Genomic DNA, 56,930 nt, shown 5'->3' with positions numbered 1-56,930 from the left:
AGCCCCAGCGACGCCCGGACGAGATCCCGTGGGACGAGGCGATCACCTACGAACTCCCGCCGGGGGCACACCAGCGGGTCCCGGACGTCGACCGGACCGTACAGGCCGAGTCCCGCACTGTGCCGGTCCCCCAGCAGGCACCTCAGCAGCAGGTTCCGCCCCGGCCGAGCCCGCCCGTCGCGGCTCCCGTGCCCCAGCCCGCGCCAGCTTCGGCGTACCAGTACCCGGCTCCCGTGCCCGTGCCCCAGCCGGTGCCCGTGGCGCAGCCGCCGGCCCCGCCGGTGCAGCCGGACCCCCGCCCGCACATCCACGAACTGGCCGCGGCCGGGCGGTTCCACGAAGCCGCGCAGCTGGCCCAGGCGTGGGAGCAGCACACCCTGCACGCCTACGGGGTCGACTCCCCCCAGGCGACGCAATGGACAGAGATCCGCGCCGACTTGGCGAAGATGGAGGGCCGGTGGCTGCTCGCCACCCAGCTGTGGGTCGCGGCCGGCCGGACCCGCCTCGCGCACCAGGCCCCGGATGCGCCGGAGGTGATGGCCGCAGCGACGAGCGCGCACTACTGCTGGGCGATGATCCCGACCCCCAGGGATGCCATCGCGTGCGCACCGGAACTGATCAGCCTGCTGCGGGCCCTGCCCTCGCTCGACCGGCGACACGTGGCCACGGCCCAGGAGCGGCTCCAGTACCTGCACGCCGCGACCGGCGGGCGCTGAGCGGACGAGGGAGGGGACGAGGTGACCAAACTGCCGGACACCCTGCAGTTCATCTACGCCGACATGGTCATGCGCGCTGCTGGCCTCGAACCCGAGGGGCCGTACCCGGGGTACAACGTCCCCTGGCCCTGCCGCTGCACGGAGTGCGGGGCACAGGTGACCCCACGGTTCCGCCAGGTCCGCGACGGCATCGGCGCCTGCCGGTCCTGCGCGATGCGAGCCCGGCACGCCGAGCGCCGAGCCCGGAACCTCCCCAACCCCGGCGGACGATCTCCCCGGCGACGAGCCGCCTGACTCGGGTCAGAACTCCCCTGGCACCCGCAGAGTCACCCGCCAGCGACCCGGGGACGATTCGTCGGCCGCCGTTGCTGTTGCGCCCCGCAGGTCGTCCTCGTAGTCGTTGTCGATGTAGGCGAGCAGGCGCTGCTCGGCCTGTTGGGCGGAGTCGGCGTTGAGGACGAAGTCGGCGACCGCGACCGGCCGCCCCTCGTCGGGTTGCTCGATGCCCAGGTCGGCGAGCTTCTCGGCGCCCCACCGGTCTGCAGGGACGGAAGGCAAGCCGGACGGATACGTGGTGGGCACGGGTTTCTCCTTCGGTGTTGCGATGGGGCCAGGCTAGAAGGTTGTCGGCCAGCGCCATCAAGAGTTCGCCCGAAAGGGGACCCCGAGATTCTGCAAAAACGGCCGTTTTTGCATCGGATCTCGGTACCGTGGTGTCCTCGCCCGGGAGGCCGGGAGGGGTCGGCGACCAAGGAGTTGGTGACGGTGGCGGAAGCCAGCGGGGTGGACACGGCGGGTCAGCTGCGGGCGGTGACCGGGGAGCTGTCGGACCGCTTCTTCGAGCGGGACGACGTCGTCCGGGCGCTGGTCGTGGCGATGCTGGCGGGGCAGCACTCCCTCGTGCTGGGCCCTCCGGGAACGGCGAAGTCCGAGCTGGCGCGGGAGCTGACAGGCCGGATCGAGGGCGCGGAACTCTGGGAGATCCTGCTGTCGAAATTCACGGCGCCCACCCGGATGTTCGGCCCCATCGACGTCGGCGCACTGAGCCAGGGCGAGTACCGGCAGGTGTACGAGGGCCGTGCGACCACCGCGCACATCGCGTTCATGGACGAGATCTTCAAGTGCTCGACGGCCGCACTCAACGAGACGTTGGCCTTCCTCAACGAGCGGCTCTACCACCCGGAGAACGGCGGCGCCCCGATCCGGTGCCCGCTGATCAGCGCGATCACGGCCTCGAACGAACTGCCCGTCGGCGAGGAGTCCGCCGCCATCTACGACCGGCTGCTCGTACGGATCGAGGTCGGCTACCTCGCCGACCCGAGCAACTTCGCGGCACTGATCCGGGGCGCCGTCACCGAACCGGCGATCCCAGTCCGGACCACGGTGTCGCTGGAGCAGCTGCAGAGCGCGGTGACCAAGGAGGTCCCCACCGTCGTCGTGCCCGACCTGGTCGTGGACGGGATCTGCACGCTGCGGGCCGCGCTGCGCCGGCAGGAGCTGGTCTCGTCGGACCGCCGTTGGCGCCAGGCTGTGCGGCTGCTGCAGGCGTCCGCGTACCTCGACGGGCGGGAGTCGGTGGGTGAGACCGACCTGACCGTGCTGACCCACGTGCTGTGGGACTCCCCCGCGCAGCGCCCGGTCGTCGAGCGCGAGGTCCTGCAGATGGTCAACCCGGACGCGCGCGAGGCCCTCGACCTCGCCGACGCCATCGAGGAGTTGGAGGCGCAACTGGACGCCAAGGCCGGACAGTCCCGCGAGGCCCTGAGCGACTGGGCGATCAAAGAGGCCAACACCAAGCTCGCACGCGCGGGCAAGAAGCTGGTGAAGCTCCGCAAGGAGGCCGAGGGCAGCGGGCGGTCGACCACCGCGATCGACCGGGTCATCGGGCGGCAGCGCGCGGTGCACGCCCGGGTGCTGACCGAGGCCCTCGGGGTCGACGCCTCGATGGTCCAGAGCCAGCTCTGAGCCGGGACCGCGAGGAGGAGAGGGGACGGGGATGAAGAAGAAGCTGACCACCAAGTTGAAGGACCTGGTCGGGCGTGCGGGGAAGTGGCTGGGGCTGGCCCAGTCCCCTCCCCCGCCCGGCGCCACCGGCGCGGTCGTCGCGGACCGCTTCGACGCGATGTCCTGGCAGGAGGTGTACGAGCAGGCGGACGCCCTGCGCGACCTCGAAGACGAGCTGACCGAGCGCTACGACTACACCGCCGACCTGCTCCGTGACCTCTACCTCGCCGCCTACAAGGTGACCCCCCAGCTGCGCGGGCGCGAGGAGATGGACGCCTCCCGGGTGCCCAACCACCAGATCGTCGCGGCGATGATGAACGCCCCCGAGTTCGAGGACCTGCACCGCGAGACCTCCGGCGACCCCTACGCCGCGGCGATGGCCGTGCTGTCCCAGGCCGATGCCCTGCGCCGGATGTTGGAGGACAGCCGGACCGCCCGCGAGCAGGCCGAAGAGTCCAAGGAGGCGCAGGAAGCGGAGCAGGAAGCGGCCGAGGCCCTCGCCGAGGCACTGGCCCAGGCGACCGGGGCCGCCGACGAGGACGGCAACGTGCCCGACGACGAGGCCGACGCCGTACGGCAGGCCGCCGACCGGGCCGACGCCGCCGGCCAGGAGGCCGAGGACGCAGCCCAGCGCGCGGCGCAGTCCCTCGCCCAGGCCGCCCCCGGCATCCGTACGGCCGTCCGCCGCGCCCTGGACGAGGCGGTCGAGGAGGCCCAGGAGGAGGCCGCCCTGATGAGGGCGTGGGGCGTGGGCCCCGGGCAGCTGGAGCGGATGCCGTACGCCGAGCGCGCCCAGCTCGCCGAGCGGCTGCGCTCCGGCCGGATCGGCCAGTTCGCCGAACTCATCGGCCGCTTCCGGCAGATGGCCGTGGGCGAGCGCGACCGCCGCGTGGAGAACGCCCCGGGCGAACTGGTCGGGATCACCCTCGGAGACGACCTCACCCGAGTCGTGCCCTCCGAGCTGGCCCATCTCGGCATCCCTGCCCTGCGCGCGGTGTTCGCCGCCCGCTACGCCGAGGCCCAGCTCATGCAGTACGACAGCCGCGGCGAGCAGTACACCGGGCAGGGCGCGATCATCGCCTGTATCGACACCTCCTTCTCCATGAGCCTCCCGGTCGGCAGCGGGGTCACCGGCGAGGCATGGGCCAAGGCGTGCGCGCTCGCCCTGCTCGACCAGGCCCGCGCCGCCCGCCGCGACTTCGTCGGCATCCTCTTCTCTTCCGAGAACGAGGTCAGCGTGCACCCGTTCCCCGCCTCCCAGCCCGTCGACATCGCCGACGTCATCGCCTTCGCCGAGACGTACTACGGGGGCGGCACCGACTTCGAGGCCCCGCTCACCGTCGCGGTCGACCAACTCGACGCGGAGTTCAACGACGACGGCCGGCCGCGCGGCGACATCGTCCTCATCACCGACGGCGAGTGCGACGTCACCGAGGACTGGATGCGCGGCTGGAACGACGCCCGGCACCAACTCGGCTTCCGCTGCTTCGGCATCGCCATCGGCGCCCGTGCCCCGGCCGAGCCCGGCTCCGTCCTCGACGCCCTGTGCGACAACCTCCGCACCCTCGACGACCTCACCGACACCCGCCAGGCCGCCGACCTCTTCCGCCTGATCTGAGGGCCGCCTTCCCCCGGCCGGGGGAAGGACCCCCTAAACCTAAAACGTCCGTTTTTGCTAAGGAGTCCCGTTCATGTCCACGCCCTCCGCGCCTGTGCCGCAGCCCACCGCTGGTGAGTCCGCCGGGACCGGCGACGTCGTGTTCGACGCCTACACGGCGACGATGGATACGAACGACGCCCCGCTGCTCGGCCACATGGTCCTCTACAGCGTCTTCGAGGGGCACGTCACCCGGGACGACCTAGTAGCGGCGTTCCGCGAGCTGGGCCTGGACGAGGACCTGCTGCCCCCGCCGGTGCGCGAGGTCGACGCGTTCGAGCGGGTCACCGGACCGAACGGGGTCCGGGTCACCTACCCCCTGGACGATCCCCGCGCCACCGGTCCCGCCAGCCGCCACGGCCGCCGCCGAGGCCGTCAGCCGGTCGACGCCGCCACCCTGATGGTCCGGCCCGTTCGCCGCGACGGTGAGCAGATCGTCCGGCACGTGGTGCGGGAGATCCGTGACGAGAAGGCCAGCAGCCTGAAGTACGACACCCAGCTGGCCACCTGCACCTTCCACCGGGCCAGCAGCGAGGGCAGTCCCGAAGGCGCCGGCACCCTGGACATCCGCCCGAACAACACGGCCATCGCCCGTCTCCCGGAGGCCGAGCAGGAGACCGTACGGGAGATGCTCGACGCCGTCGGCGCCGCGTTCCGCCGCCGCTGCACCTACCTCACCAGCGACAAGCTCCGTGGTGTCCTGCGCCGGTACGTCGAGTCCCTCGACGGGACCAAGATCAGGCCGACCGGTGGGGTCTACTTCGTCAACCGCCGTCACTCCGAGACTCTCGGAAAGCTGAGGGACCTGGTCAAGCGGTTCGGCCAGGGCAGCAACTTCGTCCGCGTCCCTCTCCCCGACCAGGACGAGATGCGCGAGATGATCGTCGCCGCCTTCACCACTCGGGCAAAGGAGGACCTCGACCAGTTGGCCCAGGACATCGTCGCCGCCCAGCGCAGCGGCAAGACCGAGGAAGCCATCGCGCTCCACCAGCGGTTCCGCGCCCTGGAAGAGACGACCGAGGAGCACTCCGAACTCCTCTCCTCCTCCCTGGACGACACCCGCGCCGCCCTCAACCTCGTCAAGCTGCAGCTCGGTGGCCTGCTCGCCACGGCCGCCGACGACGACGAGTAGGTCCCCAGGGCGGGCACCCAACCCCCGGTGGACCGGGGGCGCCGTCCCCTGGTACAAAAACGTCCGTTTTTACGCTCGGTAATAACAGGCCCTGTGGGGCGCCCGCGCCCTTCGGGAAGACGGACCAGGTCGGGCAGCGAGAAGGAAGAGGGAACTACGCGGCGGGGGCCGGCAGGTCGAGGGCGACCGGTGGGGTCTGTTCGAGGACCGCGCGCCGCAGCTGCTCCAGCTTGGGCGGGAGCTTGTCCAGGCCGTACCGCGCGCGCCCGGCCGCGTAGCTGTCCGTCATGCCCTTGTCCTCCAGGGGCACGCCGGCGGGCCGCAGGGTGGCCTGCCCGTCCGCGTCCAGGACGCCGTCGTGGTTGGGGTGCAGGCTGACCCACAGCTTGCTGGTCCCGTGGGTGCGGTCGACGTAGTCCTTGCGCAGCGGCAGCCACCGGCCGAGCGCCGCGGCGCCGATCGGCGACAGCTCGAACCAGTCGCCGTCCGGCTCGCCGCCGCGCTGCGGACGCCGGTCGACGTACACCGCCCCGGGCTGCAGGTGGGACAGGCGCATGGCGACCAGCTCCCCCGACCGGGGCGCCGCGTCCAGGACGAGGGCGACCACCGCGGTGAGCCGGGTGTGGCCCGGTGACATGTAGCCGCCGAGGTCCTGGTCGAGTTGGCGGCGCAGGGCCGCGAGGTCCCCGAAGTCCGGGGTGGGCCGGGGCGGTACCCGGCCGCCGGCACCGAACCGGGGCGCGGGCAGGCCGTACGCCTTACACAGCAGGTCGAGGCACTGGGCACGAGCTTCGTTGGTCGCCTCCGAGGTGGGCGGGAAGCCGCCCTTCACCCGGCGGGCACGCAGCTGACCGGAGCGGGCGAGCCGGACGTACGGCGTCAGCGCCTCCCGTTCGAGGAGCCGCCGCAGACTGCGCCGGGCGCCGACCGGCAGCGCGCCCCGGGCCAGGGCCTGCTCCAGCTCCCTGCGGACCATGCCGAGCTGGCGGCGCCGCGCCTCACCGACCCGCAGGTCGGCGAGGAGGACGTCGAGAGCGTCGATCGAGGGAAACGTCTCCGGCACGCGCCCGATTGTGGCGCACCGTCGCAGGCCCCGCCCGCAGATGGGCGGGGTTTCTGGACTTTCTGGACCCCCCTACGCGCGGGCGCGCGTATGACGAGGCGATCCGGGTTTTGGGACTTTTGAGACCGCCCTACGCACGGGCGCGCGCGAGGGCCGCGAGGCCGGGCTCATAACAGGGAGCTGATCCGGTCGATAGCGACCGTGACGAGCCCCGCTCCGGCAGCGGACGCCGCGCCGAGCGCCGCGCGCCAGAGCAGCACCTTGGTCCGGCGTCGGCGCCGGCCGGAAGCCCCGGCGGGCTGGGGCTTGGTCATCGGCGGGGTCTGGGGTGCAGGCATGGGCGATCTCCTTCGTATGGCGGGGGTGAAGAGAGGGAAGGGCAAGGAAGCGGGCAGCAAGACGGCCCCGGTCGCCGGGTGTGGCGAACGGGGCCGTACAGGTCCTGGAGGAGTTCGGTGGTGCTCTCAGACTCCAGGTGATGCCGTTGGTGCTGGTTGTGCTGCGCCCCGGGGACATCGTGTGGACCGTGGTCCGTCAACCCGCGGGCGGTTGTGTCATTCGGTTGTGGGCATTGAGAGTGCCGGTCGGCCGCTTCTGTGTCAAATCGGCTACAGGGCGGTTGAGTTGGGCATTACGCCGGGCCTTCGGCGAGGGCGCCGGCGACGTCCGCGCCGACGCTGTAGCCGGGGCTGTCGTCGAGCAGTTCCTTGCGCCGGTTGTACCGCTGGGTGGTGCGGGAGTCCTTGTGGTCGGCCCAGCGCTGGATCTTGTCGGGGCGCGCGTCCGGCTTCGCCAGGGCGTGGGTGATGGCGTCGCCCTTGGTGCCGTGCGGACCGCGCGCGGGCAGCCCGGCCCGCTTGGCCAGGGCCTGCAGCAGCCGCCACACCGCCGGTTCGTCGAGCTGGCCGCCGGTCGCCGTCTCGAACAACCACCCCTCCGTACGGCCGCCGAGGTAGTCCTGCAGCGCGTCCCAGGCCACCGGCGGGATCGGCTTCTTCTTCCGCCCGCCACCCTTCATCTTCTCCAGCAGCAGCACACGGTGCCCCTTGTCATACCCGAGGTCCTCGACCCGGGCGTTGAGCAGCGAGTCGATGCGCAGGCAGCAGGTGTACAGGAGCAGCAGCAGCGCATACGCGCGCTTGCGGTACGCAGCCACCCGGTGGTGGTCGCGCGCGGTGACCACGAGGGTCACCCACTCTTCCTCGGTGTAGCCCACGGTCGGCGAGTAGTCCGGATCGAGGTACGGCCGCGCGACCGCGTCGAACGGGTTCTTCAGCGGGTCGTCGCTGACCACGTCCAGGTAGCTGAAGAACGAGCTGGCCGCCGACAGCGCGTTCGCGCGCGACGCGTCGCTGTACGGCTTCCCGGCCCGCACCATCTCGCCGCGCCGGCCGCCCTTGACCCGTACCCACGTGGGGGTCGTCTCCAGGTACAGCCGGAAGGTGTCGGCGAGCGGGAACTTCACCGTCATCGGGTGCGTGCCGTACTCCCGGGCAAACTCCTCGAAGATGCGGAAGCCCCGGGCGTACGACTTCTGTGTGTTCACCGACCGCTGGTGTGCGATCCAGGAGGCCGCGAGGGTCGGCAGCACGTCATCCTCGCCGTACAGCCCGACGAGGAAGTCGTACAGCTTGCGTGCATGCTCCGGCCACAGGTCACGCGGGTCACGGCGCAGCGTGGCGAGCGTCGTCCGGGGCGAACGCTCAACGGCCCCCGCCGTCACGGCTGGACAGGAGTGGGCACGCCGCCCAGCTCGTGGATGTTCAGCTCGAACTCGTCCAGGTAGTCGGGGTGGTCCCGCCACTCGTACGCCATGGTGCTCAGGCTGTCCCAGCGCGCGTCCGCTGTGGCCTCCCGGTGCTCGGCGTCGAGTTCCACGGTGAGCAGGTCGCGGCCGATGACGTAGTTCGACTCGACGGCCCTCGACAGTGCGGTCAGCGCCGTGACGAGGTCGCTGTTGCCCTGCTCCCGCGCGTGGGCAAGCAGCGGGTCGATGCGGTTGCGCAGGAACGCGTTGACGCGGTCGAAGTGATCGGCTGTCAGCGGCACGGTGTCTCCCCGGAATTCGAACCCCCGAGCGGGATTCAGTGAGCGACAGGATAACTGTAATTATCCTGTGCCTTCATTCCGGCCACCCGGACGGGTGAATCTGGGCTATCTGTCAGGTTGGGGCTGACGTTCCTATCTGTCAGGTCTAACCTGACTGCATGGATGAAGCAAACGAACCGACCGAACGCGAGCGGCCCCCGGCCCTCGCCCCCGCCGACGAAGCGATGCTCGCCCGCGCGCAGACCCTGCGTGAGATCACCGACGCGGCCCTGCTCGCCGTCGGCCAGCCCTACCCGGGCGACGACCACGGCAGCTTGCTCCGCGACGCCCTGTTCGTGCAGGGCCTCGCCGAGCGGCTGATCGACCAGGCCGTCGTTGCCGAACGCGAGCGCGGGGCCAGCTGGACCGACATCGGCTCCGCCGTCGGCAGCTCCCGCCAGTCCGCCCACGAGCGGTGGAACACCAGGGTCGGCGCGTGGGTCCTGCTGGGCCGCCAGCGCAACGGCATCGGCCACGGCCCGGCCGACCCTGCGGACCACGTCCGCAACCTGGACGAGTGGTACGCCGAACTGACACCCGACGAACCGCACGCGATCAGCACACAACTGTCCTCCCTGCACGACGAGGCCGCCCGCACCGAGGCCAACTCCCGCCGCGCCGAGGCCAAGCAGCTGCACGCTCGGGCCGAGGAGCTGCGGAAGGAGATCGACGCCGCCTCCAACGACGCAATGGGGGCCACCGGCACCGCCCGCGAGGAGAAGCGCGCCGTGTGGGCCGCCAAGCACTTCGCCCGCGCCGAGGTCTACGACCGGCTCGCCGACCTCGAAGAGCCCCTCGCCGCCGAGCACCGACGCCGCGCCGCCACCCAGCGCGGCATCGCCCAGGACATCCTCCGGGGCCGCTCCGCGGAAAGCCTCCCGGCCGAGGGCGGAACCCGCGAGCGGGTGTACGCCGCGTACCTCGATCTCACCGACCAGGAACGCAGCGGCTCCAAGCGCGCTGTGGCCGCCCTGCTCGCCGAGCGCCTCGACAGCCCTGGCGCCGACAGCATCCGCAAGCACCTCGACCACGCCATCGAGGCGTACCGCGCGAAGCAGCGGGCGGCATTCGTCCTCGACATCGCCGCCTGCTCGGATCCGGACATCGCCCTGTCGACCGCGACCTCCCTGCTTCAGGACTACGCGCCGAACACCGAGTTCTGGCAGAGCCTGAGCCACAGGCTCCTGTCCCGCTACCTGATGGCCGCCGCCCTGGACGGCGCCGACGTAGGCACGCTCTACACCTGGGTCTGTCGTCCCGACGAGCGCCGCCCGGTGGAGTTGCTGCGTTCCGGTCCTGTGCCGGAGTGGGCCGACGAGTGCGAGGAGATCCTGTCGTCCCACCGCAAGACCAGCAGCAACGTGCTGCTCGTGCTGCAGGCCGTTCTGCGGACGCGCGTCCCCGACGTTCAGGAGGGCGGCGAGCAGTGACAACGGACCTCGACGCGATACACAGGTACGACCAGCTCACGGCACGGGTGTACGGCGAGCGCCGTCTTCCCACCTGCACCCGGGACCTGATCCTCGCGCTGGGGTGGGTGACCCTGCGGGACCCGAAGCGCCACCACCCCGACGTGCCGGTCTGGGACCGGACCCGTGAGGTCCTCAACCTCGACAACCGGCAGATGTGGGAGACGATCGCCGAGGACGTCCCCCGCTACGAGCACGACTGGCACGCTGGCCCGTCCGGCTGCCAGGCCCCGATGGTCCGGGTGGACCGGCTGTGCGGCAGGAGCACGACCATCGGCTTCGCCGAGTTCGACCCGGCAACCGGCTGGATGCGCGACTGGGGGTTCTGTTCCCGGCCGCGCTGCCGCGAGTACGCGCGTCCCATCCTCGAACGCGCCGAGCACAGCAAGGACCGCGCTCCGGAACCGATCCCCAACGCCGGCGGGCGACTGCCCCTGTTCTTCGCCTGGAACTGGGAATCGCGCTACCGCAAGGCGATGCGGGTCATCCGGCACCGCACGGAATGGGAGCCCCCGTCGTACGGCCTGTCCGCCGACGAATGGCCGGCCGTCCCCGGCCAGGACAAGCCCCAGGCGTTCCCGAAGCTGCGCCTGGTCGCGGTCAGCGGCGAGTTCGTCGGCCGCGACGCCCCGGTACTGGCAGGCAGCCGCCACACCTGAACCCTCCCCCGGAAGCGATACAGCAGGGCCCCAGGCAGCCAGTCCGCCCGGGGCCCTGCCGCTTGCCCGGAGGGCCGAGCACGAGCAAAAACGTCCGTTCTTGCTCACACGATCCGGACATTCAGGGGCGCGTTCCAGCCGGGCACTGTAAAGCGGCTTGCCATGTAAAACCGTTTTACAGGACCGTAGTTGGGTGAGAACGACACGAGACGAAGCGATGGCCGCACTGCGGGACTGGTCGAGGCCCGGCCGCCGGGGCGACCTGGTCGCCGCCGCGTGGCAGGCGGGCGAGACGAACGTCTCCGCGCTCGCCGAGGCAGGGCGCATAACCCGGCCGACCGTCTACGCCGATCTGCGATCCCGGGGCATCGACCCCGACCACCGACCGAAGGGCACAAGCGTGATCACGAACCTCTCCCCGCTCGACATCGAAGGCTTCACCGGCGTCGGCGAACTGCTCGACGCCCAGTTCGACGCCGCACTGCGACGCTGGGCGGCCGAACACCCCACCGCCACCCAGGAGCAGGGCAAGGCCGAGGGCATGCGCCTGGTGGGCGTGATGGACATGACCTACCGCTACGCCGACGTCCGCGACCTGCTGGCCCACGAGCAGGTCGCCCGCGCCGAACGCGACCGCCTGCTGCACCAGGTCGAGCTGCGCTGGGAGGCGCTGAGCACCGCCGCCGCGTGGCTGGCCGCCCACCACGCCTACACGGTCGCGGTCGACGAGGCGCGCATCGCCATCGACATGTGGCGCGAGCGGGCCGAGGCCGCCCTGAAGCGTCCGTTCTTCTGCTCCTCGCCGAGGGACGAAGCCGCCTACCGGCAGATCCAGGAGGCCGGTCACCCCGCTCTGGAACAGGCGTTGGCCGACCTCGACCGGACGCCGGCACAGACCGCCGAGCAACTGCTCGCCAACCTCGACCAGGCCCACGAGCGCCGCCAGAAGGTGGCCGCCGCGACCCTGCGCCACGCCCAGCCCACCCAGTGACCACCCCCGCCGACCCGAAGAAGGAGAACGCCTTGTCACCCACCCTCCAGACCCAGCAGACCGCCCGCGCCCGCCTGCTCGCCGAGATGGAGCGCCTGTTCGCCGACGACGCCGGTCTGGGGGTCCTGGTGCCGTACAACGGCCGCCCGGACCTCAGCGAGGAGGCCAAGCAGGTACAGATGGCTTGGGTACAGGCGCTGATCGCCGCGCACGGCCCCGACCGGGCCGCCTCCGTGTACACCACGTACGCCGACCGCCGCCAGAGCACCGTCACCGCGACCGTCGGATCGTGGGACAACCTGGTGCTCACCGGCAGGCCCATCCCCGAGTGGGACCGGGACATCCACGGCTTCCTGTGCTTCTGCTGCGCCGACAAGCTCGCCACCGTCATCGCGGACGACGACTCGCATCTGTGCAACCGCTGCGCCCGCGAGCACACCGTCGTGGAGACCACCCGGCCCCTGTGGCGCGCGTACGGGCACAGCCAGTTCGTGTTCCCCGGCCTGATGGGCGAGGAGCGGACGAAGAGCGAGACCGTGCTGCTCGTGCAGTACCAGGACGACGGGGAGACCCGCCGGTACGTCACCGGGGAGGCGGGTCTGCTCACCCAGGAGACCGGCACCCTGCCCGGCTTCAGCGTGATCTCCACCCGGACCCACGGCGACAGCCGCGACACGATCAGCCTCACGATCGAGGCCCGCGCCGAGCGCCGGCGCCGCAGCACCGAGATCCTCGCCACCTTCACCTACGACCCGGAGGCCGAGCGCTTCGACGGCCACCCCTACGGCTTCCGCTTCGTGGCCGCCCGGGTCACCGCCCGGTCCCGGAAGCTGGGGCAGCTGGAGCTGGCCGACCCGACCGTCACCGAGCACACCGACCTCTACCGGCTGCTCGACACCCTGATCACCCACCTGTACGGGGGCCAGCAGTGACGACGGCGACCCGGCTGACGTCCGCCCTCACCCCGGAGGCGGTGCGCACCTACCCGCGCATCGACCAGGCCGGAGCCGAGCGGCTGGTCGAGCACTGGCACACGGCGTACCCGGCCATGCGCACGATCCTGGACACCGTGATCACGGCGCAGCGCCGGGCGGAGCGCCCGACCGTCGACATCCCCCGACTGGAGCGCGTACGGCGCGAGCTGGGCCAGGTCGACCGCGGCACCCACCGCGTGTGCACCCGCAGCGAGCCGTTCTTCTCCCCGACGACCGCCGGGTGGCTGGTGCGCGACGTCATCGACATCACGCACGTCGGACACCCGCAGGCCGCCGCCATCTACCGACTCGCCGCCGAGCTGGCCGACCTCTCTGTCGAGGACCAGCCGCCCGGCGCCGAGCGCACCGACGAGGAGGGACTGTGAACACCGAACCCGAGAACGCCATGGCGTACGACGCCGGACCCCGCGATGCCGAGGGCTGGAAGCTCCACGCCGACGGCACCCGCGTACACCGCTACACCTGCACGATCCACGACGGCGAAGGCTGTGACGGGCACTGTGGCCCCACCCCGGCCGACCCGGTCGAGGAGACGGTGGACGGGGACGAGGACGCCGACTGGATCGTTAACCAGGTCGGGCCGCGGAAGGTAGGGGGCCGCTACTACAACGGGTACTGGGGCCAGGAGTACGAGGTCCTCAAGATCGACGACAACCCCGACAGCTGGGGACCGTGGGAGATCACCGTGCGCTGGGACGACGGCCGCGAGACCACGCACTGCACCGGGTGGGACCCGAAGCGGGACCGTGTCATCGCTCAGCCACCGCAGCCGGACGTCACGATCGTGTCCATCGGCCGCCTGCACAACGGTGTGGAGGGCGAGTACGCCGACGTCCTGCAGCGCGCCACCATCGCGCTCGACCTGAGCCGGAACTTCCGCGACCCGCACGTGCGTGCTGACCTGCGCCAGCTCACCGCCCACGACCAGGTCGTCCGCGACACGGTCATGGACACCCCGGGCGTGCGCGAGGTCCTCGCAGCGACCGCCCTGCAGGTGCTGGGCTACCTCGCCGGGCCGACGGCCGCGCCGCTCACCGTGGTGACGCAGTGCGCCGGCGGACGCCACCGCGCAGCTACAACGGCCATGGCCCTGCGCGCCGTGGTCGCCGGGGACGTCGAGCAGGCCGCCGCGTACGGACTGGCCGACGCCGCCGCGCAGTTCGCCGGCCGCGACCTGGTCGTCGAGCTGGTCCACCGCGACCTGGACAAGGACGTCGTCGCCCGCTGACCAGCACGCGCGCAAGAGGGCGCCCGCAGCCATAGCAGCTGGCTGCGGGCGCCCTTTGCTGACTCTAGCCCGGCCGCTCGACAGCGTGGAGATGCCGGGGCACAGGTTCATCGGCGTCGAGGTCTGCGAGCGGCCCCGCTCTACTGTCCGCGATCCCAGGGGATCGGGTACGACACCGTCGAGCTGGGGCGCGGCGCTGGTTTCGCGTCCTGCCCGGGGAAGGTAATCGGGTAGACGGCCGTCGACTTCGGCTTCGGTAACTCTCCCGAGCCGCTCCCGCTGCTCGTGGCCGCCGTCCCGCCGCCGAACCCGAGGACCAGCAGGCCGAACAGCGCGAACTTCGCCATCTCGCTCCGGGCGCCCGGAGCCCACCGCGAGTACCCCCGCACCTTCGTTCCGTCGGCCCGAACGTAGTCGTTTACCCAGGGCATGCCCGCTGCTCCCCTCAGCCAGCGCGCCGGGTCCGGCGCAGCTGACCATGAAAGCAGCGGGCACTGACACTAGGTCAGGGCGTGATCACCAATGGTGACTTGAAGTGGACTGGTCAGCCCTTCACCCAGCCCCAGATCATCACGCCGCCGACGAACAGAGCCGCGATCTTCAGCGTGCGCCGGAGGCCGAACAGCCTGATCAGCACGGGATCCCCCACAGTGTCGATGATGATGAAGCGCTCATTCTCCCGGCCCCCGCCGTACGTCGGACAGGAATGGCCGGATCTTTCACCGATTCCGTCCGGCGACCGCCCGGCGTCAGTGGTGACGCGCACCCGCACCTCGACGAACGCGTGAGCGGATACCGCCTCCAGGCCGAGCCCGGCCGCGCATCCGCCAGGAGCCTGCTGCGGGACCGGAAGCCAGCGGAACGGCCGCCCGTACGATGATCGCCATGACCGCCCGCCGCACTCTGGGCAGTGGCCCCCAGGCACCCGCGCTGAACATCCGCGCCGCCGAGGCCGACCTGCTCGCCTCCCTGCCCGCCGTGCAGCTCCCCGACCTCGACGAGATGCGGGCCCGCGGAGCCCTGGGAGCCCGCCCCGCGCCGCTTCCAGGCCAGCGCCGCACCCTGGGCACCGGCGCCCGTCCTTGACCCGGATTCCGGGCGGGCCGCGCCGCCGGCGCTGCCACCATGGGGGTATGAGCACCGTGTCCGGACGTACCTACCGCAGGACCAGGCCGAGGGGCTTCGCCGACTGGTCACCGAAGCCGGACACCCTGCTGCTGGTCGACCAGGTCCGCGCCGTCCTCGACGAGTACCGCGAGCACCTGCCGATGACCGCCCGCCAGGTCTTCTACCGGCTGGTCGGCGCCTTCCAGTACCCCAAGGAGGAGAACGCGTACGACCGGCTGCAGGAGACCCTGAACCGGGCCCGGCGCGCGCGGATGATCCCGATGGGCTCGATCCGCGACGACCGCGCCGCGTCGGCCGGCTACACCGGCGGCTACGACAGTCCGGCGGATTTCTGGGAGTCCGTCCGCGCGTCCGCGCAGTACTACGCCCGGCCGCTGGCCGAGGGGCAGACACGCGCGGTCGAGGTATGGATCGAGGCCCAGGGCATGCTGCCAATGGTCTCCGAGGTCACCCAGCAGTACGGCGTGATCGTCTACTGCAGCGGAGGCTTCGAGTCGGTGGCCGCCAAACACGACGCCGCCGCCCGCATCGCCTACCGCGAGGTGCCCAGCACCGTACTCAGTGTCGGCGACTACGACCCCAGTGGCCTCAGCATCCTCGACGCCGCCGCCGAGGACGTCGCCGCGTTCGTCGCGGCGATGGGCGGCAGCCCGCCGACCGTGAAGCGGCTCGCCGTCACCCAGGAGCAGATCACCGAGTACGGGCTGGAGACCGTGCCGCAGAAGAGGACCGACCGCCGCGGCGAACACATGCACGACACCGTCCAGGCCGAGGCGCTCAGCCCCACCCAGCTGACCGATCTGGTCCGGGCCGGGGTCGAGGCAGCTGTCGACCTGCGGGCGCTGGCCCGGGTGCGAGAGCGCTCCGAGCGCGAACGGCAGCAGTTGGTGCGGAAGGCCGAGCGGCTGCGCTGACCGTACGGGCTGGCGTACAGACCCGTGGCCGGGGCGCGTGGGTGCTGGGGGCCTTCGCCGGCCCCCAGACCCCCGCTGCCCCGGCACTCGCCGACGCGGGACGCATCGTCGTGGTGCGGACCGTGCGCGTCGTCGAGCACCGGGGTTGTGGTCAAGGTGTCCGCCCGGTGGGGGGTCCGGAAGTCCGGTGCGTCCCCGGTGCCTGACAGCGCGCCGAGCCGACCGCTACCGTGGACCCAGGCGAGAGGAGACCAAAGTGAGCGGCAGCGACTGGAGCATCGACACCATCGTGCATGCCCTGCCCGTGCCGGAGATGCGCCAGCAGGCCCTCCGGGACATACACCTCGCCCCCGTGGCCGAGCTGCAGGCCGTGGTCGACCGGTGGCGTGCCGTCGCTGCGGAATGGACCCTGACCACCGCTCCGCGCATCGAGGAGGCCCGCGCCCACGTCGAGGCCACCGGGGAGCTGCCCGCGCAGTACGAGGAGACCCCGGCGTCCGTGGCCGGGTTCGACGACTGGCGCCAGCAGATGGAATCTCTCCGACAGGGGCGCGGCGCCGCGTGAACTGGCAGCTCATCCGTTCTCAGCACACCCTCGACATGATCCTGGCCCTGCCCATTGAGGGGCAGCTGGCCCTGCTCGACCTGATCGAGGCGCTGGAGAGTGACCCGTACGCGGTGACCGAGCCGTATGGCGTTGACGACAAGATCACCAGGCAGGCGCTGTTCGGTAGAGGTGCCGGGCTGGCCGTGCTGTTCGTCAACGCGATCACTCAGCGGATCACGGTTCTGTCGCTGACCTGGACGGGCTGACCCTCCCGCCCGTCAGCGGATCACTGACACCTGCAGACAGTCCTCCGGGGCCGGGGCGAACCGGCGCTGCGACGCCCCGCACCTCTGGCAGGCACCCCACCGGTCCTTCTCCTGCTGGGGCGCCCCGCACACCTGGCACGCGTCCTTCACTGGCACTTGTCTGCCCCTTCTTCGGTGTCTCGTACGGCAGTTGGCACACTTCCAGGCCCTGAAACGGATCTCAAGGTGCGCCGTGCCGTCCAGGGCCGGGCAGCCGTTGATCACGACGTGAGCCCAGCCGACTCCGACCGCCCGCGCCTCGCCGCGCTCCCGCCCGCCTGCCACCTGTGCGGCGAACCCGCCGACCAGGGCCCGGCCGTCATCCTGCGCCCCGCATCCGGCACGACACGGCCCGTCGGGCTGTGCGAGCCGTGCCGCTCCGGCCGGCCCGCCCGCGACGAGCCAGAGGTCGGCCCCGCTGACATCGCCTGGTACGTCCTCACCCGCGACGTGAGCGCCCTGCAGCACCGCTACGACAGCGAGCTGTGGCACCCGTCCATGGCCGAGCTGGAGTTCGCCGAGACCCTCGCGCGCCTCCATTGGACGGAGGAGTCGATCCGGTCGGCGGAGCGCGCAGCGCCACCCGGGACGGGTCCCCTCGCCCTGCTGGTCGACAACGCGGCGTTCGTGCTGCGGTACGCCGACGCCCGCGACACCGCCCTGCTGCCGCTGCGCCGCCTGGTCGACGTCCTCGCCGACGACGCCGAACGCCAGCTGCCCCCGGCCACCGCACCCGAGCCCTTCCGTGAGATCCACGTCCAGACCACTGACCTGCACGAAGGTCCGTTCGTGGAACCTATGAGACCGTTCCACGCGCACGCGTACGGGACCGTTGCCGTGCCCCCGGACGTCTACGCCGGCAGCGGGCGCCACCGGAGACCGAAGGATCAGGGTTCCGGCAGTGCTTCGCCGGCAGACGAGCCGGAGCCGCCTGCTCGGCACCGGAGGCCACGCGCGGATGATCCCGTGCCGGAGGGAGTGACCTCCCTGTGGGAGTGGCGCTTCCGGCCCCCGGCACCGCACCCGGGACCAGGCGCCTGAACCGGGAGCCGCGCCCTGCTCACCGTCGGCCGCCCCCGGCCGAGGGGACCCGCTGCTGCCCGACCTGCGGAAGGGTAGCTTTCGTACCAACTTGCTGGCCGGTCCGGTCGATCCCGATCACTGAGCCTGCCGCCCACCTGGTCCCCGCTACGCTCCGGGCCATGTCGATCCCGAACCAACACCCGACGCCCGAGCCCGCACCGAGCGCAGCAGACTTCTCGGCAGCGCTCACCGCGCTCGGCTCGTACGCCCAGCCGCCCACCGCCGACGAGCTGCAGCAGCAGGCCCAGGCCGTGGGCGGCGAACACGTACTGGCCGCCATCCTCGCCAACGCGCTGTACGGCGCCTCGATCGGCGCGGGGATGCTCGCCGAGGGCCACATGCTCGCCCAGGGCGCGGGCGGCAAGGAACTGGGGCTGGCCCGCCAGCAGGTGATCAAGGCGTCCGGTGCCGACGGCCCCGGAGTGATGGGGGCGCTGCACTGGCAGACCGGACAGGTCTCCCAGCTCCTCAAGGAGATGGACAGGGAGGGCTGCGGTCCGGTGATCGCGGCAGCCGCCCGTACGTCGAGCGCGCTGCTCGCGCTGCTCGCCTGTTCGGCCGTGTTCTCCACCGAGGACGAGCGAGCCCAAGAGATCCCTGCCGAGCTGGAACGCGCCCGCCAGGACCTCGCTGAGGCCCTCGCCGAGATCGACGCGCTGCCCGCCACCGCCGCGGCGATGTTCCTCGGTGCCGTCCCCGGCATGTGAAATCGGGACGTATCGACGGGTTATTGCGCAGCTTGCGCAGGTCCACGCGCGCGTACACGTAGAGGAGCCCCGGCGGCTGCATCGACCCGCAGCCGCCGGAGCTCCGACGTCGTTCAGTCCCGAAGGCGGTAGCCGAGGAGCGCGAGACCAGCCGCCGCCGCACGGTGCTGGTAGGCGCGCAGCCCAGGGGCTCCGGGGGGCGCGGGTTGGCGGGCGTTGCGGTGCCAGTGGCCGGTGAGCGCGGCGAGGAACGCCGTGGTGGTCTCCGGGTCGCTGGCCGTCGCGGGGTGGTCTTGGAGCAGGCGGGCGATGTCCGCGGGCGTGTGTCCGGCGAGGACGAGCTGCGGGGCGAGAGAGCCCGCGTCGATGCAGGCCGGGCCGGTGGTGGCGTGGGCCCAGTCGACGAAGGTGACGCCGAGTGCACCGTCGCGGACCATGTTGTCGGCCCGCAGGTCACCGTGGACGATCCGGTCGCCGTGGGCGAGGCCGGGCCACGTTGCTTCGAGTTCGGCGAGCTGCTCCAGGCGGTCGTGGGCAGCGGGGTCGAGGTCGGCCGGCGGGTCGGAGGCGAGTTCGTCCCAGCCGTGCAGGGTGGCCGCCGTGGACGGCGTGGTGCTGACCGCCGCGGCGTACGCCGCCGGGGCCGGGCTGGAGGTGAGCTTGTCCAGCAGGGCCCAGGTCTGCCCGGCGTCGCCGGAGACCGGGGACAGGTCCGGGTGGGGGCCGTCGAGGTGGGCGATGACGACGGCCGTCCAGCCGCCCGCACGGTGGATGCCCAGCAGCTCCGGGGCCGGGGCACCGGGCGGCAGCGCGCCGAGGACGTTGCCCTCATGGAGGTTGGCGGTGGTCAGCGGGTCGTCGTCCGGCGCCGCCTTGACGAAGACCCGTCGGCCGTCGGCCAGGGTGAGCGCGGCGGCGAGCTGGTGGCCGAAGCCGCCAGCGGGGGTGACCGCGTCGGTGACGGGCGAGCCGAGGACGTGGTCGAGGCGGGCGCGCAACAGCGCGGGGACGTCGGTGAATCGCAGACGGCCGCTGGTGGGCGGTACAGACATTGGGGGCAGCTCTCAGAGGTCCGGGAAACGGTGGCGAGGGTGATGGGGTGCGCGCCGAGCCGGACCGCGAGTCGGGCTGAGGAACGAGGTCCTCAGTACTCCAGCTCGACGCCGGGTGCTCGTCGCCGCATCACGCGCATTCGCCTGTGTCCTCTGAATCAGAAGTGCAAAGGGGCGCCCGCAGGGACGCCCCTCCACTGTAGTGGTCCGGTCGGGTCACGTGCTGCCGATTAGGGACAGGTGGTGCATCAGGGACGCCCCGATGCTGGTGGGGGTGTGCAGGAGGTGATCGGCTCCGGCCGCGCGCAGGGCGCCGGGAGGGTGCCAGCCCCAGACCGCGCCCAGGGCGACGACGCCGGCGGCACGGGCCGCGGTCATGTCGGAGGGGCTGTCCCCGACGAACACCGCGCGTTCCGGCGGTACGCCCAGCCGGTCCAGGGCCAGGTGCAGCCCGTCGGGAGCCGGTTTCGGCGCAGCGTCCTGCCGGGTGACGACGACCTCCAGCAGCTCGGCCACCGCCGGGGGCAGCAGCCACCGCAGCCGTTCGGGGTCCTGCAGCGTGACGGCGCCGGTGGCCGTGCCCTGTGCGCGCAGGGCCTGCAGGCCCGAGAGCGTTCCGGGGAACGGCTGAACTGGGGTGGCCGCCATCGCGCCGTCCCACCAGCGGTCACACGCGTCGTCGGGGTCGACGACGTCCAGGAGCGCCAAGACCTCGATGCGGGGGCGGTGCAGGGCGTTGAGCGGAAGGTCATCCGGCATCACCCGGCGCCCGAGAGCGCAGGTGGCGACCGCCGCGAGGGTGGAGCGGACCGCGGTCGCGCTGTCGAGCAGCACGCCGTCCAGGTCGAGCAGTGCCGCCTGCCGCGCCGTCACCGCGCACCGTCCGGGTCGCGGACCAGCGCGCGCAGGACCAGGTGGTGACCGGCGAGCAGGGCGGTGGCGCCCGCGTCCCGGTCCAGGACGCACACGGCCGTGCCGACCCGGGCGCCCCCGATCCGCAGCAGGCGGACGCTGCGCAGGAGACTGGCGCCGCTGCGGGCGGTGTCGTCCAGCAGGACCGTCCGCCGGCCGTCCAGGTCGGTGCCCTCGATCTGCTGCCACGTGCCGTGGCCCTTGGGCGCGGGGCGCAGGAACGCGGCGGGCAGACCGGTGTGCAGGGACACCGCCGTGACCAGCGGCACCCCGGCCAGCGCCGGACCGGCCAGGGCTTCGGTGCCGGCGGGCAGCAAGTCCGCCAGCGCGGCAGCGGTCTCCGTCAGCAGCCCCGGGTCACCGGCCAGCCGGTAGGGGTCGAAGTAGCTGTCGAGGGTGCCGCCGTCGGGAAGCAGGTACGGGCCCGGCCGGTAGGCGACGGTCGCGATCCGCTCCGCGAAGTCGGTGGTGGGCGCGGTCACCGCTCGCACCGCCCGGCGTCGAGAGCCTTGAGATCCTCTTCGAGGGCTTCGACGTCGGGGAGTTCCCGCAGGAAGTCCAGCGGCCGGGTGGGCAGCTCGAACAGCCACTTCTCGGCCCGCAGGAACGCGCTCAGACGGCACGCGGCGGGCCCGAGCAGCCGTACCGGCAGCGGCCGGATCGTGGTCGAGTAGTACAGGGCAGCGGTGAGTTCGTGCAGCGTGCCGACCCCGCCGCCCATCGCGACGACCAGGTCCGCGTCGTCGAGGTAGGCGTGCAACCGGGCCCCCACGGTCGGGGCGTACACCGTGGTGGTGACGTACGGGTTGAACGCTCCCCAGTCGGGTCGGTTGGCCAGCGTGATCGCGGTGACCGGCACACCGTGGCGGGCGGCGCCGCGCGCGGCGGCCTCCATCAGCCCGTTGTAGCCGCCGTGCCGCAGGGCGTACCCGGCGCGGGCCAGCAGGGCGCCCGCCTCTTCCGCCAACGGCTCTTCCCCGTCCGGCGGGACGACGCCGGCGAACAGGGCGACAGTCAGGCCGGTGGCGTGGTCGGTGGGGTTCATGCCAGTCCTTCCTCGTGCTGCTGGTAGGCGCGGTACGCGGTGATCTCGTCGGCCAGCGAGGCGACGGCGTGCGGGGCGATCCGCTGCGCGAGGCGCACGATGCGCTCCAGCACCTCATCCGCCTGCGCCACCGTGGGCACCGGCGGGCCGGTCAGCGCCTCCGTCAACTCGACCAGGCACTCCCGGCCGGTGGCGGTACGGCCGACCTCGTCGGGCAGGTGGTACCAGCCGTGATGCCGGGAGTACGGAACCAGGGCGGTACGGATCACCTCCCGCAAGGTGACGTGCAGGTCGTGCAGGAGGCCGTAGGCGATGTACTGCTGACCCCTGGCCAGGCGCTTGCGGAGCATCGCGTGCAGCACCATCGCCTGCACCAGCAGCGCGCCGCAGTCCGCCGGGGCCTGCGCCGCGAGGGCCAGGTCCTGAGCCGTCCGCGCCCGGGTGTCCGCGTCGGCGAGGTCGTCGGCGCCAGGGCCCTGCCACAGCAGGCGGGGGCCGATCCGGAGGCGCAGCGCCTCGACCGCGCTGGTCGGGCACAGGTACAGGTCGAGCTGGAGCAGGTGGCCGTCGTACGGCAGCAGGTAGACGAACCCGGCGCCGCCGAGGTCGCCGACGATGGTGTCCCGCCAGCCGGGCAGCAGGGCGCCGAAGGTGGTGGCCATCAGCGCGTCCAGGCTGCCCATGAGGGCGGGGAGCGTCTCGTCACGGGCCGCCACGACGAGGTCGACATCGGAGAGCCGGTCCGCGGTGCCCGTGGCGAGCGACCCGCGCACCAGCAGGTGCGTCACCGCCGTAGTCGCCGACAGGGTGCGGGCCAGGTCGCCCAGGACGGCGAGCTGCGCCGGCCGGTGGGCGTGCGCCAGTTCCTCGATCGCGGGCAGTTCGCCCGGCTCGGATACCAGGGTGGACATGGGTGTCCTGCCTTTCGGGTGAAGGAGGTTGGGGCGTGGGTCAGCGGGCGAGCAGGTGCGCCTTGGCCTCCCGCCAGCGGCTCACGTCGGTGTCCGCGCGGCGGGCCGTGTGCAGGTCGGCGATCAGGTCGTACGCGCCGCCCTCCGGCAGGGCGTAGGTGTAGAAGGCCCTCAGCAGCGTCTGCTCCGCCGCGTCGGTGAAGCCGAGGTCCGCGAGCTGTCCGGCCGTCGCGAGCAGTCCGGCCCGGTCCGCCGCCGTCATCTCCGGCAGGTCCGCCGCGTCCCCGTCGTGCAGGTGCGGGCGGGCGGCGAGCGCCTCATAGGCGTCGTCCGCGTACACGTCGGCGATCAGGTGGAGCCGGTCCGGGCCGGTGGTGTTGCACACCCCGTGCGCCTGTGAGGGCGTCAACCGCCACAGGGACCCGGCCGCCATGTGGACCCGGGCGCCCGCGGTGACCAGGACGGCCGAGGGGTTCGTGACGAGCGGGACGTGCAGGCGGTGGCGTCCGGTGTCGCGCAGTTCGGCGTAGTCGCGGTGTTCCCACAGGTAGGAGTGCGGTTCCAGGCGGGCCAGGCGCACGTACATGAAGGTGAGCCCCAGCGAGTCGAGGAACGCCGCGGTGGCCGGCATCTGCTTCAGTAACGAGGTGGGGCGTGGGCGCCCGTCGCCGATCACCACGTCGTGCGGGTCACCGGACATGTTCATCAGCGCCGTGGTCCACCAGCCGCCGGACTGGTACTCGCCGTACGCGACGACACCGGGTGTCGGCGCCCCGAGCACCTCGGCCCGCATCTGCTCGACCGCCGTCTCCTCCAGGTCGGTCAGCCGGGCGACCTGGTCGAGCACGTCGGCCCGCCAGGGACCGGTCTGCGCCGCCGCGGCGGCGGGGAGTGTGGTCACCATCGGAGTCCTCCTGACACGTTGTCGGACGCGGCCCTGACGGGCAGCCGTGCAAGGACACCGCAGACACGAACTCCCTCCCAGAGAGGTGGCGTTGCCGCCCGTTGCGGGTGGTTGCCGCCGGTTGCCGTTCACCCCGGGCGGCCTTCCCCCGCCCGCCGGGAGCCGGAAGACTGGAGAAGCCCGCGCGTACCCGCGAAAGGGTTGGTCCGTGATCTCTGACGCTGCCGTACGCCACCCGCTGGCCTATCTGTTGGCCGTGCGCGGCCAGAAGGCGGAGGCGTACCTGCTCCGTGTCGCCGACCAGCACCAGCGCATGGGGTACGGGCAGATGGCGTACCGCAAGGAGAAAGCCAGCCGGTGGATCGCGGGCATCCACGCGCCCAACTACCACACCCAGCTCGCCATGGCCGCACTCGAAAACATCCCGCCCGAGGCGATCCACGCCCACGGCTGGCCGGGCTGGCTCCTTCTTGCCCTGCCGGACCACACCCTCTTCACCCTCCCGTGGACGACCACGGGCGCGGTGCATGCACTGGAGATCACAGGAGGTCCGGTGGACCGCAGGCAGTTTCTGATCACGACGTCCGTCACCCTGGGCACCACCGTGGCGCAATGGTCCGCCGCCGCCCCAGCCGGAGCCGCCCCCACCGCCGGCCGCCACATCGGCGCCGACGTCCCCGACCACTTCGAGAGCCGCCTCGACAGCCTGCGACGCCTCGACGACACCGTGGGCTCCGGCGCCGTCTACGACGCGGCCCGCTCCGAACTCCGGCTGATCACCGCCACCCTCAAGAACGCCAGCTTCGGCGAAGGCGTCGAACGCCGTCTCCTCGGGGTCGCGGCGGAAGCGTCCCGCAGTGCGGGCTGGACGGCCTACGACAGCGGGATGGCCGCCGCCGCCGAACGCCACTACTCCACAGCCCTGCGGGCCGCAGCCAGCGCCGACGATCCCGTGGTCGCGGCCAACACCCTCGCGTTCTGGGCCATCCAGCACTACTCGACCGGCGACCCCCGGGGCGCGGTCGACCTCATCGAGGCCGCCCTGTCCCAGGCACCGAGGATCGGCTCACCCCGCCTGATCTCCATGCTGCACGCCCGCGCCTGCCGCGCCCACGCGCACGCCGGCGACTTCCGGGCCGCCGACCGGTCCGCCAACGCCGCCCTGGACGCCTACGAGCGCGCCGCGCCCATCGAGGACGACCTGCCGTGCGTCTACTGGTACAACCTCGGCGAAGCCCACCAGCTCATAGGCTCCTCGGCCCTGAATCTCGGTCACCCCAAACGGGCTGTCGGCCACTTCCTGGACGCCTCCGACGCGCACACCAGCCAGGAGGCGTACAACGGCGACGCCTTCCCACGCGGCCACTCCATCTACCTCGCCCGTCTCGCCGAAGCTCATCTCGGTCTCGGCGACGTTGACGCCGCCGTGGCCACCGCCCACGATGCCGTCGACCGGATGGGAGGCGTCACCTCCGCACGCGGCACCAGCACCCTCGAAGACCTGCGCAAGAAGCTCGCCCGCCGTCGCGGCATACCTGCCGTCGCCGAATTCCTGGACTACACCGGCACCGAGTGAGCCCCTCACCGGCCTGACACAGCAAAGAGCCCCGGCGGCTGCGGGTGAAGGCAGCCACCGGGGCTCCGGCATGTCCAGGCCCGTACGCACGGGGGATGGCGCTGGACACGCCCCCGGGGAGGTCAGTCGAGCTGAGCGGACATCAGCCGGTCGTATCGCTCGTACAGGGCCCGGACGAGCCGGGCCCGGTTCTGCACCGAGGCGAACGTCGCCGCGGGCGGCACCGACAACCGGCCGCGTGCTTCGGTGAGTACGGTCTCGGTCAACGGGCGCAGCTGACTGGTACGGGGACTCAGGGCGAGGAGCGAACCGACTTCGGCGGCGACGAGGCTGGCGTGGCCGGCCAGGAGCTGACCGATCTGCAGGCAGTCCTGCGGGGGGAGTTCGGAGCCGGGGGTGGGCGGGTCGAGCACTGCGGTGACCAGCTTGAGCACCGCGGAACGGTCCAGCGGCAGACGTGCGAGCACGCCCTTCGGGTCGTCCAGAACCGTCGCGCCGGTCTGCACGGAGGTGTCCATCACGAGGCCATCGCCTCCGCGTACGCGGGCGCGAGGTCCCGCAGCCGTGCGGCGAGCCGGTCGGCATCGACGAGGACCGGGGTGTCGAGGTCGTGCGGGGTGCCGACCCAGTCGGCCGCCACGCTGCGGTCCAGCGGGGAACGCGGCACGAGTACCTGGTGGCCCCGGCCGAGGAGGCGTACGCACGGGATGCCGGCGAACGCTTCGCCGTGTCCGGTCGGCACCATCACGTACAGCTCACCGCGCACGTGGTCGGCGACGATCAGGTATCCCCGGCGGACGCCGATCCGCATGGCGTCCAGCGCGTCCAGGCCCAGCGGCATCGGCTTGACCGCCACCGCGTCCCAGTCGATCCCGCACGGCACGTACTCCGTGACGTTCTGGTGGCCGTGCAGCCACTGCCGCTTCTTGTCGTCGGTCTCCGCCGCCAGGTCGTGCCACGTCGTCGGCCCTTTGCCGGACGAGCGTTTCGTCGCCACGGCCGCCTCCCCGCTGAGTGTCTGTCAGGTACGACCAGCTAACTGCTCAGGGGGCGGGTGCGATCAGGGCGTTTCGCGGGCACTTCACAGCAGAAGGGCGGACGTTTTTACCTTCGCGGTCCGGGACCCCGGACACCGGCGCTACCGTCAACGCACGAGCACAGCGGGCAGTCGGGGGCACGATGGACACCCAGCGCAACGCGGTCTTAGCCGCGCTGATGAAGGAATACGGCTTCGGCCGCCAGAAGCTGGCCGAAGAGGTCAACAAAATCAGCGAGCGGATCTTCGGGCGCCCCGGCGCGGCCACCGACCGGCACGTCCGGCGCTGGCTCTCTGGACAGGCCCGCTGGCCCAACGCCCGCTACCTTCTGCCTCTCGTAGAGATTTTCGACCGGCCGCCCGAGGCCATGGGGTTCGTACCGCGCGGACGCTCCAGCAACCGCCTGCCCGTCCCCCCTCCCACCACCCCGGGCACCGGGGAGGGAGATGACCCAGTGAAGCGCCGCATGTTCGTCTTCGCTCCAGCCGCCATGACCGTCGCCCTGGCCCTGGGCCTGGACGAGACCCCGACCACGGGCCGTCTCACCCACACCGACGTCGCCCGCATCAGCAACAAGATCGGCCGCATGGCCGCCCATTTCAACTCCGTGGGAGGCGGGGCCCTGTTCGAGGTCTCCACGAGCTACCTCGACCGGCTGCGCGCCGCCCTCGACGGCTGCACGTACGGGCCGAGCGTCGAACAGGCCCTGCACAGCGCGATCGGCGACCTGTGCTCATCCGTCGGGTGGGCCGCCCACGACGCCGGGCAGCCCGGCCAGGCCCGGATCCTGTTCGCCGACGCCCTGCAGTCCGCCCTGCTCGCCAGCGACAAGCGAGGCCAGGCCCGCGCCTGGAGCAACCTCTCGATGCAGGCCCGTATCGACGGCCGCACCCGCGAGGCCCTGCGGGTCAACCGCGCCGCCCTCGAAACCCGCCAGGCCCGCCAGGACCCCCGCATCGCGGCCCTGCTCCACTCCCGCCTCGCCATCGGCCACGCCCGCGCCCGCGACCCCCGCGCCGCTGCCCGCTCCATCCTCGCCGCCCAGCGAGCCCACGACCGGTTCGACACCGCTGCCCCGCCCCCGCCGTGGCTGAAGTTCCTGGACGCCGCCGAGATCTCCGGGCTCGCCGCCATCGCCCACCAGGCCATGGGTCAGCTCACGGACGCCGAGATCGCCACGGCGCAGGCCCTGCAGCTACTCCCCAAGGGAATGCGCCGCAACCGGGCGTACTACTCAGTCCAGTTGGCCGAGCTGCAGGTCGCTCAGGGGAACCTGCATCTCGCGGAGGAGACCGCCGCCGCCATCGACACCAGTGCACTCAGCAGCCAGCGGATCACTGCCCGCCTTGCAGCCGTCCACCGTGCCATTGCCGCCTAGGAGGCCCCTCCCGTGACCCTCACCGTCCGGCACTACACCACCGACCAGGTCCCCGAGGTCCGTTCGACCCTGCTGGAGGTGTACGCCGAGGTCTACGCCGACGACATCGCCAGCGACCCGTTCGCCGGCGTCGACCGGTTCGCGGGCGGACTCGATGGCTGGAGCGGCAGGCCGGGCTGGAGCTGCGCCATCGGCTACGACGACGAGCAGGTCGTCGGCTACGCCTACGGCGCCGTACTGCCGCCGAACGCCCGGTGGTGGGGCGGACTACTCACCGAGGTCGACGAGGACCTGGTCCGCGAGACCGGCACCCGCACCTACGCCCTGTCCGAGTTGATGGTGCGCGTCCCGTGGCGCAAGACCGGCACCTCTCGCCAGCTGCACGACGCGCTGCTCGCCGAGCGGGCCGAGGAGCGCGCCACCCTCTTGGTCCGGCAGTCGCACCCCAAGGTCCATGCGCTGTACGAGAGCTGGGGGTGGCGCACGATCGGCGACCTGCGCCCCAGGATCGAGCACGCACCGCTCATGCACGCCATGCTGCTCGACCTCCCCCAGCACTGACCCGGACCACCACCACGCCCGTGCCCGGCGGGACCAATTGGTCCCGCCGGGCACCGTGCTGTGCACGTCCGCGCCTGATGCAAAAACGTCCGTTCTTGCACAGTCGTCTGCTCCGCCGTCAACTCCCCATCGGGAGGCGTGTCACAAAATCCGGGCCGACGGCGTTCCTCCAGTGTGACGATGCGAACGATGCCCCGCCCGCACCCTTTCCCGCCCGGCGGGACGCCGCCCCATGCTGCGGTCCCACCCCTGGGGACACCACTTGACGTGCAGAAATTCGTGTCCCCGAACCTGTAACGATTTCGAGGGCTGGTACGTCTACGGCTTTGAAGGGCCGTCAACCAGGCAGCGCGGGAGGGGACTCGGGATGACCGGATCGAGTGAAGCCGTCGGGCAGCAGCAAGACGCACACCAGTCCGACACGATGGGCCGGCCGCGCCGTGCCTGAACTCGAAAGCCACCGAACTGCCCTGATGATCCGTCATACGGCGTTGGCCCATAACAACCTGCGTCCGAGAAATAAACGCCCGCCTCACAAGAATTCCCACAACACGCGCGCCCGTCGTAGTGAAACGGGTCGGGAGTATGGCAAGATCGCCATCATGGTCAGGAAGATCGAAAGCGAAGGGCGAGACCTTGGCGGCCCGTTGCGCGGTCGCGCGCAGACAGGTCGCCCGGTGAGCTATGACCCGACGTCCGGTCAGAACTGGCGCACAGGTGTGGTGATCGTCCCCGATATGGCAGCGAAGGCCATCAAGGCCGCTGGCTTCACGGGACAGTCATTCGCCGGTTTGGTCAACGAACTGATCAAGCGCATGCCCGTTGACGAGAACGGCCGCCCCCTGTGGGCCAATGAACTCGACGAACAAAAGGCGCTTCCTCTCACGGGGTAGCGCCGGACGCGGAACCGTCGCCGGGCAAGAAAAAGGGCCCCTCGGTCTTCCAACCTGGGGCCGCCCTGACGACGTACGTGGGACTCAGCACCACGGGCCTGCCAGCCCGCTGAATCCCTAGATCAAATGCAAACGCACCACCTGCAACACCCGGGCCGACTCCCCAGTCGACCTACCTGTCAGCCCCAGAGCGACTCGGCTTCCAACCGGGTCTCTCGACAAGCCACACAGAGAAGAGGTGAAACGAGCCCCACAGACGCTTTCCAGGGCGGCTGTCGGGCGGTGGTCCCCTACCACATAAGTCCGGAGCCCTGCTCTTTTCTGCGACCTGGGTGGCCGCGTTCGGAGCCCTCCGCCGTCAGGCGAGAGGGGGCTTCGGCGTTGTTATGAAGTTAGGAGCACTGCCATCGTAGCGGACCGCTACGGTGCCGGACAGCCCACTCTGCCCCACGGTGTGTCCCGTGGGGCGGGAGCGCACAGCCCGTCATCTGCACGAACTCACAATCCCCATACCGGTGTTCTGCCCCTCTTCGAGGTCGCGCAGGTCGACCTCCAGGCCCTGTTCCTGGAGCTGTCCCCGCGTGCCTCCATCCGGGTGGACACCCGTTCCGGCGATGGCGAATGGCTCCACTCCTACAAGGCCCGGCCCCTGCCGGAGACCGCACCGTACGGCCCGTACGCCGTCCACCTCGCCGACCGGCTCGACCGCTTCCGGTGGGTGTGCTTCGACCTCGACAGCTCCAAGGGCGACACCGGCCCGGACCTCGCGACCCTGCTGCGCTGGCTGGAGGAGGCCGGGCTGACCTACGTGGTCGCCGCCTCCGGTTCCGCCGGCGGACGGCACGTGTGGGTCACCTCCGCCGAGCCGCTGGAGGCCGTGCTGGTCGCCTCCGTCGCCAGGGCCGCCGCGTTGCGCCTGCCCACCCTCGACCACGGCCTGCTGTGCAACCCGGCCACCGGTGCCGTGCGCCCGATCGGCGCCGCGCACCGCGACGGCGGGAAGAGCCAGCTGCAGGCCCCCCTCGACCAGCGCCGCGCCGCCGACCTGCTCACCCCGGCCAGCTGCGGCAACGTGTCCGACGCGTTCGTGCGCCTCGCGCTCATCATCGACTCCGTCCCGGCCCCGGCCACGGTCCGCCCGCGCATCGTCCGCGAACAGCAGGTCGCCGAGATCCTCGACGACGAGCTGGGCCCCCGCCTCGCGGGCACCCCGAACACCGCCCTCGACGACGAGACGTGGGCGCTGCTCACCCGCCGCCCGGCCGACGACCGCGTGAGCGAGACCCTCGCCTCGCTGCTCGGCCGCCTCGCCCTGCGCCGCTGGACGTGGCCCATGGTCGAGCGGCTCATGGACGAGCGCCGTCACCGCGAGGGCGGTCTGCTGCACGCCTGCACCAGCACCCGCCGCCGCGGGCTGCGCATCGTCCTGACCGACACCCAGGCCCGCGAGAAGCTGCGCCGCCAGTGGGAGCGCTGCGTCGCGTACGCGGCCACCCTGCCGCTCACCGAGGACTCCCTGGAGTGGACGGAGACCATCGCCGACGTCGTCGCCCTGGTCGAGCAGCTCCAGGCCGCCGCCGACGCCTGCCCCGAGCGCTGGGCAGACAAGGCTGGCCCCGCCGACCGTGCCGCCCTGGACCTGCGCTGCCTGTACGCGCTGCGCTCCGGTGTCACCGTCCTCGACCTCGACGTGCGCCGCGCCGCCGTCTCCGCCGGCCACGGCCGCTCCACCATGCACCGCGCGCAGAACCGGCTCACCCTCGACGGCTGGCTCGCCGCCCGTGACACCGACGGGCCCGCAGGCACCCACGAGCTGCTCCCCGTCACCGCTGCGCATCCCGGATTCACGCTTGTTGCACAGGGTGGGACACAAGGAACCCCGCCCCCCCTGGGGGAGGTCCGACGATTCCTGATCTCCCGTCTTCAGGAGCGGTTGTCTGCAGGTCAGGCCGATGTCTTCGCCTACGGCCGGGCTACTGAGCACCACGGGGGAGGGCTCGGCCACCACGCCGCACGCGTCTACCAGCAGCTCATCGAGCACGCCGACCGCCCCCTGAGCCTCTCCGAGGTGTGCGCGCGCACCGGGTACGCCCCGCGTACGGCCGTCAAGCACCTGACGGCGATGCGCAACCTCATGGTCGTCACCCGCGCGGTCATGGCCGTTCAGCACGAGTGCCCCACCTGCCAGGCCCTGCCGGGCGAACGCTGCCGTACGGCTACCGGCACCGTCGTACGCCGTCGAGGAGCCGACCAGCACACCGCCCGCCGAACCCTCGCCGCCCGGCGCGCAGGCACCCCGTACTACCGGCCCAGGCCCGGCTCCCTGCTCGCCGCGGCGAAGGCGCTGGGTTGTTTCGGTGTCACGGCTAGCCGTGCACGCCGGTACGCGGTCGAGATCGAGCTGTACCGGTGGTGGCGTCAGGAGGAGGAGTGGATGCGCACCCCCAAGGCCGGCGTGCGCACTGGCGTCCAGGTCAACGATGAGCAGGCCGCCCTGGTCCTCACCACGCTCGCCCGGCAGCCCCGCCGCCGCTACCCCCGCACCGCCGACGGCCGAGGCGACCACGGGGCAGCCAGGGCCCGCATCGAGCGCCGTATCGCGACCGCCTGATCCCCTGTCACGGCTAGCCGTGCCCCCCGGGAGCAGCTGCTGTCTTTGCAGTCTGTTCGAGAGGGACCCCTCACCGCAGGGCCTGTTATTACGTGACCATCGGGTGATCATTCCGACTGGAAACCACTTGCCAATAGATCCCGCATGACTGGAAACCACCTTCCACGATGGGGCGTTGCGCGGGACGATGGCCGAAGTCGACGAGAGGAGCAGCCCAGATGGCCGCTACCGAGACCGAGCAGCCCGTACGCACCGCGCACGTCCGCTCCGGCTACCACCCCGAGGACGCCTTCACCGGCGTCACGCTGACCCCGCCGCCGGCCGCCGAGGTCTGGTTCCGGGACACCTCCGGGCCGGGCCGCTACGGGCCGGGCACCCAGTACCGCTACTGGTTCGCCCTCGACCTGGACACCGGCGAACTCTGGTACGGGGACACCGACTACCGGGACGCCGAGGAGCACCTGGTCCGCCAGCTCCCCGGCTACCTGCGCCAGTCCGCCAACGACCTCACGGTCCGCGGCAAGGTGATCGTCCGGCTGGTCACCCCGGTCGGCTACAGCCAGGAGCACGGCTACACGACGCGGCTGTTCACCGCCGAGGAGCTGTACGAGGTCGCGACCTCCGTGCTGCCGATCGTGCAGCGCATCGTCGACACCATGCACCGCGTCGGCCCGCGCGGCGAGCTGGAGTGGTCGGCCGCCGCGGACAGCGCCTGGAAGGACTTCGAGCGCGCCGTCGAGCCGACCGTCGGCCGCGACAGCGTCAGCTGGCCGGAGCCGGTCATCAGCCCCGTGGCCGACTGGCGGCACGAAGCCACGGAGTTCCTGGAGCGCCACCCCGAGCTGATCCCCGCCGAGTGGGCCACCGCCAGCGACGCCGAGCTGGACCGCATCGCCGCGTACAAGCCGCCGTCCGGCTACGGAGGCGTGGCGGGCTACCTCTGCACGCAGGGCAACGCGCAGATCTACGACGGCGGATGGGGAGGCCACTCCTTCTACGGCGACCGCGCGGCCCTGTACGCCTACCGTGCCCAGGCCGCCGGCGACCGGACCAGCACGCCGGTCGAGCCGTGGCTGCAGACCGAGGCGGGCAAGCGCGCGCTGGACGCCGCGACCACGGAGTACGGCGCCCTCGCCGAGCAGAACGACGACCGCCTCGACACCTTCGCCGACCGGCTCCAGGCCGCCGCCACCGTCGAGAACCTGCTGTTGACCGGCGTGCGCGAGCACCTCGAACGCGAGCGTGCCACCGAGCGCCGCGCCGTCGAGGACCTGCTCCAGCGCGAAGGCTCCGAGGTCGCCCGGATCGAAGCACTCCTCAAGCAGGCCCGCGACCGGCGGCGCATCCACCTGGTCCGCGTGATGGCCTGGACCCAGCGCAGCGACCGCGAACTGGGCACCCTGGCCTCGATGTCCCACACCGCCGTCGGCGACCTGCGCGAGAAACTCGCCCACGACGACGAGCAGGAAGACTGACCAACCCCGCACGTTGCCCGGGGCCGGAGTCATAGCAGCTGACTTCGGCCCCGGGCCCGTACGACGGAACCCCCCGTGACAGACCCCGACGAACCGCGAGGTGCACACCCGTGATCGACCTGAACATCAGCGACGACGTCCGCGCCCTGCTCGGCGAGGACCTCGCCCTGGTCGCCCCGGCCGACCTGCCCCCCGACCCCTGCATCGACTGCAGCAAGCCCTTCGACGACGCCACCGCCACGGTGAGCATGGTGGTGCTCGCCGGCGACGGGATGGTCCGCGTCGCCTTCGCCCACGCCGCGTGCGCACCGTCCGGCGTCCGTCCGCTGCCCGACGGCTACGAGCCGCCCGCCCCGGACGACCGCATGACCATCACGGCCCTGGTCGTCGACCACTCCGGCACCGAACTGCCGGTCCTGGTCTGCGAGTCCGCCGTCAAGGCGTACCGGCTGCACGAGCAGTCGACCGACGACCTGGTGACCGACTTCCTGCTCGACGAGGGCTTCACCCACGTCGACCAGCTGCACCAGGCGCCGCCGACCGTCGCCGAGTGGATCGCCGTCCTGTTCCTCGACCACGTGGCCCCCGAGACCGACGGCCTGCTCATCCTCGACCCGCGCGGCGGGATCTTCTTCCAGGGCTCCCTCGTACTGCCCGACGGCTGGCTCCAGCAGGCCGACCGCCACGGCCAGGTGGTGGTGTACTCCGGCAACGCCGGGCTGCCCGGCCTCGACAGCGACGACGCCCGCACCGCCGCGCTGGCCGCCGCCGCACAGGCCGGGCGGCTGGTCGGGGGCCGGATCGGCTTCACCAACGCCCCGGCGACCGCGTAGACCCGTACTCCGTTCCCGGGGGGCACCGGCCCGCGCGGTACGGGGGAGTCGGTGGTGCTGCCAGAATCTCCGCCATGTCAGCAGAGACGTTCTGGACCGCCGTCGGCTCGATCGGCACCACGGGTGCACTCGGCTTCGTCGGGTGGCAGGCATACCTCACACGCGCCGCGCTCACGGTCAGCCAGCTGATGACCGCCGACGCGATCCGCAGCCGACTCGACTCCCAGGCCCCGGGCGTCACTCTCAAGTTGAGCGAGCCGCCCTGGGAACCGCTGGCCTGGAACAGCAGCGGGATGCCCTGCAACACGTGGCCGGCCGGGCACAAGTGGCACTTCCCCGCCGACCAGGACGGGTCCAACCGTCTCGTGCTGCAGCAGGTCCTGGTGCTGGAGAACCTCAGCGACCGGCGGGTCCAGGCCCGGTTCGACGGCGACCTGGTCGTCGCCAACGACAACAGGCCCACGGCCGCCGGCGTCCTGCTGCTGGAACCGGGGGAGAGCACCCCTGACGTCTACCTGCAGCGCGAGTTCACCATCAAGCAGCTGGCGGAGAACCACGCGGCGAAGCAGGCCGGGCAGGAACTGCCCCACCAGGTGCGCGGCAGCGTGACCGTGGAGGACGACCGCGACAACGGCAGCACCGACCGGTGGGACCTGGTGATGACCGGATGCCCGGTCGAACCGGTCCCCGACCGCGACGGGCTGTGGACCATCGCACCCTGGCACCTCACCGAAGGCTCCGGGCTGCGGACCCTGGAGTACAGCCTGCTGCCGCCGCGCCAGCGCATCCATTGGGTGTCGCGCGCCCGGGGTGTCCAGCTCCCCGCCCCCGACGGCACCTAGCCCCCACCCCAGCCGCCACCGCCGCCCGCGCCCCTGTGCCCGGCGGGACCAATTGGTCCCGCCGGGCATCGTGCTTCGTACGCCGTGGTGCGGACCGGCCGGACAGCTGGGGTCTTCGCGGGGGCTCTGCCCCCACACCCCCGGCCCTCCCTCTGAGGGGGTGGGGAGAGCACGGCCGACTGCGGGTCCGTGGGGGAGTGGTGTGGTGGGTCGCGGTGCACTCCCTCGACGACCGGGCCCCAAAGGGTGCCACAGAACCCCGGGGCCCTACGAGGACGCCTTCGGCGCCGGCAAGCCGGTCGCGCAAGCGCGATCCTCTCCAGCCCCCGGGAACCTGTAGCAGCGCTACGCGCGCCCGGACGACGAGGGAGCACCCCGCTCAGGCCCGACGTACGGCGCGGGTGCGCCGGCCCAAGGTTCCCCGGGGCACTGAGCACTGCCGACTGCGGCGGGCACGGCGGAACCGCTCAAAGAGGCTGGCAGCGAAGAGGCCGGTGACCACCCGGCGTCGGTGCGCTGGCAGCGGGCCGGACCGGGCGGAGGACCCAGGTCGGCCGACGACAGACGCCCGGCGGTCGCGGCGAGCAGCCGTACGACGACGGCGACCGGCGAACCCACGGAAGTGATCATGCCGACCCCCCATTTGCATTGCATTTCATTGCATCGCACGTGATGAAATGTATTGACGAAATGAAATGCAATGCATTAGACTGGAGCCCTGCACAACACACCACGAAGGGGGCGCCGGGCATGGGGCTGAGGGACGAGAACCGCGAGGTACCGCGCAAGGACGGCAGCCTGATGCGCCGCCCCCTGCTGGACATCGGCTGGGGACCGGAGCGTGCCGCCCGCTATGCGGCCCGGTGTGCGCGCTACGTCGTCGCCGACCGCCTGCAGCTGCGCGTGCACGGCCGCGCCGCGGTCCGTCTGGACTTCCCTTACGCCGCCGGTCGCGGTCCGCAGCGCGCTGAGGCTGCCCGCACCGTCGCCGCCCGCTTCGGCGTGGAGGCCCGCCAGCTCGACCGGTCTGGGCGAGCCCTGCGTGTCACCGGCTCCGCCGACGAGGTGGCCCGCTACGCCGCCGCGCTCCCCCGCGTCCTCGACCACGCCGAGCAGCTGACCAGCTGGGCCGCCCGCATGTACGGCGAGTGCGCCCGCCGGCCCCGGCACGCCGACCACTTCGAGGCCCTGGGCACCGGAGGACGACGGGGGGCCGCCGCCTACTTCCGGGCCGTCGCCTTCCGCCGGATCGTCCAGGTGCTGACCGGACCCCAGCCCGCCGCCGTGCCCGAGGTCGACCCCGCCCTCCCCCTGTGGGAGCAGGCCGAGACCCTCGCCGGAGTTCTCGGCGAGTACGGGTGGGTCGAGATCCGCGACGCCTACGACCCGGCCGCCGCCCTGCAACTGCTCGACGACGCCGAGCGGATCGAGGCCCCGGCCGCGCGCTGGCCGGTCGCCGCCGCCCACGGCGAACAGCTGGCCCTGTTCGACCCCGCCGTCCCCGCCGCGGCCGGGCCGATCGTGGTGATCCCCTGCTCCGGTGCCAAGCTCGACCACCCCGCCGAGGCAGGGAAGCTGTACGTCGGAAAGCTGCACCAGCACGCCCGCCGGACCGCCGACGCCCTCACCGCGCAGGGCGGCACCGTGCTGGTCATGAGCGCGTTGCACGGCTTCCTGCCACTGGATCGGGTGATCGAGCCGTACGACCACACGTGGGACGACGAGGGCAGCATCACCGTCGAGGAACTGCGCGACCAGGCCGCCGAGATGGGGCTGACCGCCACCGCCGACGTCGTACTCCTCACCCCGGGCAAGTACACCCAGCGCGCCGCCGCCGTGTGGCCGGCCGCTCTCACCCCGCTCGCCCATCTCGGCATCGGCCGCCAGCGCGGCCGACTCACCGCGCTGCGCGAGCGCCCCACCCAGACCGACCTGTACGCGACCGCCGCGTGAGCGGGCCCGTCATCCGGGCCCGCCCGGATACGGCACGCTGTCGACCGCGCGCACACCGCACCGACCGCACCACCCCGAGGAGTTCTCCCAGATGAGCGAGCAGACCGAGCAGACCACCCAGGCTCCCGCCAAGGCACCCGAGTGCGGGTTCCCCGGGTGCTCCCGGCCGCCCGTCCCCAAGGAGCCGGGCAAGCGCGGACGCGCGCCGGAGTACTGCGACGACCCCGAGCACACCGCCATGACCGCCTACCGGGCCAAGCACCCCACGGGCAAGCCGGCGGGCACCACCAGCAGGCCCGCCGAGGAGCCCAGCGACCACATCGTCAGCGACGCGGCCAAGACCGCGACCATCGTGCAGGGCACCGTCCTGCAGAGGATCGAGGAGCTGACGGCAGAACTGGCCCGGTACACGGACCTGCTCAAGACCGTCACCGACCCGGAGGCCGCCGAAGCACAGGTCTCCGCCGCCGAGGCACGCGCGGACGCCCGGGTCGCCGAGTTCCGCGAGACCGCGACCACGGAGCGCGGGCGCCGGGAGACCGCCGATCGGCGGGCCGACGCCGCCGAGGAGGCACAGGCCGCCGCCGAGGCCGCCGCGGACCAGGCGATCGAGGAACTCGACGCGGCGACGAGCCGGTTCGAGACGGAGACCGAGCGCATCCGCGAGGAGGCCGCCGACCAGGTCACCGCCGTCGAGGAGGAGATGGAGAGGGTCCGCCGGGAGGCGAAGGACACGGTCGACAAGGCCCGCACCGACGCCGAGCAGAAGGTCGCCGACGGCAAGACCGAAGCCGACAAGCGCGTCAAGGAGGCCCAGGAAGCCGCCGGGAAGGCGCAGTTGCAGGCGAAGACCGACGTCGAGGCGATGCAGAAGACCGTCGACCAGACGAAGGCCGACGCCGAGCGGGTCAAGACGGAGGCCACCAAGGCGCAGGCCGACGCCGACAAGCGGGCCGCCGCCGCCGAGGACGCCGCCGAGAAGGCCAAGGTCGAGGCCAAGGCCCAGGTCGACGCCGCCGACAAGGTCGTCACCGAACTGACCGACGCCCTGGAGCGAGTCCGCGAGGACGCCCAGGGCTACCGCACCCGCGCCGGCCAGCTGGAGACCCAGTTCGACACCATGCGCACCCAGCTGGACACCGCCCTCACCGAGAAGCGGACCGCCCAGGACGAGGCCCGCGACGCCCGCCGCGAGCTGCAGGAGCACCAGGACAAGACGAAGCGAGAGGGGAAGTAACCCGTGACCACCACCGAGCCGCAGCCCGTCCGGACCGACACCCCGGGCGTGGCCGACGCCGCCGCCATGCTCCGCGGCGAGATGGGGCGGGCCGACAACAAGGCCGCCTTACTGCTCGCCCTGATCGGGGGCCTGGTCGCCGGTGTCGGCTCCGCCGCGCCCCAACTCGACCTCACCGCGTCGGCCGTGACCGCCGGTGTCGCGGGTCTCATCGCCCTGGTCGCCGCGATCGTGCTGCTGCTCATCGCGGTGTTCCCCAGCCTCACCGGGGACGGGTGGCCGTCGTGGCACCGGCTCAGCGACGCCGAGCTGCAGGCCCGCCTCGCCGGGGGCCAGCGCACCGACGAGGTCCGGGCCCTGCAGGCAGGCGCCGTCCGTAAGTTCCGCCGGATCCAGTACGCGATCGGCTCCACCCTGGCCGGCGTCGGGTTCCTGGCACTGGCCGCCGTCCTCACCAGCCTGCTCTGACCGCCGGAAAGGGGGGGAACCACCATGAGGGAGACCTTCAACTCCGTCACCGACATGGTCTTTACGGGCGTGGCCTGGTTCGTGGGCATTGCCCTCGCCCTGGCCCTGCTCGCCGCGGTCTCGGCCCCACGGCTGATGAAGCTGGACGCGGACCGCCGACAGCGCCGGGGGGACGAGCACTACCGCAAGCAGCTGCAGGCCGCCACCGACCACGCCATCACCACCTCCGTGCGCGCCCGTCTCGCCGAGCCCGTCACCGACCTGCACCACGTCCCCGCAATGCGCGTCACGACCGGCGACGTCATCGCCCGCGCCCACGAGGACTTCGCGCTGGAGGTCCCCCGGGACCACGCCGCCGCGATGCTCCGCCACCGCCTGGAGTTCCGGGGCCACGCCCGCTGGCCCGACCTGATCACCGACGCATTCGACGACGAGGAGGACCAGACCCCGTGAACATCCGCCAGCTGTTCCGCAGCCGCACCGCCACCGCGCCCGAGCCCGCCGACCGGCCCGTCCACTACGCCGACACCATCACCTTGACCATCACCGACCGCCTGGAGGTGCTGCGTGCCAACGGCAGCACCTGGGACCCGTGCACCGACCACGAGTGCCGGACCGTGGCGCAGCTGCTCAACTGCGTGGTGTGGGAGAGCCTCGCCTCGATCCCGCCCGCCCCGCAGTTCGACCTCCACATCGAGCCGACGCGCATCGTCCTGCCCGGCGTCGAGCCCTTCGTGGCTGTCTTCTACGGCCCGGACGACGAATTCCCCAGTGGGCGCACGCTCGACGAGACCGGCCTGCCGCTGTGCTGGCGCGCGGTCGCCGAAGCCGCCGGCGCCACCGCCGCCGATGCGGCCCAGTCCATCGGCTGCCCCTCCTGCCAGCACCCGCAGGGCTGACAGAGCCGTTCCTCATCTGTCCTTGCAACCCGGCCCGCCATCACCCAGGAGTGACCCTCATGACCCGACACCGCGCTGCGGCTGCTGCCCGCCGACGAACAGTTCCTCACCGACTTCTTCGACCTGGAGGAGCCGCTGCTGAGCTGGCTCGACCAGACCGCACGCGACGCCCGTGCAGGCGCGGACGACGTCTATGAACTGCCCGCCGGCCTCGACGGCATGGCCGCCCATGCCGCCTGGACCGGCATCTCGAAGGCGCTGCCCGAGGACCTGCGCGCCGAGCGGCACCCGGCCGACAACGGCGAGGAGGCGACCACCGGCAACCAGGTCTTCGGTGCCGACGGCTACGAGTACACCCCGCTGTACGCCGTGCCCGTCGACCCGGCCGACGTCGAGGTCCTGGTCGAGCTGCTCGCCCACTTCCGCAAGGCGCTGGCCAGGGAGAAGGGATACACCGACCTGCACAGCCTGCTCGACCAGGCAGGCGAGTGGTTCAGCGACGAGGGCCGTGACCGTGTCCCGGAGCAGGCCGAAGGGGTCGTCAACCGGCTCGCCCGCTCCGTCGCAGTGCTCCAGCTGCAGGACGACGACGCCCAGGCGCTGCTGACGGCCGTCACCGGGGCCCGGCCCAACCGGCGCATCGTGCTGACCGCCGAGCAGGAGCGGGCCGCCGAGCGGTACTTCAACCGCGTCATCACCGCGGTGACCGAGGGCAAGCCGCCCGTCGAGCGCGCCCTCGCCCGGTTCGTCGAGTTCGGCGACACCGCAGGCCCCCGCCAGCCCTGACCGCGAAGCCCCGAGGCCGGGGCACCGGCGCACTGATGCCGTGTCGGCGCCGAGCGCTACGGTCTCGCAGACAGCAACAGACCGACTACGAGGGGGAGTTCATGACCACCGCACCAGGACGCCGCAACGCCGGGGCCAGCGCCCGGCGGGAGTCCGAGCGCCGCCGGGCCGTCGAGCGGACCGGCCAGCACCAGCGCGCCCGGGTGACCCTGCCCGTCACCGTCGCACTGGCCGCAGTCTTCGGCACCGCCGCCGCCGTGGCCACCGTGTGGCAGGCCGGGCTGGTCGTCGCTCTGGGCATCGTCGCGTACGGCGTGCGGCAGACCTACCGCCGCGCGGACGACAACTGGGCCAAGGGCGCGGCCGGCGAGCGGGCGACCGCCCGATTACTGGCACCGCTGGAGCGCCGCGGCTACGCCGTGGTCCATGACCGGGCCATCCCCAGGAGCCGGGCAAACCTGGATCATCTGGTAATCGGCCCCGCCGGGGTGTCGTACGTAGATTCGAAAGCGTGGGTGTCGAAGAAGTCGAAGCTCACGGTGGCGGGCGACACCCTGAAGTACGGCCGGTACGACCAGAGCGAGGCCCTGCGCAAGGTCGTGTGGGAGGCGCAGCAGGCCGGCCGGGCGCTGGGCTGCGACGTGCGCCCGATCGTCGCCGTGCACGGCGCCCGGGTCCCCGGATTCTGGGGGCAGAGGGTCGAGGTCCAGGGCGTCACGGTCGTCGCCGCGCGGAAGCTGCCGAAGCTGCTGCAGAACCTCCCGCCGCAGCCGGGTTGGACCCCGGACCGCATCACCGCCGTCGGGCAACTGGCGGAGCAGAGGCTGCCCCCGCACGGCGGCTGACCCCCCGGGGCACGGCAGGCCGTACGACGAGAGGGCCCGGCGTGATGCCGGGCCCTCTCGCACGTCCGGGCTCAGGCTCCCTGCTCCAGGCCGAGCAGGTCCCGCAGGCTCTCCCCCGCCGCCCACCGCTGCAGCATGCCGCGGTCGACCAGGTGCACGTGGGAGCGGGCCGCCCACACCACCCGCTCCCGGGCGTACGAGCCGGAGGAGACGACGAGCAGCAGCGGCCGTCCGCCGCCCGCCTCTCCCCCGGGCACGTCGTCGCCCGGGGCCGCCGCGCTCACCGGCCGGAGCGCCGCCGCCGGGCGCGGGCCGTCCTGCCCGGCCGCCTCGACCCCGCGCTCGAAGGCACAGCCCATCTGCCGTCCGTCGGGGCCGACGCCGACCAGGTGGATCACCCGGCGGTCGTTGACGACGACGCCCCGCACGTTGGTCCACCCGTCGCGGACCAGGAGCCGCCCGACGATCGTCCGGTACCCCTTGTCGTCGGCCGCGTCGATCTGCTCCAGGGTGAAGCGCACCGAGCTGCGGCGCCGGAGAACAGCCGCCTCCCGTCGGCGCAGCACGAGAGCCCGCACCGCGTACGCGAGCGCCGCCGCGGCGACCAGCGCCGCCCACCAGCCGACCCGGGTCCACAGCCAGCCCAGCGCGACCAGCGGCACGGCGACCGCAGTGAGCACCGCGGCGAACGCCGGCAGTACCTCCCACCACTCGGGGCCGTACTGCCCGCTGACCCGCAGCCGCAGTTCCTCGCGCTGGCGCCAGGCCCGTCGCGTCCCCACCGGAGACCGGCGCGGCCACCACACCCCGCTCACCCCCACCACCTTGCCCCCCGTATCTGATGACGCCTCATGTCATATCTGCCCGCCGGGGGGCCCGTACAGCGCGACCCCGCAGATCAGGCGCCATCCGGCCGACTGTCGGTAATAACAGGCCCTACGGGGCGCGAGTCACCCAAATTTGGGTGACTTCGCGGCAGTGCCGGAAGTTCCCCCGTCGACAATCCAGGTTTCCGTGACAATCTAGGTTCACGACAACTACAATTGTCCTTATGACGACGAACGAGGACGACGCCCCGGACTACGAGGCGTTCATGGCCCCACGCGATCCCGCGTGGGCCGAGCCGACCCAGGAACAACTGACGGCGTTCCGCAAGCAACTGCGCGCCACCGTCGCCACGCTGGCCGACGAACTCTCCGTACGCGACACCAGCCCCGGCAGGCCCGACCCGGACCTCCCGGTCCGCTCGACCCCCGACTGGCAGCTGGCCATGCTGCGCGCCCTGCGCATCGCCCGGGACGAGGTCGAGCCGATGACCGAGCAGTACGCCCGCGGCGCCGGCGGGGGCGGGGTGAACTACCCGCAGATCGGCGACGCCTGGGGGGTCTCCCGGCAGGCCGCACGCAAGAAGTGGCCCGGCGCCGTCGTCGCGATCAACCCGCACGCCAACAAGGAGCCCATCGAGGTCGAGGCGTTCGGCGGGAGCGCCCGCGTCGCCTGGCACCCGGAGGACGGCGGCTGGTGGTGGATCGGCCAGGCCGCCAACGGCCGCCAGGCCGACGCCGGCGACGAGGTCACGTACGACACCAGCGAGGAGGCCCTCGCCCACGCCGGCGCGTTCCTCTCCGCCAACAGCACCCCGAAGGAGACCCAGTCATGATGTTCACCCCGCGCGGTACGCCCACCGCCACCGACCTGCTCGGCCACCTGCAGACGCTGCTCGACGACTACCCCACGTACGACGTCACCGGCGACGAGGACTCGGTCGACGCCGTGCTCGGCTTCTCCGACCTCTCCGACCCCGGCCGGTTCGAGGGCGCCCTCGAACTCCCGCTGACCCCCGGCCAGATCCAGGACCTGGTACGGCTGGTCCAGCGGGAGCAGGACACCCAGCGCCGGGCGCAGAGCGACGGGGACCAGCGCTGCGGGCACTGCGGCGGCACCGGAACCTCGGGCCACATGGACGACATCACCCACCTGCTCGTCTGGACTCCCGGACCGGGGCACGCCGAGGACCCGGCCGACGGCGGATGGGAGCTGTGGGACCCGGCCGAGTGGCACGCGGGGGGCACCGCCGAGGCCCGGCTCGACGGCACCCTCGCCGACGACGCGGTGCACCTGCTCGCCCGCGTCGCCGAGGCGATCGGCGACGACCACGAGCTGACGGCATTCCAGCGCACCACCTACAGCGTCGACAGGGTCGGCGACCGTGGCCGCGTCGGGCACTGGCCCGGTACGTGGGCGTTCCCGATGTTCGCCGTCCAGGCGTGGCCCGTCGAGGAGCCGCCGGCCGACGACGGGAGCCGCCCGTGACCACCCCGGGCACCCGTCCGTGGCACGACACCGTGCCCCCGTACCCCGACGCCCTGCTCTTCCGCCCGATCGCCGCCGGGCACCCCGTCGGTCCGGGCGGACAGCTGGCCCGCCGCCCGGACGGGTCCTGGTGGTACCGCGAGCTGGCCGTCGTCTCCGGCACCGAGGCGACGCTGCCGGAGCTGCTGCGTCCCGACCTCGCGTACGCGATGCGGCGCGGGGACGAGCTGATGGCCGCCGCCGACGGCGCGGCCGGGGACGGCGACTTCGCCGAGGCCGACCGGCTGGTCGAGCTGAGCGGGATGCTCGGCACCCAGGAGGTCATCGATCTGTCCGGGGCCCTGCAGGAGGCAGGCACCCTGTGGCGGGCCCGGCGGTCGACGACGACCGTCGAGTCCCTCGCCGAGTGGATCGAGGCCCCCGACGCCCTCGCCCGCATCGCCGAATCCCTCCGCACCGGGGAGGCGTGATGTCCGTCACACCGCCGCCCTGTCCCGAGTGCCAGGCCGTGACCGAGCCGATCGAGGTCGAGGGCGAGGAGGTCTGGAGCTGCACCGCCCCTGACTGCACCAGGCGCACCTACGGCACCGACGACCCGGACGACGACGACTTCCTCCCCGGGTACACCGAGACCGACGAGCACGGCACCGTGTTCATCTTCCACGGCCACGGCGAGGTCGACATCGAGGCGACCGCCGAGCTGGCCTCCCAGGACGGGCCGGACGGCGAGGACGACCCGGAGCCGGACGGCCCCGCGCCGGCCGCCGTCTGGGAGCCGCAGGTGCGCGAGGTCAGGGTGAAGGACTTCACCAGCGCGCTCACCGGGGCGTGGGGATGGATCTACGGCGACCCCACGGGATGGCGGTTCTTCACCAGCGCGACGTACGACCCGGACGCCGGGGACACCACGGTGACGATCACGTACAGCGACGGCGAGGTGGTGAGGGAGGACCCGTGGCCGGAGGCCCGGATGGTGAACGCGGGACCCGACACCGTCCCCACCGCGAGCCGTCCCGGCCCCGCCGGGCTGGTGACGCGGTGACCGTCCCCAGCCCCGCCCGTGGTGACAGTCACCACCACGGCGATCCCCAGTTCCCTGGTGACGAAGTCCCCCGTGGGGACGTCGCTGGGGACGACGCGGGCGCCAGCGCGCCGCCGTCACCAGTGCCGTGGGAGCTGCTGCTGGCCGACGCCGAGACGGTGAGGCGGTACTGGAGCCACATCCTCCGGCGCGGCCCGGACCAGTGTTGGTGGTGGACCGACAGCCTCAGCAGCACCGCGCACGGCACGTTCCGCGCCGGGTCCCACACCTCCAAAACGAGCCGGGTGGTCCTCGCCCACCTGTTCGGCTTCCGGCTGCACAACGGCGCCGACTCGATCCCGGCCGGGCTGGTCGTCAGGCACCGGTGCGACGAACCGCCGTGCCAGAACCCGGGGCACTGGCTGCTCGGCACGAGGGGGGACAACAACCGCGACGCGGTGAGTCGTCGCAGGTTGGCGGGCCATGCGCTGGCCGACGTGCGCGGCACCCTGGGGCGGGCGCGAGCTATCCGGGCCGCCATCCAGGCCGCCGATCCCGGGCGGGTGGAGGAGGCCATCGCCGCCGCCATCGCCGCGGGCAACCCCGCCGGAACCCACCAGGACCCGCTCTTCTGACCCCCGCTCACCCCGGCCGTCGGCCCCGGACCGCACGCGGTCCGGGGCCGGGTGCGTTGGTGATCCAGTTGGGGACGGGCGGACGTCCTCCGGGCCCGGAGATCACCAGCAGCCGTCACCACGGCGTGGTGATCGGACGCCCGCCCGGCTGGTGACAGTCCCCAGCCGCCGGGGCGCGGCACCCGGCCCGGCGGGGGCGCGCGTCACCACGGGCGGCACCGGCGCATCACCGCGCCGCGTCCGCGCGTCACCAAGTCGACTTGGTGACGCCGTCGAGCGTCCCCACCCTCCGGTGGTGACAGTGGACCCCGCCGCGTCACCACCACCGTCCCCGTCCGGCTGGTGACCGTCCCCAGCGCGAGCGCGTCGGGCGCGGTGAGCGGACCGGCAGCGCGATCACGCAGCGTCGCCGTGGGCGCGGGTCCGTGGGGACGACCCGACCCGGCCGCCGGCCGGGTCGGTGGGGACGGGGGCGCGGGTGGGCCCCACGCTCACCGCCCCTTGGTAACAGCCGAGCCCCGCGCGGGGTCCGCGCGGGGCTCGAAGTCGTCGCCGCCGACCGTAGCGCACGGCGCGGCGTGCTGGCCAGTGCCTGTTCTGAGGGGGTCACCCCCTCAGACTCCCCCGAACGCGCGGCTCCGTGGGGGCTACTTGCGAGAGGGGAGACCCCTCTCGCGCTCTCCCCAGGGGGCCCGTCGGCTGACGCCCGGTGGCCGCCCAACCGGCCCATGGACCGCCTCACACCCCCGGCGGAACCTCCCATTCAGACCCTCCTCCGCCCCTCGGTCGAAGATCCACATTTGCCACCTGATCATCCTGACTTCCTACCTACCGTAATCCCCCTGCTCACTACATCAATCCCCACACCTATGCATCACGATCCAATGGCTGTTGTTGATCTTGAAAGTCGCCTACTCTGAGTCGCGATGTTGTCGATCAGTGCAGGCTCAGATCCCGGCTACCTGACCAAGGAGGTCAGTGCCGGTGCCGAGCATTACTACCTGCGCTCCATCGAGCTGCAGGGGGAGCCGCCCGGCTACTGGCTCGGCGACGGCATCGCGGACCTGGGGCTGTCCGGGACGATCGACAACGACGTCTTCACGGACCTCTACACGGACTTCATCGACCCGCGAAAGCGGGACGAAATGTACGCCCGGCTCGCCGAGATCCCGCACCCGGAGGGCAGCGCGGAGTACGCCAAGGCGGAGAAGAAGATCCGCAAGGAGTCCCGTCTCGGCGCCGCGCCGCGCAACTACGAGAAGGCGTACGAGAAGCGGCTGGAGAAGAACCTCGCCGCGGCGGAGGCGAAGGCACCCGGCGGGGTGCTGAGCCCGGAGCGGATCAAGGCGATCGAGATCTCCACCCGCAAGGAAGCCCCCAGCGCCACGCACTACTACGACCTCACGTTCTCCGCGCCGAAGTCCTGGTCGGTCGCGCACGCCGCGCTGCAGGTCAAGGCCGCCGAGGCACGCGAGGCCGGCGACCTGGAGACGGCCGAGCGGTACAGCCACCAGGCCGACCAGCTGTGGGACTGCTGGAAAGCCGGCGTCCAGGCCGGTATCGAGCACATGCAGGAAGAGGCCGGGTACACCCGCAAGGGCCACCATGGCGCGAAGGTCGACGGCCGCTCCAGCGGCGAGTACGTCAAGACCGACAAGTTCATCGCCGGGGCGTTCGCCCAGCACACGTCCAGGCAGGACGACCCGCAGCTCCACGTGCACGTCCCGGTCCTGAACAAGGTCCTGTGCCGCGAGGTCGACCCGGTCACCGGCCGCGAGCGCGAGGTGTGGCGCTCCCTGGACGGCACCGGCCTGTACCGGCACAAGCAGGCCGCCGGGCATCTCGCCGAGCGCGTCGCCAACGAGGAGTTGCAGCGGGTCATGGGCTGGCGGGTGCAGATGCGCCCGGACGGCAAGGCATGGGAAATCGTCGGCGTCGACCAGGACCTGCGGGACAACTTCAGCAGCCGCCGGGTCGCCATCACCGCCGAGGTCGCCGACATCAGCAAGGCGTTCGAGGAGAAGTACGGCGTCGCCCCCTCCGCGTACACGCTGGCCCGGATCAGCGAGGACGTCAGCCTGCGCCAGCGCAAGGCCAAGAAGCACGACGCCGTGAGCCGGGAGACCCTGCTGCAGCGCTGGGAGGAGTCGAGCAAGGCCCGCTTCCGCGAGTCGCTGGCCGACGTCCCCGACAAGATTGCGCACGAGTCCGCGGTCCACGACCTGCACCGCCCGGCCAAGGAATGGGACCCCGAGGTCATCCAGCGCCGGGCCATCGCCGCAGTCCAGGAGGCCAAGCCGACCTGGACGCGCCCCGACCTGCTCGTCGAGCTGAACCGGCAGCTGCCTGACACCCTCGGTGGGCTCGACCGCCAGCAGGTCCGCGACCTGCTCAACCAGCTGGCCGACGACGCACTCTCCCCCACCGCCGACAACGGCGTGGTGCTCACTAAGGCGCCCGCCCTGGTCGAGATCCCTGTCGAGCTGCAGCGCGCCGACGGCACCTTCCGGTACGAGCCGAACCCGGAGACGTACGACCGGTACGCGACCGAGGAGCACCTGCGTACCGAGGAGCGGCTGGCGAACTTCGCCGGCGAGCGCGGGGCGCCCACCGTGCCCGTCGACAAGGTCGAGGAGGTCATCGCGCAGCGCGGCCTCAAGGGAGCGCAGGCGGAGTTCGTGCGGGCCGCCGCCACGTCGGGCCGCAAGGTCGACGTCCTGGTCGGCCCGGCCGGCGCGGGCAAGAGCTTCAGCCTCGCCGCGCTCACCGAGGTGTGGGAGTCGCACGACAACCGGCAGGTCATCGGTCTGGCGAGCGGCCAGCGGGCCGCCGAAGTGCTGCGCGACGAGGGCATCGAGAACGTCGCGAACATCTCCATGATGCTGATCGCCAACCAGGCGATTGCCGAGGGACGGCCGTTCCCCGGCGCCGAGCAACTGCGCATCCCGAGGAACGCCCTGGTCATCCTCGACGAGTCCGGCATGACCAACACCGACGACCTGGACAAGGTCCGCGCGCTGATCGAGGCCGCGGGCGCTAAGTGCGTCCCGGCCGGTGACCACCACCAGCTCACCAGCGTCGGCGCCGGTGGCGTCTTCGCCCAGTGGGTCGAGCAGGCGCCCGGCGTCCACGTCCTCGACGAGGTCCGCCGCTTCCGCGACACCGACCCGATCACCGGCGAGAAGACCACCCGCCAGTGGGAGGCGGACGCCTCCCTGCAGCTGCGCACCGGCGACACCGAGTCGCTCACCGAGTACGAGCTGCACGGCCGGCTGCAGGGCGGTGGCGCCGAGGAGATGACCGAGCGCGCCTACCAGGCGTGGCTGACCGACTTCCTCGACGGCAAGAACCCGCTGCTCATCGCTCAGGACAACGCCCAGGTCGCGGAGCTGTCGGCCCGGGTGCGCGCCGACCTGGTCCGCGACGGGCGGGTCTCCGAGCACGGTGTGGTGCTGCGTACCGGACGCGAGGACCACGGGATCGAGACCAAGGCGGGTGTCGGCGACCTGATCCAGCTGCGCCGCAACAACCGGCGCATCACCGCGGAGAACGGGTCGTTCGCCGTCAACCGCACGGTGGCGAAGGTGACCGGGATCAGCGACAACGGGTCGCTGATGGTGCGGCTGGAGGACGGCTCCCAGATGCACCTGCCCTCCGTCTATGTGAAGGAGCACGTCGAGCTGGCGTACGCGGCCACGGTGCACGGTGCCCAGGGCCGCACGGTCGGCGTGTGTCACAGCCTGGTCGACGGGTCGGGCACCCGCGAGTCGCTGTACGTCATGCTCACCCGTGGCGAGAGCGGCAACTACGCGTGGGTCATCACCCACCGGCCGGAGCAGAACCTCAAGCGCGAGGACATCCCGCACCACCTCGCGACGCTGGACGGCGTGCTGCAGCGCAGCGGGCTGGAGCAGACCGCGACCAAGACGATCGAGGCCGAGCTGGACCGGCGCGAGAACCTCGCGGTGCTGGAGCCGGTGTGGTCGGGCGTGAAGGAGCAAGACGCCGAGAAGAGGTACGGCACCACCCTGCTGCAGACGCTCGGCGTGGACGACTACGAGCGCGCCAAGTCCAGCGAGGCGTGGGGCTCCCTGATGCGGCTGGCCCGGCATGCCGAGGAGCAGGGCCACGACGTCGAGGACCTGATGGTGCGCACCATCCGCTCCCGCGAGGTGGAGACGGCCGAGGACCTCAGCAAGACCCTGCACCACCGGCTGAAGGCCGCGGTCAACATGATCGAGCGCCAGCAGATCCGGGCGGAGGAGGCCGAGCAGCGCGCCGCGCTCGCCGAACAGGTCCGCAAGGTCAACGAGGCGATCGAGGCCGCCCACACGCCGGTCGACCCCGAGCGGCTGCGCGAGCTGGCCGAGGCAGCCGACCAGCCGGTCGTCGACGAGCACCAGGCCGAGCTGCTGCGCCAGACCCTCGCCCTGCAGACGGGCGTCGAGACCCTGCAGGCGGGGACCGACGAGGAGACGCGCGAGCAGCAGGAGGCGGAGCTGGAAGCGGTCCAGGACGCCGCCCGCGAGGTCACGGACGCCGAGGTCGCCGCGCTGGTCGACACCCCCGAGACCGAGCCCGTGGTGCCGACGGAGGAAGTGAACGAGCACTTCGCCGAGCTGATGAAGCAGCAGGAAGCGTTCGACCTGGGCGTGGAGGTCCTGCACGCCGGACAGGACGACGAGGTCCGGGCGCGGCAGCAGGCCGAGCGTGAGGCGCAGCGGGAGGCCATGGACTCCTACTCCGCCCGCACCCCGCAGCTCGACGGCGACCTGGGCCGGTTCATGCAGGAGTGGGCCGTCGAGATGGACGAGCGCACCGAGCGGCTGGGCCAGCGGGTCGCCGAAGACCCGCCGGCTTGGGCCCTGGACCGGCTGGGCCCGGTCCCGGAGGACCCGACCGAGCGCGCCGACTGGGAGCGCAAGGCCGGCCGGGTCGAGCGGTACCGCGAGGCCCACGGCTACGACGACGAGCGCAACGCGATCGGCCAGGCCCCGCCGAAGGGCGCGGTCGAGGCACACACCGCGTGGGAGAGCGCCCGCCTTGCGCTGGGGGTCGACGACAAGGAGGCCGACGTCGCGCGTGCCTCCGAGGAGACGCTGCGGCAGATGGTCGAGCGGGGCGAGCGCGAGCAGGAGTGGGCGCCGCCGTACGTGGGCGACTCGATGCAGAAGGCGTACACCGCCGAGCGGAACTACGCCGACCAGGCCACCCAGCTGCGGCTCACCGCCCAGGAGATGGCGGAGAAGGAAGCCGCCGAGCACGAGGCGAAGGTCAACGAGACGATGTTCAACGTCTCGAAGGTGACCGGGTACAACGAGCACCAGCAGGCCCTCGCGCAGGCGATGGCCCTGCAGACGGGTGTCGGGACCCTGCAGGCCGAGATCGACCCCTCGCAGCGGGTCCGCGAGACGCTGGACCGGGCGGACACCTCGGAGAACATCGCGCAGACGATGGGCGACCGTGCCGGCAGGCTGCGGGAGGTCCACGAGACCCGCGAGCGGTGGGCCGAGGAGACCCAGGTCGTCCGCGACGAGGCCGACCTCGCCCGCACCGAGCTGGAGCGCCGCACCCCGGAAGCGGAGCCGGAGCTGGAGCCGGACACGGAGACCGGCACCGCGCCGGCCGCGCGGTCGTCCGCCCCGGCTCAGCCGAACACCGAGGAAGAGCTGCGGCGGGCGATGGAGATGGCCCAGGAGGCGCACCGCATCCTGGAGGAGCGGGCCGCCGAGAAGACGCGGGAGCGGGAGGCCGCCGGTCAGACGCCGGAGCGGTCCGAGGACATGGAGCGCGAGCGGATCGACCACGGGTTCGACGACCCGTGGGCCCGCATCGGCCGCGACATCGCCGAGGCCGAGCACACCATGGCCGGGCGGGAGCCCGTCGTCCAGGCGCCCGAGCCTGCCCCCGCGCTGCCTGAGCTGGACTTCGATGGGGACATGGACCTGTAGCGGCTCCCGGGAACGTGCTGCCCGGTGTCCGTGCCGGGCGCTACCGTCTTTGGTATGGCTGACACTCCCTCGTGGAACAGGACCGGCGCCGCGGCCCCGGCCGGAGCGCCGACGGGCCAGCAGTGGCCGGCGCCGCCGCCCGTCGCCCCGCCCGCGCTCACCGTCGGCCGCCGCACCTTCGCCGACATCACCCGCCTGCTCGACAACATCGAGCTGGCCGTGCGCGAGGGCTACGAACTCCCCGAGTTCTTCGACGGGGTCCGTGACGCCTACCGGTGGGTGAGCGGCCGGGCCGCCGCCCCCTACACCGGCCGCACCGGCATCCCCGACGCCCAGCAGCTGCGCGAAGAGGACGACGCAGCCGACGAGGCGATGCGCACCGGCCCGCGCCGCACCCACGCCAACGGCGTGCAGCACGCGGTGATGTGGGTCCGCGGCGCCACCGAGGACCAGCCCTGGCTGATCTGGCAGAGCAGCTGACGCACCGCCACCCCCGCGCTGAGGCCCGTCCGGTCACCCGGGCGGGCCTTTCCACGTCAACCCGCCGGTCAACGTGCCCCATGCTGATGTGTTGATCTCAGGAGTAGCCCTAGGCTCAGCGCCATGCTCATCGTGAATGCCAGTCCCAGAACCTCCGGGAAGACGACGGACACCGCCTGGTTCGGTCACGCCCTCCAGGAGCACGGGTACGACGTCGAGGGGTTCGACGCGGACCACAGCATGCAGTTCTGGGCCTGGTCGCAGCCGGGGGCCGGGAGCTTCTCCTTCGAGGTTCACCTCAAGGCGACGTCCCGCTTCCACGAGGAGGTCGAGCTTCCCGAGGGGAAGATCAACCTGGTGGACTGCGGCCACAGCGAGAACCACCCGGCGATCACCGACAGCCTGTTCAGGGTCGCCGACCTGGTGATCCTGCACCTGGCCCCGACCGAGGCCGACTGGTTGCGTGTCGAAAAGCCCGTGGACGACACCCCGTTCAGGGACATCATCAAGCGCAGCGCGGTCTTCCGCGCGGACGGAAAGCCAGCGCCCACGTGGGTCCTACTCAACCGCTGTAACCCCAGCAGCCCCCGCGACAAGGGCATGACGAAGTTCTACGCGGAACGCATGGAAAACGCGGGATGGAGCGTCTTCACCACGGTGATCCCCACCATGGGGCAGTACGCGCACAGCATGAACTTCCCGATCACCGGCGCGAAGGACACCCCCTTCGGGGGCCTGGTCGTCGAGATGAAGGAGAAGGGACTGCTGCCGTGAGCGCCACCAACTACCAGAAGCTCTTGAAGCAGCGGGAGAAGGAAGAGCGCGAACGCCGGGAGCGTGAGGCCGCCGCTGGGCGAGAGAGCGTAGGAGCGTCCGGAGCCGAGGCTTCGGTGGCCATCCCCTCACCGGGCGGCGAGGTCGTCCCGGACCCGCCGGCCGCCCCGGTGGAGCCCTACCGGCCGCAGCCCTTCACCCCGGACCTGCTGCCCGAACCCAAGGAGATCGACGCCGAGGGCGATCTGACGCCGCAGGAGGTCGACGACCTGGAGCACTGCGAGGCCGCCCTTCACCACGGGAACCGGGCCGAGTGGATGAAGTGGAAGGCGGCACACGCCATCCGCTCCCGGCGCCTGTACCGCCAGGACGGCCGCACGTGGCCGATCTACTGCGAGGACCGGTTCGGGGAGTCAGAGAGCGAGGTCAACCGTCGGATTCAGCAGTGGCCCCTGCTCAAGACCATCACCGAGCAGCAGGACCGGCCCCGCGCGATCCCCGACTCCCACGTGCAGCTGCTGCTGCCCATGGTCGAGCAGCACGGCCAGGACGTGACCGCCCGCGCGTACGTGGCGCTGAGGGGATGGGCCGCCGAGCGCAAGCACCGGGTCACGGCCGAGGTCGTCGTGGGGCTGGTCGAGTTGGCGAAGGCCGCGGAGACGCCGGCGCTGACGACGTCGAGCACCTTCCAGCGGGCGATCGAGGCGAAGCCCAAGCCGAAGCCGGCGCGGGCCGCCAAGAAGGAGAAGGCCCCGGTCGAGGCGGAGCCCACCCCCGTGGTCGCCGAACCGGACACCCAGGAGCAGGGCGAGTTCCCGACCGGCGGTCACCCAAATTTGGGTGACTCGGAGGGGGACGAGATCCCCGCGGCCGAGGTCGAGGACGACGGCGACGAGATCGTGGTGGACGCCGAAATCGTCGACGACGTGCAGCAGCAGCGGGCCGCCGCCGTCCTCAGTCAACTGCAGGGGTACCAGATCGGGTTCGAGGCCGGAGCACTTCGGGGCGCGCGCCCGGAGACGCTCAAGGAGATCAGCACAGTGGCCCGGTCCATCGCGGAGGCCGCCGAGGAGGTTCTCAAGAACCGGTAGCCACCCGGGGCATGCAGAGGGGGAGTCACCCAAATTTGGGTGACTCCCCCTTCATCTGTCGCCGGTCCGGTCAGTCGTCCGACTTCTCCGGCGGATCCGGTCGGCGACTGATGTGCTCGATCACGTACTCGGAGAGGTAGCCGTCCTCGAAGGCGTTCTCGTCGACCGCCGGGGTGCGGTCGTCGGGCTTGCTGGGGTCGAGGACCCGGAACTCGATCGGGTGGAGCATCTTGCGGTCTGCGACCGGGTACCCGCAGCCCTCCAACTCCCGGACCATGAAGTCCTTGACGAAGGGCCACCACCGGGTGTGCCACTCAGCGGCCCGGGTCGGTGGTGCCTTCTTCTCGTACGACCAGTGCCAGTGCGCGCACAGCCACGTGAGCATGATGCGCAGCTCCGGGTGCTGGTACCAGCAGGGACGCCAGACCTGCAGCCCGTACATCGGGCGCAGCACGTCCCGGCACCAGAAGATCAGCCAGTCCCACAGCTCCCTGGCTTCGTCCTTGTCTACCTTGGTCCAGTCGGGGGCGGTTCCGGGACCGGCCCCTTCCCCGTCTTCACCGACGGGGCGCAGCTCCTCGATGGCCTCATGGATGTCGCCGAGGGTCTGCTGGATGCCGGACACGGCGGTGGCGAGGTCCTGGTCCTCCAGAACCTTGACCCGGTTGCCGAGGACCGCGAGGTCCCCGACCACCTGGTAGAGCATCTCGTCCGGGGAGGGAACTGCCACTTAGAACGCCCCCATGTTCCAGCGCCGCTGAGGCTCGCCCTCTGCGGTCTCGTCGTCCTTCTTCTCCTCTGCGGGCTCCGGCTGTGCCGGAACCTCATCCAGGTGAACGGTCGGCTTGAAGACGGGCGGTGCGGGCGCCGGGGCCGGAGCCGGGGGCTCGGCCGGGGCCGCGTGCTGCGGGTCGAGGACCTCGCCGCGCACGACGCGCAGGTGCTCGCGCGGGCCCGGCAGGGTGCCGGAGGTCCAGCCGCTGGCCGCCGGATCGGCGGTCCACGGGCTGGTCGACGCGGCCGGGGCCGGCGGCGCCCAGGGATCTGCGGGAGCCTGCGGGGCAGGACCCCAGCCGCTGGCCGCCGGAGCGGCCGGGGGCGCGGCGGGCGCCGGGCCCCACGGGCTGGCCGGCGGGGCGCCCACCGGCATCGGAGGCGCGTAGTCCTCGACAGGAGCGAGGGGCGGGATGGTCACCGCAGCAGCCTTGCGGGTCCGGATCCGCTGCTCGGCACGGGCCAGCTTCTGGTTCGCCTTCGCCACCTTCTTGGCGTCCTTGCGGGCCCACACCATGTCGTAACGGGCCACCAGGCAGCCGCCGATGTGACGGCGGAACATCAGGACCTCGCCCGGCTCCAGGTTCATGATGTCGGCGGGCGACATGGTCGCTTCCTTGACGTAGCGGAAGCTGGTGCTGGTCTGGGTCGTGCCGTTGGGGCCCGGCCCCCTGGAGCCGGTCTCTTCCTTGACCCGCTTCTGGCCGCTCAGCTTGGAGAGCGACTCCAGGTGGTTGTCGCCCTTGAGGCCGCCGAGGATCAGGGCGGTGCAGTTGTCCCAGATGGTGTCGAAGCCGTTGGAGCCCCAGCGGTCGCGGATCTGGCCCCGGGACTGGAATGCCGAGTGCACGGTGATGCCCAGGCCGCGGCTGTCGGCGGTCCACTTCTCCAGCGGCACCGGGCAGATCAGCGCCGCCTCATCCAGCACGAAGCTCAGCGGCGGGTCGTTGCGCTCGCCCGGCTGAGCGGGCCCGCGACGGCGAGCGGCTTCGTAGATGTCCCCGGTCAGGGTCGTGAACAGCGGGCCGATGCCGCCGATGCCCGTGTCCTCGCCGAGGATGTACACGGTGTCGGTGCCCGACTCGATGAACTCCATCGGGTTGAACTGGGGCATGTCGGCGCGGTGGGCGTCCAGGATCGACTGCGCGATCTCCGGCAGGGACAGGCACTCGAAGGTGCTCGACAGGGTCATGAAGACGTTGTCGAGCGTCGTCGTCTTGGACCGGCTGCCCTGCTGCGCGGACGCCTGAGTCTGCTGCAGGTCGTCTGCCCAGCCGATCGGGGCCTGGTCCTCGTACTGCTCGAAGATCTTGGTTGCGGGGGTCTCCATCGGCTTCTTCGACCAGCGCGCGACGTCCAGCAGGGTCAGGCCCGCCATGTCGGCCGCCCACAAGAAGGACTTGAGGACCTTGAAGCTCTGGTTGTTCCAGAAGTCGCGCCCCTCCAGCCCGCCCGTGGCGTCGGAGCCGTCGAGCAGGTACTTGGCCCGCCGGATGGCCGTCTTGGGGTCACGGCAGCCGACGACCGGGTCCCAGGCCAGGTTCGTGGGGAACTTCCCCTCGCCGAGCTGCTGCGGGTTGAAGATCCAGATCCGGGCACCGGCCTGCCCTCGCTGCACGGCGGTCAGCCGCACGATGTCGGGCTTTGTACTGGTGGCCACCACCGAACCCGGGGCATCCAGAACGAAGTTGCCGATCAGACCGGTCTTGCCGCTACCCATCGGCGCGATGACGACGGTGCTGTCCTCGATCGGCGACCAGATCTCAATGCCGGTCTTGCGGTCCCGGCCGATGCGCACCGCCACCTCGGTGGTGGGAACGTGACGGCCGGGCACGGCGGCGAGGGACGGCCGGTACGTCTTCCGCTTCCTGATCGAGGCGCGACGGCTGACGTTCTTGCGGATGGCGCGGGCGGGGGCGAACCCGTCGCTCTCCCCGCCGAGGTTGCCGAGGAAGGCACCGTCCTTGAGGTACATGTAGCCCGCCCCCGCCAGCCCCACCACCAGGGCCGTGCCAGCGATGGGCTGCGCGGAGAAGAGCCCGCCGACCAGGTCGCCGACGAGGTTGGCGAGCGTGCCGAAGACCTCGCCGAAGCTGACGTCGGTGTCGCCCGTGGGCGCCTGACCGGCCGCCAGGAACGTGGCGGGCACGGCGCCGAGCGCGGTGTAGCTGGCCGTCGGCCGCTCGTTCAGCTGGTGCTTGAGACGCGTCAGCGAGCCGGACACCTGCGCCGGGTCGTAGGCGAGAACCGGCAGCCGGGCGGGCGCGGGCCCGTCGGTGTCCTGCCCGGCGCCGTCCGGGATGACCATGTCTTCCCCAACGGATTCGCCAGTGGTCGAGTCGATCGTGCTGCTGCCCTTAATGTTGTCGTTGTTCACGAAGGTTCCCTTCGTAGCGGGCCTCGGTGCGTAGCCGCCAAGCTCAAAGCGCACCGGGGCCACTCCAGTTGGTATACGTCCCTGCACTGACAATCGCCGCATGGTTATCGCCCATCGTTACTGACCTGCTGCGCTGGGTCGCGCAGCTTCCCGCCGGGCGGGCTGACCTGGGCAGACTTCCCGCCAGACCGGACAGCCCCATGCTGTAGCCGTCCGCCTGTGGATAGATTCCGGTGAGCGCGGCGACCGTCGGCCGCCCCTGTGGACGACAGTCCCGGGCACTCACGCTGTGGCCTTTTCGTGCTCGGTCTCGACCTGGTCGCCATCGCTGCGGGGAGCGGGAACCTCCCCGCCCTGACGCTGCGTGTCCTCGTCCTCGATGTCCTTGAGGTGACTGCGCACCGCGTCCTCCCCCAGGTCGAGCGAGAACTCGGCGATGAGCACCCGGGCCAGTTCCCGCCGGGACGTTCCCGTCGCGCGCTCGCGCACCTCCGGGTCCATCTGGTCGAGCAGCTGGCGGAGGTGCTGCTGGGTCTCGGCACGGCTGCGGCGGGAACCGCCCTGACCGTCCGATCCGCCGTCGATCCGGGCGTCCACCCGGCCGGGTGCC

The 56,930-nt window shown here is 71.9% G+C and carries 60 protein-coding genes and 1 pseudogene (1 of these 61 running past the window's edge); 41 read left to right on the top strand and 20 right to left on the bottom strand.

Annotated features, from left to right (window positions below):
• Together CW359_RS37645 and CW359_RS37640 are read left to right on the top strand one after the other, a co-directional pair.
• Positions 1-716, top strand: partial view of a hypothetical protein gene (locus CW359_RS37645; RefSeq protein WP_105974730.1) — the 3' end only. Its footprint begins 769 nt before the window's first position; the window shows 716 of its 1,485 coding nt (coding positions 770-1,485); the start codon falls outside the window, past its left edge; the stop codon is at positions 714-716.
• Positions 717-737: 21 nt separating this feature from the next.
• Positions 738-1,010, top strand: coding sequence for a hypothetical protein (locus CW359_RS37640; RefSeq protein ID WP_105974716.1), 273 nt, complete (start codon positions 738-740; stop codon positions 1,008-1,010).
• 6 nt (positions 1,011-1,016) lie between these two features.
• On the opposite strand, the gene CW359_RS37635 is transcribed toward CW359_RS37640, so the two are convergent.
• On the bottom strand, positions 1,017-1,298 hold the full coding sequence (locus CW359_RS37635; protein ID WP_105974715.1) for a hypothetical protein: 282 nt from the start codon (positions 1,296-1,298) through the stop codon (positions 1,017-1,019).
• 183 nt (positions 1,299-1,481) lie between these two features.
• Here CW359_RS37635 and CW359_RS37630 point away from each other — a divergent pair, with 183 nt between their 5' ends.
• The 3 genes from CW359_RS37630 (at position 1,482) to CW359_RS37620 (ending at position 5,509) form a co-directional block, all read left to right on the top strand.
• Positions 1,482-2,681 (top strand): AAA family ATPase, encoded by a 1,200-nt coding sequence (locus tag CW359_RS37630; protein ID WP_232838778.1) that lies wholly within the window; start codon positions 1,482-1,484, stop codon positions 2,679-2,681.
• Positions 2,682-2,712: 31 nt separating this feature from the next.
• The gene (locus tag CW359_RS37625; RefSeq protein ID WP_105974713.1) at positions 2,713-4,338 is read left to right on the top strand and encodes a VWA domain-containing protein; all 1,626 of its coding nucleotides are present in this window, start codon (positions 2,713-2,715) and stop codon (positions 4,336-4,338) included.
• A 73-nt stretch (positions 4,339-4,411) separates the two neighbouring features.
• Positions 4,412-5,509 carry a DUF6744 family protein gene (locus CW359_RS37620; RefSeq protein ID WP_198655531.1) on the top strand — a complete coding sequence of 366 codons (1,098 nt, stop codon included), beginning with the start codon at positions 4,412-4,414 and terminating at the stop codon, positions 5,507-5,509.
• Between the two features lie 154 nt (positions 5,510-5,663).
• Here CW359_RS37620 and CW359_RS37615 read toward each other — a convergent pair whose 3' ends face one another.
• The 4 genes from CW359_RS37615 to CW359_RS37605 form a co-directional block, all read right to left on the bottom strand.
• Positions 5,664-6,572 carry a hypothetical protein gene (locus CW359_RS37615; RefSeq protein ID WP_105974712.1) on the bottom strand — a complete coding sequence of 303 codons (909 nt, stop codon included), beginning with the start codon at positions 6,570-6,572 and terminating at the stop codon, positions 5,664-5,666.
• A 167-nt stretch (positions 6,573-6,739) separates the two neighbouring features.
• Positions 6,740-6,910 carry a hypothetical protein gene (locus tag CW359_RS45585; protein ID WP_157968714.1) on the bottom strand — a complete coding sequence of 57 codons (171 nt, stop codon included), beginning with the start codon at positions 6,908-6,910 and terminating at the stop codon, positions 6,740-6,742.
• Positions 6,911-7,203: 293 nt separating this feature from the next.
• On the bottom strand, positions 7,204-8,295 hold the full coding sequence (locus CW359_RS37610) for a tyrosine-type recombinase/integrase (RefSeq protein ID WP_105974711.1): 1,092 nt from the start codon (positions 8,293-8,295) through the stop codon (positions 7,204-7,206).
• Positions 8,292-8,621: a hypothetical protein gene (locus CW359_RS37605; RefSeq protein WP_105974710.1), complete on the bottom strand. Its 330-nt coding sequence runs from the start codon at positions 8,619-8,621 to the stop codon at positions 8,292-8,294. The genes CW359_RS37610 and CW359_RS37605 overlap by 4 nt, the downstream gene beginning before the upstream one ends.
• Positions 8,622-8,779: 158 nt before the next feature.
• Here CW359_RS37605 and CW359_RS37600 point away from each other — a divergent pair, with 158 nt between their 5' ends.
• From CW359_RS37600 to CW359_RS46920, 6 genes are all read left to right on the top strand, one after another.
• Positions 8,780-10,090 (top strand): hypothetical protein, encoded by a 1,311-nt coding sequence (locus tag CW359_RS37600; RefSeq protein ID WP_105974709.1) that lies wholly within the window; start codon positions 8,780-8,782, stop codon positions 10,088-10,090.
• Positions 10,087-10,788: a hypothetical protein gene (locus CW359_RS37595; RefSeq protein WP_105974708.1), complete on the top strand. Its 702-nt coding sequence runs from the start codon at positions 10,087-10,089 to the stop codon at positions 10,786-10,788. The genes CW359_RS37600 and CW359_RS37595 overlap by 4 nt, the downstream gene beginning before the upstream one ends.
• 193 nt (positions 10,789-10,981) lie before the next feature.
• On the top strand, positions 10,982-11,779 hold the full coding sequence (locus tag CW359_RS37590) for a hypothetical protein (RefSeq protein WP_232838777.1): 798 nt from the start codon (positions 10,982-10,984) through the stop codon (positions 11,777-11,779).
• 32 nt (positions 11,780-11,811) lie between these two features.
• Positions 11,812-12,711, top strand: coding sequence for a hypothetical protein (locus CW359_RS37585; RefSeq protein ID WP_232838776.1), 900 nt, complete (start codon positions 11,812-11,814; stop codon positions 12,709-12,711).
• The gene (locus CW359_RS37580; protein WP_105974706.1) at positions 12,708-13,139 is read left to right on the top strand and encodes a hypothetical protein; all 432 of its coding nucleotides are present in this window, start codon (positions 12,708-12,710) and stop codon (positions 13,137-13,139) included. Before CW359_RS37585 ends, CW359_RS37580 begins: the two co-directional genes overlap by 4 nt.
• A complete protein-coding gene (locus tag CW359_RS46920; RefSeq protein ID WP_232838775.1) occupies positions 13,136-14,002 on the top strand; it encodes a RapZ C-terminal domain-containing protein in 867 nt (288 codons plus the stop codon). Before CW359_RS37580 ends, CW359_RS46920 begins: the two co-directional genes overlap by 4 nt.
• A 140-nt stretch (positions 14,003-14,142) precedes the next feature.
• Here the strand turns inward: CW359_RS46920 and CW359_RS37565 are convergent, their stop codons facing one another.
• Together CW359_RS37565 and CW359_RS37560 are read right to left on the bottom strand one after the other, a co-directional pair.
• Positions 14,143-14,433: a hypothetical protein gene (locus CW359_RS37565; RefSeq protein WP_105974705.1), complete on the bottom strand. Its 291-nt coding sequence runs from the start codon at positions 14,431-14,433 to the stop codon at positions 14,143-14,145.
• 113 nt (positions 14,434-14,546) lie between these two features.
• Positions 14,547-14,768 (bottom strand): hypothetical protein, encoded by a 222-nt coding sequence (locus CW359_RS37560; protein ID WP_157968713.1) that lies wholly within the window; start codon positions 14,766-14,768, stop codon positions 14,547-14,549.
• 119 nt (positions 14,769-14,887) lie between these two features.
• Between CW359_RS37560 and CW359_RS37555 the strand changes: the two genes are divergently transcribed.
• The 6 genes from CW359_RS37555 (at position 14,888) to CW359_RS37530 (ending at position 18,686) form a co-directional block, all read left to right on the top strand.
• Complete coding sequence (locus CW359_RS37555) at positions 14,888-15,088, top strand: hypothetical protein (RefSeq protein ID WP_157968712.1); 201 nt, start codon at positions 14,888-14,890, stop codon at positions 15,086-15,088.
• 47 nt (positions 15,089-15,135) lie between these two features.
• Positions 15,136-16,044 carry a hypothetical protein gene (locus tag CW359_RS37550; RefSeq protein WP_105974702.1) on the top strand — a complete coding sequence of 303 codons (909 nt, stop codon included), beginning with the start codon at positions 15,136-15,138 and terminating at the stop codon, positions 16,042-16,044.
• 256 nt (positions 16,045-16,300) lie between these two features.
• Positions 16,301-16,609, top strand: a complete 309-nt coding sequence (locus CW359_RS37545; protein WP_105974701.1) for a hypothetical protein — start codon at positions 16,301-16,303, stop codon at positions 16,607-16,609.
• On the top strand, positions 16,606-16,857 hold the full coding sequence (locus CW359_RS37540; protein ID WP_105974700.1) for a hypothetical protein: 252 nt from the start codon (positions 16,606-16,608) through the stop codon (positions 16,855-16,857). Before CW359_RS37545 ends, CW359_RS37540 begins: the two co-directional genes overlap by 4 nt.
• A gap of 267 nt (positions 16,858-17,124) precedes the next feature.
• On the top strand, positions 17,125-17,937 hold the full coding sequence (locus CW359_RS37535) for a hypothetical protein (protein WP_157968711.1): 813 nt from the start codon (positions 17,125-17,127) through the stop codon (positions 17,935-17,937).
• 161 nt (positions 17,938-18,098) lie between these two features.
• Positions 18,099-18,686 (top strand): DUF6245 family protein, encoded by a 588-nt coding sequence (locus tag CW359_RS37530; RefSeq protein ID WP_105974698.1) that lies wholly within the window; start codon positions 18,099-18,101, stop codon positions 18,684-18,686.
• A 113-nt stretch (positions 18,687-18,799) separates the two neighbouring features.
• On the opposite strand, the gene CW359_RS37525 is transcribed toward CW359_RS37530, so the two are convergent.
• The 6 genes from CW359_RS37525 to CW359_RS37500 form a co-directional block, all read right to left on the bottom strand.
• Entirely contained in the window at positions 18,800-19,738 is a 939-nt protein-coding gene (locus CW359_RS37525; RefSeq protein ID WP_105974697.1) for a phosphotransferase, read from the bottom strand.
• Between the two features lie 216 nt (positions 19,739-19,954).
• Positions 19,955-20,611 carry an HAD family hydrolase gene (locus CW359_RS37520; protein ID WP_105974696.1) on the bottom strand — a complete coding sequence of 219 codons (657 nt, stop codon included), beginning with the start codon at positions 20,609-20,611 and terminating at the stop codon, positions 19,955-19,957.
• Positions 20,608-21,132, bottom strand: a complete 525-nt coding sequence (locus CW359_RS37515) for an orotate phosphoribosyltransferase (RefSeq protein ID WP_105974695.1) — start codon at positions 21,130-21,132, stop codon at positions 20,608-20,610. Before CW359_RS37515 ends, CW359_RS37520 begins: the two co-directional genes overlap by 4 nt.
• Positions 21,129-21,695: an SLOG cluster 4 domain-containing protein gene (locus CW359_RS37510; protein ID WP_105974694.1), complete on the bottom strand. Its 567-nt coding sequence runs from the start codon at positions 21,693-21,695 to the stop codon at positions 21,129-21,131. Before CW359_RS37510 ends, CW359_RS37515 begins: the two co-directional genes overlap by 4 nt.
• Entirely contained in the window at positions 21,692-22,606 is a 915-nt protein-coding gene (locus CW359_RS37505) for a hypothetical protein (protein WP_105974693.1), read from the bottom strand. Before CW359_RS37505 ends, CW359_RS37510 begins: the two co-directional genes overlap by 4 nt.
• Positions 22,607-22,646: 40 nt before the next feature.
• The gene (locus CW359_RS37500; RefSeq protein ID WP_105974692.1) at positions 22,647-23,510 is read right to left on the bottom strand and encodes an aspartyl/asparaginyl beta-hydroxylase domain-containing protein; all 864 of its coding nucleotides are present in this window, start codon (positions 23,508-23,510) and stop codon (positions 22,647-22,649) included.
• Positions 23,511-23,718: 208 nt separating this feature from the next.
• Between CW359_RS37500 and CW359_RS37495 the strand changes: the two genes are divergently transcribed.
• Positions 23,719-25,086: an NsdA family TPR-like regulatory protein gene (locus tag CW359_RS37495; RefSeq protein WP_232838774.1), complete on the top strand. Its 1,368-nt coding sequence runs from the start codon at positions 23,719-23,721 to the stop codon at positions 25,084-25,086.
• A gap of 122 nt (positions 25,087-25,208) precedes the next feature.
• Here the strand turns inward: CW359_RS37495 and CW359_RS37490 are convergent, their stop codons facing one another.
• Both CW359_RS37490 and CW359_RS37485 read right to left on the bottom strand, forming a co-directional pair.
• The gene (locus CW359_RS37490; RefSeq protein WP_105974691.1) at positions 25,209-25,604 is read right to left on the bottom strand and encodes a DUF6415 family natural product biosynthesis protein; all 396 of its coding nucleotides are present in this window, start codon (positions 25,602-25,604) and stop codon (positions 25,209-25,211) included.
• Entirely contained in the window at positions 25,604-26,083 is a 480-nt protein-coding gene (locus CW359_RS37485) for a hypothetical protein (protein WP_105974690.1), read from the bottom strand. The genes CW359_RS37490 and CW359_RS37485 overlap by 1 nt, the downstream gene beginning before the upstream one ends.
• A gap of 182 nt (positions 26,084-26,265) precedes the next feature.
• Between CW359_RS37485 and CW359_RS37480 the strand changes: the two genes are divergently transcribed.
• From CW359_RS37480 to CW359_RS37425, 12 genes are all read left to right on the top strand, one after another.
• Positions 26,266-27,501 carry an NsdA family TPR-like regulatory protein gene (locus tag CW359_RS37480; protein ID WP_232838773.1) on the top strand — a complete coding sequence of 412 codons (1,236 nt, stop codon included), beginning with the start codon at positions 26,266-26,268 and terminating at the stop codon, positions 27,499-27,501.
• A 12-nt stretch (positions 27,502-27,513) separates the two neighbouring features.
• Positions 27,514-28,062, top strand: coding sequence for a GNAT family N-acetyltransferase (locus CW359_RS37475; protein WP_105974689.1), 549 nt, complete (start codon positions 27,514-27,516; stop codon positions 28,060-28,062).
• 440 nt (positions 28,063-28,502) lie between these two features.
• Positions 28,503-28,955, top strand: coding sequence for a hypothetical protein (locus tag CW359_RS46100; RefSeq protein ID WP_198655530.1), 453 nt, complete (start codon positions 28,503-28,505; stop codon positions 28,953-28,955).
• A gap of 454 nt (positions 28,956-29,409) precedes the next feature.
• Positions 29,410-31,566 (top strand): zinc finger domain-containing protein, encoded by a 2,157-nt coding sequence (locus tag CW359_RS37465; protein WP_105974688.1) that lies wholly within the window; start codon positions 29,410-29,412, stop codon positions 31,564-31,566.
• 218 nt (positions 31,567-31,784) lie between these two features.
• On the top strand, positions 31,785-33,041 hold the full coding sequence (locus CW359_RS37460; RefSeq protein ID WP_105974687.1) for a hypothetical protein: 1,257 nt from the start codon (positions 31,785-31,787) through the stop codon (positions 33,039-33,041).
• 110 nt (positions 33,042-33,151) lie between these two features.
• Complete coding sequence (locus tag CW359_RS45580; protein WP_105974686.1) at positions 33,152-33,874, top strand: hypothetical protein; 723 nt, start codon at positions 33,152-33,154, stop codon at positions 33,872-33,874.
• Positions 33,875-33,948: 74 nt separating this feature from the next.
• Positions 33,949-34,716 (top strand): hypothetical protein, encoded by a 768-nt coding sequence (locus CW359_RS37450; RefSeq protein ID WP_105974685.1) that lies wholly within the window; start codon positions 33,949-33,951, stop codon positions 34,714-34,716.
• Between the two features lie 750 nt (positions 34,717-35,466).
• Positions 35,467-36,669: a DUF6884 domain-containing protein gene (locus tag CW359_RS37445; protein ID WP_105974684.1), complete on the top strand. Its 1,203-nt coding sequence runs from the start codon at positions 35,467-35,469 to the stop codon at positions 36,667-36,669.
• A 91-nt stretch (positions 36,670-36,760) separates the two neighbouring features.
• Positions 36,761-37,906: a coiled-coil domain-containing protein gene (locus CW359_RS37440; protein WP_105974683.1), complete on the top strand. Its 1,146-nt coding sequence runs from the start codon at positions 36,761-36,763 to the stop codon at positions 37,904-37,906.
• A 3-nt stretch (positions 37,907-37,909) separates the two neighbouring features.
• Positions 37,910-38,374: a Pycsar system effector family protein gene (locus tag CW359_RS37435; protein ID WP_105974682.1), complete on the top strand. Its 465-nt coding sequence runs from the start codon at positions 37,910-37,912 to the stop codon at positions 38,372-38,374.
• Between the two features lie 24 nt (positions 38,375-38,398).
• The gene (locus tag CW359_RS37430; RefSeq protein WP_105974681.1) at positions 38,399-38,827 is read left to right on the top strand and encodes a hypothetical protein; all 429 of its coding nucleotides are present in this window, start codon (positions 38,399-38,401) and stop codon (positions 38,825-38,827) included.
• A complete protein-coding gene (locus CW359_RS37425) occupies positions 38,824-39,273 on the top strand; it encodes a hypothetical protein (protein ID WP_105974680.1) in 450 nt (149 codons plus the stop codon). Before CW359_RS37430 ends, CW359_RS37425 begins: the two co-directional genes overlap by 4 nt.
• A 57-nt stretch (positions 39,274-39,330) precedes the next feature.
• On the opposite strand, the gene CW359_RS45575 is transcribed toward CW359_RS37425, so the two are convergent.
• Complete coding sequence (locus CW359_RS45575) at positions 39,331-39,504, bottom strand: hypothetical protein (RefSeq protein ID WP_157968710.1); 174 nt, start codon at positions 39,502-39,504, stop codon at positions 39,331-39,333.
• On the opposite strand from CW359_RS45575, the gene CW359_RS37420 reads away from it, so the two are divergent.
• Positions 39,493-40,059 (top strand): hypothetical protein, encoded by a 567-nt coding sequence (locus tag CW359_RS37420; RefSeq protein ID WP_105974679.1) that lies wholly within the window; start codon positions 39,493-39,495, stop codon positions 40,057-40,059. The genes CW359_RS45575 and CW359_RS37420 overlap by 12 nt on opposite strands.
• Positions 40,060-40,160: 101 nt before the next feature.
• Positions 40,161-40,904 (top strand): nuclease-related domain-containing protein, encoded by a 744-nt coding sequence (locus CW359_RS37415; RefSeq protein ID WP_105974678.1) that lies wholly within the window; start codon positions 40,161-40,163, stop codon positions 40,902-40,904.
• A gap of 71 nt (positions 40,905-40,975) precedes the next feature.
• Here the strand turns inward: CW359_RS37415 and CW359_RS37410 are convergent, their stop codons facing one another.
• On the bottom strand, positions 40,976-41,719 hold the full coding sequence (locus CW359_RS37410; RefSeq protein WP_105974677.1) for a hypothetical protein: 744 nt from the start codon (positions 41,717-41,719) through the stop codon (positions 40,976-40,978).
• Positions 41,720-41,955: 236 nt separating this feature from the next.
• Here CW359_RS37410 and CW359_RS37405 point away from each other — a divergent pair, with 236 nt between their 5' ends.
• The 9 genes from CW359_RS37405 to CW359_RS37365 all read left to right on the top strand — a co-directional run bounded on the left by CW359_RS37405 (position 41,956) and on the right by CW359_RS37365 (position 53,169).
• The gene (locus CW359_RS37405; RefSeq protein WP_105974676.1) at positions 41,956-42,564 is read left to right on the top strand and encodes a hypothetical protein; all 609 of its coding nucleotides are present in this window, start codon (positions 41,956-41,958) and stop codon (positions 42,562-42,564) included.
• Entirely contained in the window at positions 42,561-43,217 is a 657-nt protein-coding gene (locus CW359_RS37400) for a hypothetical protein (protein WP_105974675.1), read from the top strand. Before CW359_RS37405 ends, CW359_RS37400 begins: the two co-directional genes overlap by 4 nt.
• Entirely contained in the window at positions 43,214-43,687 is a 474-nt protein-coding gene (locus CW359_RS37395; RefSeq protein ID WP_105974674.1) for a hypothetical protein, read from the top strand. The genes CW359_RS37400 and CW359_RS37395 overlap by 4 nt, the downstream gene beginning before the upstream one ends.
• On the top strand, positions 43,687-44,259 hold the full coding sequence (locus tag CW359_RS45570) for a hypothetical protein (protein ID WP_157968709.1): 573 nt from the start codon (positions 43,687-43,689) through the stop codon (positions 44,257-44,259). Before CW359_RS37395 ends, CW359_RS45570 begins: the two co-directional genes overlap by 1 nt.
• Positions 44,256-44,873 carry an HNH endonuclease family protein gene (locus CW359_RS37385; protein WP_232838772.1) on the top strand — a complete coding sequence of 206 codons (618 nt, stop codon included), beginning with the start codon at positions 44,256-44,258 and terminating at the stop codon, positions 44,871-44,873. Before CW359_RS45570 ends, CW359_RS37385 begins: the two co-directional genes overlap by 4 nt.
• A 926-nt stretch (positions 44,874-45,799) precedes the next feature.
• A complete protein-coding gene (mobF, locus tag CW359_RS37380) occupies positions 45,800-50,824 on the top strand; it encodes a MobF family relaxase (protein WP_105974672.1) in 5,025 nt (1,674 codons plus the stop codon).
• 54 nt (positions 50,825-50,878) lie between these two features.
• Positions 50,879-51,304 carry a hypothetical protein gene (locus CW359_RS37375; protein ID WP_105974671.1) on the top strand — a complete coding sequence of 142 codons (426 nt, stop codon included), beginning with the start codon at positions 50,879-50,881 and terminating at the stop codon, positions 51,302-51,304.
• A 123-nt stretch (positions 51,305-51,427) separates the two neighbouring features.
• Entirely contained in the window at positions 51,428-52,078 is a 651-nt protein-coding gene (locus CW359_RS37370) for a plasmid partition protein (RefSeq protein WP_105974670.1), read from the top strand.
• Positions 52,075-53,169 (top strand): hypothetical protein, encoded by a 1,095-nt coding sequence (locus CW359_RS37365; protein WP_198655529.1) that lies wholly within the window; start codon positions 52,075-52,077, stop codon positions 53,167-53,169. The genes CW359_RS37370 and CW359_RS37365 overlap by 4 nt, the downstream gene beginning before the upstream one ends.
• 70 nt (positions 53,170-53,239) lie before the next feature.
• Here the strand turns inward: CW359_RS37365 and CW359_RS37360 are convergent, their stop codons facing one another.
• The 3 genes and pseudogenes from CW359_RS37360 to CW359_RS37350 form a co-directional block, all read right to left on the bottom strand.
• Positions 53,240-53,899, bottom strand: a complete 660-nt coding sequence (locus tag CW359_RS37360) for a hypothetical protein (RefSeq protein WP_105974669.1) — start codon at positions 53,897-53,899, stop codon at positions 53,240-53,242.
• Positions 53,900-56,320, bottom strand: a complete 2,421-nt coding sequence (locus CW359_RS37355) for a type IV secretory system conjugative DNA transfer family protein (RefSeq protein WP_198655528.1) — start codon at positions 56,318-56,320, stop codon at positions 53,900-53,902.
• A 282-nt stretch (positions 56,321-56,602) separates the two neighbouring features.
• Positions 56,603-56,930, bottom strand: a pseudogene (locus CW359_RS37350) (hypothetical protein); the annotation flags it as partial.

It is taken from the genome of Streptomyces geranii (genome assembly GCF_002954775.1).
Classification (GTDB): Bacteria; Actinomycetota; Actinomycetes; order Streptomycetales; family Streptomycetaceae; genus Streptomyces; species Streptomyces geranii.
This window is presented reverse-complemented; position numbering and strand designations above follow the sequence as displayed.

Bases quoted from the DNA above. Each gene is read 5' to 3' on its own strand.
- CW359_RS37490 (WP_105974691.1), bottom strand. From the start codon at position 25,604: ATGGACACCTCCGTGCAGACCGGCGCGACGGTTCTGGACGACCCGAAG.
- CW359_RS37450 (WP_105974685.1), top strand. From the start codon at position 33,949: ATGTCAGCAGAGACGTTCTGGACCGCCGTCGGCTCGATCGGCACCACG.
- CW359_RS37620 (WP_198655531.1), top strand. From the start codon at position 4,412: ATGTCCACGCCCTCCGCGCCTGTGCCGCAGCCCACCGCTGGTGAGTCC.
- mobF (WP_105974672.1), top strand. From the start codon at position 45,800: ATGTTGTCGATCAGTGCAGGCTCAGATCCCGGCTACCTGACCAAGGAG.
- CW359_RS37440 (WP_105974683.1), top strand. From the start codon at position 36,761: ATGAGCGAGCAGACCGAGCAGACCACCCAGGCTCCCGCCAAGGCACCC.
- CW359_RS37500 (WP_105974692.1), bottom strand. From the start codon at position 23,510: ATGGTGACCACACTCCCCGCCGCCGCGGCGGCGCAGACCGGTCCCTGG.
- CW359_RS37415 (WP_105974678.1), top strand. From the start codon at position 40,161: ATGACCACCGCACCAGGACGCCGCAACGCCGGGGCCAGCGCCCGGCGG.
- CW359_RS37445 (WP_105974684.1), top strand. From the start codon at position 35,467: ATGGGGCTGAGGGACGAGAACCGCGAGGTACCGCGCAAGGACGGCAGC.
- CW359_RS37370 (WP_105974670.1), top strand. From the start codon at position 51,428: ATGCTCATCGTGAATGCCAGTCCCAGAACCTCCGGGAAGACGACGGAC.
- CW359_RS45575 (WP_157968710.1), bottom strand. From the start codon at position 39,504: ATGGGCGGCCATGCCGTCGAGGCCGGCGGGCAGTTCATAGACGTCGTC.
- CW359_RS37460 (WP_105974687.1), top strand. From the start codon at position 31,785: ATGGCCGCTACCGAGACCGAGCAGCCCGTACGCACCGCGCACGTCCGC.
- CW359_RS45585 (WP_157968714.1), bottom strand. From the start codon at position 6,910: ATGCCTGCACCCCAGACCCCGCCGATGACCAAGCCCCAGCCCGCCGGG.
- CW359_RS45570 (WP_157968709.1), top strand. From the start codon at position 43,687: ATGTCCGTCACACCGCCGCCCTGTCCCGAGTGCCAGGCCGTGACCGAG.
- CW359_RS37510 (WP_105974694.1), bottom strand. From the start codon at position 21,695: ATGAACCCCACCGACCACGCCACCGGCCTGACTGTCGCCCTGTTCGCC.
- CW359_RS37600 (WP_105974709.1), top strand. From the start codon at position 8,780: ATGGATGAAGCAAACGAACCGACCGAACGCGAGCGGCCCCCGGCCCTC.
- CW359_RS37565 (WP_105974705.1), bottom strand. From the start codon at position 14,433: ATGCCCTGGGTAAACGACTACGTTCGGGCCGACGGAACGAAGGTGCGG.
- CW359_RS37550 (WP_105974702.1), top strand. From the start codon at position 15,136: ATGAGCACCGTGTCCGGACGTACCTACCGCAGGACCAGGCCGAGGGGC.
- CW359_RS37625 (WP_105974713.1), top strand. From the start codon at position 2,713: ATGAAGAAGAAGCTGACCACCAAGTTGAAGGACCTGGTCGGGCGTGCG.
- CW359_RS37400 (WP_105974675.1), top strand. From the start codon at position 42,561: ATGATGTTCACCCCGCGCGGTACGCCCACCGCCACCGACCTGCTCGGC.
- CW359_RS37480 (WP_232838773.1), top strand. From the start codon at position 26,266: ATGGACACCCAGCGCAACGCGGTCTTAGCCGCGCTGATGAAGGAATAC.
- CW359_RS37420 (WP_105974679.1), top strand. From the start codon at position 39,493: ATGGCCGCCCATGCCGCCTGGACCGGCATCTCGAAGGCGCTGCCCGAG.
- CW359_RS37555 (WP_157968712.1), top strand. From the start codon at position 14,888: ATGACCGCCCGCCGCACTCTGGGCAGTGGCCCCCAGGCACCCGCGCTG.
- CW359_RS37430 (WP_105974681.1), top strand. From the start codon at position 38,399: ATGAGGGAGACCTTCAACTCCGTCACCGACATGGTCTTTACGGGCGTG.
- CW359_RS37375 (WP_105974671.1), top strand. From the start codon at position 50,879: ATGGCTGACACTCCCTCGTGGAACAGGACCGGCGCCGCGGCCCCGGCC.
- CW359_RS37530 (WP_105974698.1), top strand. From the start codon at position 18,099: ATGTCGATCCCGAACCAACACCCGACGCCCGAGCCCGCACCGAGCGCA.
- CW359_RS37505 (WP_105974693.1), bottom strand. From the start codon at position 22,606: ATGTCCACCCTGGTATCCGAGCCGGGCGAACTGCCCGCGATCGAGGAA.
- CW359_RS37405 (WP_105974676.1), top strand. From the start codon at position 41,956: ATGACGACGAACGAGGACGACGCCCCGGACTACGAGGCGTTCATGGCC.
- CW359_RS37525 (WP_105974697.1), bottom strand. From the start codon at position 19,738: ATGTCTGTACCGCCCACCAGCGGCCGTCTGCGATTCACCGACGTCCCC.